The organism is Labrys sp. F242 (assembly GCF_057813875.1).
The window spans coordinates 1,921,467-1,977,463 of the sequence record NZ_JBVASG010000001.1 but is presented as its reverse complement, the minus strand read 5'-3'; the positions used below and the strand labels follow the sequence as shown (position 1 = coordinate 1,977,463).

The 55,997-nt window shown below is 62.4% G+C and carries 51 protein-coding genes and 2 tRNA genes (2 of these 53 cut by a window edge); 15 read left to right on the top strand and 38 right to left on the bottom strand.

The features are described from left to right. The 11 genes from lysM to ACZYTC_RS09200 form a co-directional block, all read right to left on the bottom strand. Window positions 1-369 carry the 5' portion of a peptidoglycan-binding protein LysM gene (gene lysM, locus ACZYTC_RS09250; RefSeq protein ID WP_441773002.1) on the bottom strand. The gene continues 105 nt to the left of window position 1, outside the view, so 369 of the gene's 474 nt are visible here — the first part of the coding sequence; it begins with the start codon at window positions 367-369; its stop codon lies beyond the left edge, outside the window. Window positions 370-643: 274 nt separating this feature from the next. After that, on the bottom strand, window positions 644-1,393 hold the full coding sequence (locus ACZYTC_RS09245; protein ID WP_488989390.1) for a cyclase family protein: 750 nt from the start codon (window positions 1,391-1,393) through the stop codon (window positions 644-646). A gap of 1 nt (window position 1,394) precedes the next feature. Next, window positions 1,395-2,573 (bottom strand): ABC transporter substrate-binding protein, encoded by a 1,179-nt coding sequence (locus ACZYTC_RS09240; RefSeq protein ID WP_488989389.1) that lies wholly within the window; start codon window positions 2,571-2,573, stop codon window positions 1,395-1,397. 4 nt (window positions 2,574-2,577) lie between these two features. After that, window positions 2,578-3,618, bottom strand: a complete 1,041-nt coding sequence (locus ACZYTC_RS09235; RefSeq protein WP_488989388.1) for a branched-chain amino acid ABC transporter permease — start codon at window positions 3,616-3,618, stop codon at window positions 2,578-2,580. Beyond that, window positions 3,615-4,517, bottom strand: a complete 903-nt coding sequence (locus ACZYTC_RS09230; protein WP_434956368.1) for a branched-chain amino acid ABC transporter permease — start codon at window positions 4,515-4,517, stop codon at window positions 3,615-3,617. Before ACZYTC_RS09230 ends, ACZYTC_RS09235 begins: the two co-directional genes overlap by 4 nt. After that, window positions 4,514-5,251: an ABC transporter ATP-binding protein gene (locus ACZYTC_RS09225; protein ID WP_488989387.1), complete on the bottom strand. Its 738-nt coding sequence runs from the start codon at window positions 5,249-5,251 to the stop codon at window positions 4,514-4,516. Before ACZYTC_RS09225 ends, ACZYTC_RS09230 begins: the two co-directional genes overlap by 4 nt. After that, window positions 5,244-6,020, bottom strand: coding sequence for an ABC transporter ATP-binding protein (locus ACZYTC_RS09220; RefSeq protein ID WP_488989386.1), 777 nt, complete (start codon window positions 6,018-6,020; stop codon window positions 5,244-5,246). The genes ACZYTC_RS09225 and ACZYTC_RS09220 overlap by 8 nt, the downstream gene beginning before the upstream one ends. Continuing rightward, window positions 6,013-6,639: a cysteine hydrolase family protein gene (locus ACZYTC_RS09215; protein ID WP_488989385.1), complete on the bottom strand. Its 627-nt coding sequence runs from the start codon at window positions 6,637-6,639 to the stop codon at window positions 6,013-6,015. The genes ACZYTC_RS09220 and ACZYTC_RS09215 overlap by 8 nt, the downstream gene beginning before the upstream one ends. Continuing rightward, window positions 6,636-7,445, bottom strand: a complete 810-nt coding sequence (locus ACZYTC_RS09210) for an N-formylglutamate amidohydrolase (protein WP_434956372.1) — start codon at window positions 7,443-7,445, stop codon at window positions 6,636-6,638. The genes ACZYTC_RS09215 and ACZYTC_RS09210 overlap by 4 nt, the downstream gene beginning before the upstream one ends. Continuing rightward, window positions 7,445-8,764 (bottom strand): type I glutamate--ammonia ligase, encoded by a 1,320-nt coding sequence (locus ACZYTC_RS09205; protein WP_488989384.1) that lies wholly within the window; start codon window positions 8,762-8,764, stop codon window positions 7,445-7,447. The genes ACZYTC_RS09210 and ACZYTC_RS09205 overlap by 1 nt, the downstream gene beginning before the upstream one ends. Window positions 8,765-8,877: 113 nt before the next feature. Continuing rightward, window positions 8,878-9,744 (bottom strand): MurR/RpiR family transcriptional regulator, encoded by an 867-nt coding sequence (locus ACZYTC_RS09200; RefSeq protein ID WP_441772995.1) that lies wholly within the window; start codon window positions 9,742-9,744, stop codon window positions 8,878-8,880. A 129-nt stretch (window positions 9,745-9,873) separates the two neighbouring features. On the opposite strand from ACZYTC_RS09200, the gene ACZYTC_RS09195 reads away from it, so the two are divergent. Further along, entirely contained in the window at window positions 9,874-10,563 is a 690-nt protein-coding gene (locus ACZYTC_RS09195) for a cysteine hydrolase family protein (RefSeq protein ID WP_441772994.1), read from the top strand. Window positions 10,564-10,609: 46 nt separating this feature from the next. On the opposite strand, the gene ACZYTC_RS09190 is transcribed toward ACZYTC_RS09195, so the two are convergent. From ACZYTC_RS09190 to ACZYTC_RS09180, 3 genes are all read right to left on the bottom strand, one after another. Continuing rightward, the gene (locus ACZYTC_RS09190; protein ID WP_488989383.1) at window positions 10,610-11,887 is read right to left on the bottom strand and encodes a S41 family peptidase; all 1,278 of its coding nucleotides are present in this window, start codon (window positions 11,885-11,887) and stop codon (window positions 10,610-10,612) included. 520 nt (window positions 11,888-12,407) lie between these two features. After that, window positions 12,408-13,130, bottom strand: a complete 723-nt coding sequence (locus ACZYTC_RS09185; protein ID WP_441772992.1) for a tellurite resistance TerB family protein — start codon at window positions 13,128-13,130, stop codon at window positions 12,408-12,410. Window positions 13,131-13,372: 242 nt separating this feature from the next. Then, window positions 13,373-13,885, bottom strand: a complete 513-nt coding sequence (locus tag ACZYTC_RS09180; protein ID WP_441772991.1) for an Lrp/AsnC family transcriptional regulator — start codon at window positions 13,883-13,885, stop codon at window positions 13,373-13,375. 99 nt (window positions 13,886-13,984) lie between these two features. Between ACZYTC_RS09180 and ACZYTC_RS09175 the strand changes: the two genes are divergently transcribed. Both ACZYTC_RS09175 and ACZYTC_RS09170 read left to right on the top strand, forming a co-directional pair. After that, the gene (locus ACZYTC_RS09175) at window positions 13,985-15,193 is read left to right on the top strand and encodes a diaminopropionate ammonia-lyase (RefSeq protein WP_488989382.1); all 1,209 of its coding nucleotides are present in this window, start codon (window positions 13,985-13,987) and stop codon (window positions 15,191-15,193) included. After that, the gene (locus tag ACZYTC_RS09170; RefSeq protein ID WP_488989381.1) at window positions 15,190-16,431 is read left to right on the top strand and encodes a Zn-dependent hydrolase; all 1,242 of its coding nucleotides are present in this window, start codon (window positions 15,190-15,192) and stop codon (window positions 16,429-16,431) included. The genes ACZYTC_RS09175 and ACZYTC_RS09170 overlap by 4 nt, the downstream gene beginning before the upstream one ends. Before the next feature lie 66 nt (window positions 16,432-16,497). On the opposite strand, the gene ACZYTC_RS09165 is transcribed toward ACZYTC_RS09170, so the two are convergent. The 7 genes from ACZYTC_RS09165 to ACZYTC_RS09135 all read right to left on the bottom strand — a co-directional run bounded on the left by ACZYTC_RS09165 (window position 16,498) and on the right by ACZYTC_RS09135 (window position 24,729). Beyond that, window positions 16,498-18,150 carry a Na/Pi cotransporter family protein gene (locus ACZYTC_RS09165; RefSeq protein ID WP_488989380.1) on the bottom strand — a complete coding sequence of 551 codons (1,653 nt, stop codon included), beginning with the start codon at window positions 18,148-18,150 and terminating at the stop codon, window positions 16,498-16,500. A gap of 213 nt (window positions 18,151-18,363) precedes the next feature. Beyond that, window positions 18,364-19,185: an MBL fold metallo-hydrolase gene (locus tag ACZYTC_RS09160; protein WP_434956382.1), complete on the bottom strand. Its 822-nt coding sequence runs from the start codon at window positions 19,183-19,185 to the stop codon at window positions 18,364-18,366. 5 nt (window positions 19,186-19,190) lie between these two features. Then, window positions 19,191-19,991, bottom strand: coding sequence for a TatD family hydrolase (locus tag ACZYTC_RS09155; RefSeq protein ID WP_488989379.1), 801 nt, complete (start codon window positions 19,989-19,991; stop codon window positions 19,191-19,193). Between the two features lie 16 nt (window positions 19,992-20,007). Then, window positions 20,008-21,573 (bottom strand): methionine--tRNA ligase, encoded by a 1,566-nt coding sequence (gene metG / locus ACZYTC_RS09150; RefSeq protein WP_441772986.1) that lies wholly within the window; start codon window positions 21,571-21,573, stop codon window positions 20,008-20,010. A gap of 308 nt (window positions 21,574-21,881) precedes the next feature. Continuing rightward, the gene (locus tag ACZYTC_RS09145; RefSeq protein ID WP_488989378.1) at window positions 21,882-22,922 is read right to left on the bottom strand and encodes a DNA polymerase III subunit delta'; all 1,041 of its coding nucleotides are present in this window, start codon (window positions 22,920-22,922) and stop codon (window positions 21,882-21,884) included. Next, window positions 22,919-23,566 carry a dTMP kinase gene (gene tmk, locus ACZYTC_RS09140; RefSeq protein WP_454813917.1) on the bottom strand — a complete coding sequence of 216 codons (648 nt, stop codon included), beginning with the start codon at window positions 23,564-23,566 and terminating at the stop codon, window positions 22,919-22,921. The genes ACZYTC_RS09145 and tmk overlap by 4 nt, the downstream gene beginning before the upstream one ends. Further along, the gene (locus ACZYTC_RS09135) at window positions 23,563-24,729 is read right to left on the bottom strand and encodes a D-alanyl-D-alanine carboxypeptidase family protein (protein ID WP_488989377.1); all 1,167 of its coding nucleotides are present in this window, start codon (window positions 24,727-24,729) and stop codon (window positions 23,563-23,565) included. The genes tmk and ACZYTC_RS09135 overlap by 4 nt, the downstream gene beginning before the upstream one ends. Before the next feature lie 122 nt (window positions 24,730-24,851). Here ACZYTC_RS09135 and ACZYTC_RS09130 point away from each other — a divergent pair, with 122 nt between their 5' ends. The 3 genes from ACZYTC_RS09130 (at window position 24,852) to hspQ (ending at window position 27,529) form a co-directional block, all read left to right on the top strand. Beyond that, window positions 24,852-26,045 carry a UbiH/UbiF family hydroxylase gene (locus tag ACZYTC_RS09130; protein WP_488989376.1) on the top strand — a complete coding sequence of 398 codons (1,194 nt, stop codon included), beginning with the start codon at window positions 24,852-24,854 and terminating at the stop codon, window positions 26,043-26,045. A gap of 66 nt (window positions 26,046-26,111) precedes the next feature. Then, window positions 26,112-27,011 carry a lysophospholipid acyltransferase family protein gene (locus ACZYTC_RS09125; protein WP_488989375.1) on the top strand — a complete coding sequence of 300 codons (900 nt, stop codon included), beginning with the start codon at window positions 26,112-26,114 and terminating at the stop codon, window positions 27,009-27,011. Window positions 27,012-27,196: 185 nt separating this feature from the next. Beyond that, a complete protein-coding gene (hspQ, locus tag ACZYTC_RS09120) occupies window positions 27,197-27,529 on the top strand; it encodes a heat shock protein HspQ (RefSeq protein WP_434956390.1) in 333 nt (110 codons plus the stop codon). 103 nt (window positions 27,530-27,632) lie between these two features. Here hspQ and ACZYTC_RS09115 read toward each other — a convergent pair whose 3' ends face one another. The 3 genes from ACZYTC_RS09115 to ACZYTC_RS09105 all read right to left on the bottom strand — a co-directional run bounded on the left by ACZYTC_RS09115 (window position 27,633) and on the right by ACZYTC_RS09105 (window position 30,889). Then, a complete protein-coding gene (locus ACZYTC_RS09115) occupies window positions 27,633-28,307 on the bottom strand; it encodes an invasion associated locus B family protein (protein ID WP_434956391.1) in 675 nt (224 codons plus the stop codon). 128 nt (window positions 28,308-28,435) lie between these two features. Further along, window positions 28,436-29,176 carry an invasion associated locus B family protein gene (locus ACZYTC_RS09110; RefSeq protein ID WP_434956392.1) on the bottom strand — a complete coding sequence of 247 codons (741 nt, stop codon included), beginning with the start codon at window positions 29,174-29,176 and terminating at the stop codon, window positions 28,436-28,438. Between the two features lie 321 nt (window positions 29,177-29,497). After that, a complete protein-coding gene (locus ACZYTC_RS09105) occupies window positions 29,498-30,889 on the bottom strand; it encodes an AmpG family muropeptide MFS transporter (protein ID WP_481272172.1) in 1,392 nt (463 codons plus the stop codon). Window positions 30,890-31,106: 217 nt separating this feature from the next. Here ACZYTC_RS09105 and ACZYTC_RS09100 point away from each other — a divergent pair, with 217 nt between their 5' ends. Beyond that, window positions 31,107-32,492 carry an AMP-binding protein gene (locus ACZYTC_RS09100; protein WP_488989374.1) on the top strand — a complete coding sequence of 462 codons (1,386 nt, stop codon included), beginning with the start codon at window positions 31,107-31,109 and terminating at the stop codon, window positions 32,490-32,492. 198 nt (window positions 32,493-32,690) lie between these two features. Here the strand turns inward: ACZYTC_RS09100 and ACZYTC_RS09095 are convergent, their stop codons facing one another. From ACZYTC_RS09095 to ACZYTC_RS09085, 3 genes are read right to left on the bottom strand one after another with little or no spacing between them, the layout of a single operon-like run. Beyond that, entirely contained in the window at window positions 32,691-33,758 is a 1,068-nt protein-coding gene (locus tag ACZYTC_RS09095) for a D-TA family PLP-dependent enzyme (RefSeq protein ID WP_488989373.1), read from the bottom strand. 12 nt (window positions 33,759-33,770) lie between these two features. Next, a complete protein-coding gene (gene mfd, locus ACZYTC_RS09090) occupies window positions 33,771-37,295 on the bottom strand; it encodes a transcription-repair coupling factor (protein WP_454813923.1) in 3,525 nt (1,174 codons plus the stop codon). After that, window positions 37,292-37,588: an FAD assembly factor SdhE gene (locus ACZYTC_RS09085; RefSeq protein ID WP_434956397.1), complete on the bottom strand. Its 297-nt coding sequence runs from the start codon at window positions 37,586-37,588 to the stop codon at window positions 37,292-37,294. Before ACZYTC_RS09085 ends, mfd begins: the two co-directional genes overlap by 4 nt. A 123-nt stretch (window positions 37,589-37,711) precedes the next feature. Between ACZYTC_RS09085 and ACZYTC_RS09080 the strand changes: the two genes are divergently transcribed. The 3 genes from ACZYTC_RS09080 to ACZYTC_RS09070 all read left to right on the top strand — a co-directional run bounded on the left by ACZYTC_RS09080 (window position 37,712) and on the right by ACZYTC_RS09070 (window position 41,991). Continuing rightward, a complete protein-coding gene (locus ACZYTC_RS09080; protein WP_441772980.1) occupies window positions 37,712-38,065 on the top strand; it encodes a DUF488 domain-containing protein in 354 nt (117 codons plus the stop codon). 171 nt (window positions 38,066-38,236) lie between these two features. Beyond that, window positions 38,237-40,333, top strand: a complete 2,097-nt coding sequence (gene recG / locus ACZYTC_RS09075) for an ATP-dependent DNA helicase RecG (protein WP_488989372.1) — start codon at window positions 38,237-38,239, stop codon at window positions 40,331-40,333. Window positions 40,334-40,395: 62 nt separating this feature from the next. Next, the gene (locus ACZYTC_RS09070; RefSeq protein WP_488989371.1) at window positions 40,396-41,991 is read left to right on the top strand and encodes a class I SAM-dependent methyltransferase; all 1,596 of its coding nucleotides are present in this window, start codon (window positions 40,396-40,398) and stop codon (window positions 41,989-41,991) included. A gap of 34 nt (window positions 41,992-42,025) precedes the next feature. Here the strand turns inward: ACZYTC_RS09070 and ACZYTC_RS09065 are convergent, their stop codons facing one another. The 5 genes from ACZYTC_RS09065 to ACZYTC_RS09045 form a co-directional block, all read right to left on the bottom strand. After that, the gene (locus tag ACZYTC_RS09065) at window positions 42,026-42,730 is read right to left on the bottom strand and encodes a DUF502 domain-containing protein (protein ID WP_434956401.1); all 705 of its coding nucleotides are present in this window, start codon (window positions 42,728-42,730) and stop codon (window positions 42,026-42,028) included. Window positions 42,731-42,915: 185 nt separating this feature from the next. Further along, complete coding sequence (gene glmS, locus ACZYTC_RS09060; protein WP_434956402.1) at window positions 42,916-44,742, bottom strand: glutamine--fructose-6-phosphate transaminase (isomerizing); 1,827 nt, start codon at window positions 44,740-44,742, stop codon at window positions 42,916-42,918. Window positions 44,743-44,859: 117 nt separating this feature from the next. Continuing rightward, on the bottom strand, window positions 44,860-45,294 hold the full coding sequence (locus ACZYTC_RS09055) for a PopZ family protein (RefSeq protein WP_434956403.1): 435 nt from the start codon (window positions 45,292-45,294) through the stop codon (window positions 44,860-44,862). A 128-nt stretch (window positions 45,295-45,422) separates the two neighbouring features. Next, the gene (locus ACZYTC_RS09050) at window positions 45,423-46,736 is read right to left on the bottom strand and encodes a TolC family outer membrane protein (protein ID WP_434956404.1); all 1,314 of its coding nucleotides are present in this window, start codon (window positions 46,734-46,736) and stop codon (window positions 45,423-45,425) included. Between the two features lie 252 nt (window positions 46,737-46,988). Then, complete coding sequence (locus ACZYTC_RS09045; protein WP_441771706.1) at window positions 46,989-47,645, bottom strand: protein-L-isoaspartate O-methyltransferase family protein; 657 nt, start codon at window positions 47,643-47,645, stop codon at window positions 46,989-46,991. Between the two features lie 215 nt (window positions 47,646-47,860). On the opposite strand from ACZYTC_RS09045, the gene ACZYTC_RS09040 reads away from it, so the two are divergent. Beyond that, window positions 47,861-47,934: transfer RNA gene (locus ACZYTC_RS09040), tRNA-Cys, on the top strand. Between the two features lie 1,016 nt (window positions 47,935-48,950). Here the strand turns inward: ACZYTC_RS09040 and ACZYTC_RS09035 are convergent. Together ACZYTC_RS09035 and ACZYTC_RS09030 are read right to left on the bottom strand one after the other, a co-directional pair. After that, on the bottom strand, window positions 48,951-49,286 hold the full coding sequence (locus tag ACZYTC_RS09035; protein ID WP_441771707.1) for a hypothetical protein: 336 nt from the start codon (window positions 49,284-49,286) through the stop codon (window positions 48,951-48,953). Window positions 49,287-49,653: 367 nt separating this feature from the next. Next, the gene (locus ACZYTC_RS09030; RefSeq protein ID WP_434956407.1) at window positions 49,654-49,911 is read right to left on the bottom strand and encodes a hypothetical protein; all 258 of its coding nucleotides are present in this window, start codon (window positions 49,909-49,911) and stop codon (window positions 49,654-49,656) included. Between the two features lie 316 nt (window positions 49,912-50,227). On the opposite strand from ACZYTC_RS09030, the gene ACZYTC_RS09025 reads away from it, so the two are divergent. Further along, window positions 50,228-50,629, top strand: a complete 402-nt coding sequence (locus ACZYTC_RS09025; RefSeq protein WP_434956408.1) for a hypothetical protein — start codon at window positions 50,228-50,230, stop codon at window positions 50,627-50,629. Between the two features lie 12 nt (window positions 50,630-50,641). On the opposite strand, the gene ACZYTC_RS09020 is transcribed toward ACZYTC_RS09025, so the two are convergent. Continuing rightward, complete coding sequence (locus tag ACZYTC_RS09020) at window positions 50,642-50,911, bottom strand: hypothetical protein (RefSeq protein WP_441771708.1); 270 nt, start codon at window positions 50,909-50,911, stop codon at window positions 50,642-50,644. A 157-nt stretch (window positions 50,912-51,068) separates the two neighbouring features. Between ACZYTC_RS09020 and ACZYTC_RS09015 the strand changes: the two genes are divergently transcribed. Further along, window positions 51,069-51,144: transfer RNA gene (locus ACZYTC_RS09015), tRNA-Asn, on the top strand. Between the two features lie 497 nt (window positions 51,145-51,641). Here the strand turns inward: ACZYTC_RS09015 and ybaK are convergent. Then, on the bottom strand, window positions 51,642-52,118 hold the full coding sequence (gene ybaK / locus ACZYTC_RS09010) for a Cys-tRNA(Pro) deacylase (RefSeq protein WP_434956410.1): 477 nt from the start codon (window positions 52,116-52,118) through the stop codon (window positions 51,642-51,644). A gap of 177 nt (window positions 52,119-52,295) precedes the next feature. Between ybaK and ACZYTC_RS09005 the strand changes: the two genes are divergently transcribed. Together ACZYTC_RS09005 and ACZYTC_RS09000 are read left to right on the top strand one after the other, a co-directional pair. Then, complete coding sequence (locus tag ACZYTC_RS09005; protein WP_488989370.1) at window positions 52,296-53,327, top strand: cysteine synthase A; 1,032 nt, start codon at window positions 52,296-52,298, stop codon at window positions 53,325-53,327. Window positions 53,328-53,335: 8 nt separating this feature from the next. Beyond that, window positions 53,336-54,049, top strand: a complete 714-nt coding sequence (locus ACZYTC_RS09000; protein ID WP_441771711.1) for an alanyl-tRNA editing protein — start codon at window positions 53,336-53,338, stop codon at window positions 54,047-54,049. Between the two features lie 472 nt (window positions 54,050-54,521). Here the strand turns inward: ACZYTC_RS09000 and ACZYTC_RS08995 are convergent, their stop codons facing one another. Both ACZYTC_RS08995 and ACZYTC_RS08990 read right to left on the bottom strand, forming a co-directional pair. Further along, window positions 54,522-54,851 (bottom strand): hypothetical protein, encoded by a 330-nt coding sequence (locus ACZYTC_RS08995; RefSeq protein ID WP_488989369.1) that lies wholly within the window; start codon window positions 54,849-54,851, stop codon window positions 54,522-54,524. A 116-nt stretch (window positions 54,852-54,967) separates the two neighbouring features. Continuing rightward, window positions 54,968-55,997, bottom strand: partial view of an ABC transporter ATP-binding protein gene (locus ACZYTC_RS08990; protein ID WP_488989368.1) — the 3' portion only. Its footprint extends 764 nt past the window's final position; only the last 1,030 of its 1,794 coding nucleotides appear in the window; its start codon lies off the right edge, out of view — the gene reads right to left on this strand; the stop codon is at window positions 54,968-54,970.

Here is a 55,997-nt window from a genome sequence, read left to right as displayed (position 1 = left end):
GCCCTTGCCCTTGCCATAGTGCTTCTCGGCAATGGCCCAGAGCGTGTCACCCTTCACGACCGTATACATGGTCGAGGGCGTTCCGGGGGCGTTGACGCCGAGCTGGCTGTCGACCTGCGCCACGCCATTGTTGTTGCCGGCGGTGAGAATGATCTTCTCGGCGACTTCCTGGGAGGGAGCCACGCCACCCAGGACGACCTTGTCTCCGTCCACCGAAACCTGCAGGCCATCGGCCTTGAGGCCGGCTTCCTCGATCTGCTTTTTCACCAGCGCGGCAACATCGGTCGGAGCTGCCGCCGGCGCTGCCTCGGCCTTGCTCGAACCGAACATCTTATGGCCGGCGTCCTTGATGAAATTGAACAGTCCCATGTTCACTCCAGGCGTATCAGGCAAAATTACCTAAAGATAGGCTAGCATGGAACGGTTGTGCGGTCACACAGATTCGAGGCAAACGGGCCCGGCAAGTGCAGCGTCTGTCGAAGCGATCGCCTGCGCAGTCAAGCCCAACGTCAAACGCCTGTCTTCGTGGTGAAGCGATCGCGGGCGGGCCGATCTCGCACGCGAATACTGGCTCGGCAGGAGTTGAGCGACGAGTTCCGGGATGATCATGGCATTCCCGGTACGATGCCGAAACAGTCCGAAATCAGCGATGGATGGCGATAGCGCGAGCCGGAAAGCCAGAACCTCCTTTCGCCTTCGGCCAACTTGCCATGATCAGGGCGCCGACCTCCGGCACATCATCGAGATTGGCGAGCAATTCGACCTGCCAGCGGTCGCGTGACAGCACATAATGTTCGAGGCCGAAATCGCCCTTCGATGTCGCCACGCCGGGATCGGTGTCGATCTGCTCGTGGCCGATGGCGGCGATTTCCCGCCTTTCGAACAGCTCTTCGAGCACCGCCCGCGACCAGCCGGGGCAATGGGAAACGCCGTCTGCCGAGCGGTTGTAGAAGCGTTCGCTGTCCGGCCAGCGGCTTGACCACCCCGTACGCAGGGCAACGAAGCAGCCTGCGGGGATACGCCCGTTACGCTCTTCCCAGGCCGCGATGTCGCTCAGCTCCGGTGTCGCGTCGGGGCTGGCGGCAACTCTGTGCCGGATATCCAGCACCACCAGAGGCAGCAGCATTTCGGAGACCGGCAGATCGTCCACGGCGCGCCCGCCCTCGATGAAATGCACGGGCGGATCGACATGCGTGCCCCATTGCCCGACGAAGGCGTAGCGATGCACCTGGAAGGCATCGCCCTTGGGGTAGTCGAATACGACCAGGCGCTCCTCGTCCGGAAAGGTGGAGAAGCGTGGCTGCCCAGGGTGGAAGGCGTGGCTCAGATCGGTGAAGATCGCGCCGGCGAAGGCGGCGCGATAGACCTCCCAGAGGGGAAGGGGCGTGGCCATGTCAGGGCTCCGCGACGAAGGATGGCGCGGCTTCGCCAGCGAGCGTGAGCTTGCCGCCCTTGACGCCGATGACCGAGACCGACTTGTCCGGCACCGAGATATTCGGGCGGTAGGTGATCGTACCCGTCACGCCGTCGAGACCGGAGGTGGCCGCAAGCGCATCGTGGATCTTAGCAGGTTCGGGCGCGCCGGCTCGCTTGACGGCATCGGCCATCAGTTTCACCGCATCGTAGCCGAGTGCGGCAAAGGCATTTTCCGGCACGGTGTTGTAGGCCTTCTGGTACGCATCCATGAAGGCTTTCACCTTCGCGCTGGCGCCATCGCCGATGAAGGCGTGGGTGGTGAAATAGGTATCGTTGGCCGCCTCGCCGCCGACTTGCAGCAGCAAGGGCGTGTCATAGCCATCGCCGCCGACCACCGGCAGGGTGATGCCGGCCTGGCGTAACTGCTTGAGGATGAGGCCGATCTCCTCGGCATTGGCGGCCGCATAGATGAAGGCCGGCTTCTCGGAAAGCGCCTTGATCTTGGCGATCTGGGCGGTGAAGGTCTTGTCGCCGATCTTGTAGCTGTCCTTGCCGACGATCTTGCCGCCGCCATGCTCGTAAGCCTTGACGAAATAGTCGGAGAGCAGGGTGGTGTATTCGGTGCCGATATCCGTCAGCAGATAGCAGGTCTTGGCGTTCAGCGTCTTGAGTGCGAATTCCGCTCCCACGGCGGCCTGGACATTGTCGCCGAAGGCGGCGAGGAAGACCTGGTTGCCGAGCTGAGCCGGCAGCTTGGGCGAGGTGGCGCCGGGGGTGACGAACGGAATTTCCGCCTTCTGCACCTGGGGCCCGATGGCCAGCACCGAATCCGAATCCGCAAAGCCGATGATGCCGACGACCTTGTCGCTGTCGATCATCTGGCTGGCGACGGTGGAGATCACGGTGGCGTCGGATTTGGAATCATAGATCACCAGTTCGATCGGCCGCCCCAGCACGCCGCCGGCGGCGTTGATCTCCTGCGCTGCCAGCTTGGCGCCGTTCAGCATGGGGCCGTCGAGCGAGGCCTGCACACCGGTGAGATTGGCCGAATAGCCGATCTTGATCGGATCGGCCGCGAGGGCCGGGCCGGGGATCGCCAGTATGGCGGCGGCCGACAGGCCGAGGGCGAGGGTTCTGCGTCTGCTCAACGTCAACATCTGGTCACCTCTCAATTGATGGATTGTTCGCCGATGTTTTGGTCGCCCCGAACGTCAATTCGCGGTCGCCCATGATCCCCTTCGGCCGGAAGATCATGATCAGGATGAAGAGGATGCCGAGCACGATCTGGCTCGCCCCGAACAAAGGCGGCACCGCTATGCCGAGCAGGCTGAAGCCACGCTCGGCCGAGCGCAGCATTTCCGAAAGAAGGGAGACGCAGACAACGCCGATCAATGCACCCGAAAGGGAACCCATGCCGCCCAGGACGAGCATGGCGATCAGGTTCAGCGTCATGGCGAAATAGAAGGTGATCGGCGAGAAGGAGCCGAGATAATGGGCATAGAGCGAACCGCCCACGCCAGCGAAAAAGGCTCCGATCACGAAGGCGATCAGGCGCGTGCGCAGCACGCCGATGCCGATGGCGCCAGCGGCGATGGTGTCGTCCCGCACCGCCATCATCGAGCGGCCAAAGGGGGAATAGACGAGGCGCGCCAGCAAGAGCAGCGTCACCACCAGCCAGGCCATCACCCAGGGCAGATTGGTCTGCAGCGGCACGCCGGTGAAGGTGCGCGAGCCGCGGGTGAAGTCCGCTGCGTTGATCAGGACGACATTGACGATGATGAGAAAGCCCATGGTCGCCACAGAAACGAAGTAGCCCGACAGGCGCATCAGGGGATAGCCGACGATCACCGCGAGCAGGGCCGTGAACAGGCCGGCGGCCAGGGTTGCCGGCAGGAAGGGCAGGCTGAAGCCCGACAGCAGGGCCGGCAAATGCGGCAGCAAGGCAGCCTTTTGCTGCACCGTCAGCGACAGGATGCCCGAGGCATAGGCCCCCGCGCCGACGAAGCCGACATGGCCCAGCGAGAACACGCCGGTAAAGCCGTTGCTGAGCGAGAGCGAGAGTACCAGCACCGAATTGAGTGCGATCAGGATGAGTATGCGGGTGAAATAGTCGCTCAGGACAAGGGGGGCGCTGATGGCGACCACGGTGGCGAGAGCGATGCCGATCGCAGCGGTGAGCGGAAGGCGCAGGCCTGCTTTCATAGCTTGATCTCGCGATTGGGCTGCAGCAGGCCGCCGGGACGGAACAGCAGGAAGGCTATCAGCAGGCTGAAGACGATGGCGTCGCGATAGGGTGTCACCGCATCGGGCAGGAAGGCGACGATGAAGATCTCGAGGGCGCCGAGCATGTAGCCGCCGACGAGGGCGCCGGCGATCGACCCGAAGCCGCCGATGATCGCCGCGACGAAGGCCTTCAGCAAGGGCGTGAAGCCCATCTGGGGCTGGACGACGCCGGCCTGCGCCGCCCAGAGCACGCCGGCGAGCCCGGCATAGGCGGAGGCCACCACGAAGGCGATCACGATGACGCGGTTGACGTCGAGGCCGACGAGATGGGCGGCCGACATGTCCTCGGCCGCCGCCCGCATGCCGAGCCCGACGGTGGTGCGGGTGATGAACCACCCCAGCCCCAGCAGCGAGAGGAAGGAGAGGGCGATGGTCAGGATGTTGATGTTGGTGAAGGTGATGGCACCATCGGCCAGTTGCCAGGAACCGTTGAGCAAATCGGGCAGGGGAAAATTGCGCGGCGAAGAGGTGAAAGCCAGGATGCCGAGATTTTCAAGGATGTAGGTGACGGCAAGGCTGGTCAGCAACCGGGTGACGTCGGGTGCGTTGCGGATGGGCCGATAGGCGACGCGCTCGATCACGAAGCCCGCCAGGGCCGCAGCGAGGATGCCGCAGAGCATGGCGAGGGCGAAAGGCATGCCGGTCGCGCCGAGGATCACGGTGGTGAAGGCACCCACCATCATCACGTCGCCATGGGCGAAATTGGTCAGCCGCAGCACGCCGAAGACGATGGACAGGCCCACGGCGACCAGGGCGTAGAGGCTGCCGAGGCTGATGGCATTGATGACCTGCTGGAGGACATATTCGAACCCGTTCATTCGTCCGCCCCCAGATAGGCCTGCGCGACGCGGTCATTGGCCGTCAGCTCGGCCGAACTGCCCGACAGCACCACGCGGCCGGTGCGCAGCACATAGGCCCGGTCGGCCAGTTCCAGGGCGATGGCGATGTTCTGCTCGACCAGGAGCATGGTCATGCCCTGACGCTTGAGCTCGGCCAGCGCATCGAAGATGTGGCGGACCAGCAGGGGAGCGACGCCGAGCGAGGGTTCGTCGAGCAGAAGGAGGCGAGGGGCCGCCATCATGGCGCGAGCGAGGGCAAGCTGCTGCTGCTCGCCGCCAGAAAGCGTGCCTGCCAATTGCGTCAGGCGCTGCTTGAGAATGGGGAACAGGGCGAACATGCGTTCCAGGTCACGGACGATGCCGTCGCGATCATGCCGCGTGCAGGCGCCGAGGCGCAGATTGTCGGCCACCGTCAGGCCGCCGAACAGGCGCCGACCCTCCGGACTATGCGAGATGCCGATCCGCACGATCTCGGCCGGAGGAAGGGTTGCGATGGCCCGGCCCGCGAAGGTGATGCTGCCGGCCCTCGGACGATTCAGGCCGGAGACCGTGCGTAGCGTCGTGCTCTTGCCGGCGCCGTTGGCGCCGACCAGGGCGACGACTTCACCCTGGCCGACATCGAGGGACACGCCCTTGAGTGCGCGTACCGCGCCAAAATTGACTTCGAGCCCGTCGATCCGGAGCAAAGGGGAGAAAAAGCGGGCATCAGGCATGGCCGAGATAGGCCTCCCGGACCCTGCTATTGCTGCGCACTTCCGCCGGCGTGCCCGTGCAGATGACCTCGCCGGTGGCCAGGACCTGGATGCGCTCACACAGATTCATGATCAGATCCATGTCGTGCTCGACGACCACGACCGCGATGCCGTAGCGATCCCGGATGGTGCGGATCAACCCGGCCAGCACCCGGGTCTCGTTGGAATCGAGGCCGGCGGCGGGCTCATCGAGCAGCAGCAGCCGTGGCTGCGTCGCCAAAGCGCGGGCGATTTCGAGACGACGCTGGTCGCCGTAGGGCAGGGCGGACGCCGGCTGCAGCGCCTGCGGCTTGAGCGCCATCAAATCGAGCAATTCATCGGCGGTGTGTTGGGCGGCGGCGAGGCGAGCCCGAAAGCGTGCGCCGCGCAGGATCGCAGCAAACGGGCCAATGGGGTGACGAAGCTGGGCTGCGGCCAGTACATTGTCCCGCACGCTCAGCGAGCCGAACAGGCGCGATCCCTGAAAGGTGCGGGCGATGCCCCGTTCGACGATGGCAGCGGTCGACAGCCCGGCGATCGACTGGCCCTGGAACTCGATCGTGCCGGCATTGGGCCGCGAGAAGCCGGTTACCAGATTGAAGAAGGTGCTCTTGCCCGATCCGTTCGGGCCAATGATGCCGACGATCTCGCCGGCCCGTACGCTGATGGCCTGATTGCGCAAGGCGACCAGGCCCCGGAAGGCCTTGGTGAGATCGGCCGTGCGCAGCAGGGGCGCTGATGGTTCAGCCATCGCCGCGCCTCCGTGGACTCGTCAGTTCTTTTACCAACTCATTGGTACCGGCTTGCCGGCAATAGCCTTTGAAGGCACTCAAGGCCCGCTCGTGGCGCTCGGGCGTGTCGGTCGTGCAGGCGTCGACGGGGCAGACCATGCGAAAGCCGCGATCGGCGCCGTCGCGCACCGTATGGTCGATGCATTGATCGGTCAGGAAACCCGTTACCACGATGGTATCGAGCCCGATATTGCGGATGAGATATTCGAAATTGGTGGAGTTGAAGAGGCTGGACGAGGTTTTCGGCAGCACCATCTCGTCCCGACCGGGCGCGAGTTCGGCGATGACTCGCGTCTGAGGGGCACCGGGCGGGAAGTGAAAGCCGGTCTGCTTGTAGTCGAGGCTGCGGTCGCGCCCGTCCTCGGTCAGGCTGGCGATGACGGTATAGATGATCTCGGCGCCCGCTGCCCGGCCGGCAGCCAGCAGGCGCGCGATGTTGGGAATGGCGACGTCGCGGGCCGAGCGATAGAAATGGGGGCGTGCCGCCTCCGCTTGTGCGTTGAAGATGCCATCCTGGGTGTCGATCACCAGGATCGCAGTGCGGGTGGGATCGAGAGCTGCCTTGCGATCGGGGATCATCGGCCGGTCTCCACGCCGAAGCGCGCATAGGCTGCCGTCAGAATGGGAGCGAGGCGCTCCGCCCAGGCGGCTTGGCCGGATGCCTCGGCGATGAGGTCCTGGCGGATCTCGAATTCGACATAGGGCAGCCGCCGTTCCTCGCCATGAACAGGCACGGAATAATCCTCAGCCATGTTGACGCCGTAGGGTTGGTTGCGCCCGATCACGAGATCGCTCTGATCGGCCAGTTCGGCGAGGACCAGGTCCGAGAATTGCCTGTTGTCGTGATAGCAAAGGCCGACATGCCAGGGGCGCGGTGCGGGAGCGGCCCGGAGCGAGGGCGTGAAGCTGTGCATCGACACCAGGATCAGGGGCAGGCCGGCCACCAACTTGTGGTCGATGTGGGCGGATATCTCGGCATGATAGGGATCGACGATCTCGCGGATGCGGGCCCGGCGGTCATCGGCCGTCGGATCCTGGTTGGCCGGCACCAGCGTTCCATCGGAAATAGGCGCGATGAAGCTGGGCGAACCGAGCCGGCGGTTACACTCGGCGACCAGACGCGAATAGCGCTGGAATATCAGCGGCGCCTGCAGACGATCGGACAGGCCTATGCTCACGCCCAGGATGCCGATGTCGATGCCGATATGGCGCTCGAGTTCCGATTGCGGCAAACCCAGCCCAGCCAACGCGGCGGGAACTGCATTGCCGGCATGGTCGCAAATGATCAAGAAGGGGGAGGATGCCTCACCATTATGCAAGCCGACCGGCGGCGGATCGCCAGCGGCGAGCAGGCCTGTTGGGGCAGGGCGCTGGGGCGAAGTCATCAATAGGCCCTCGCATAAAGGGCGCAGAGTTCTTCCAGGCCCGTATCGCCGGCCATTTCGATCTCGCCGCGCTTATGCATGAGATAGGCCTTGGTCAGGACTGGGCCCAGCCAAGCGACGGCGGCGGTGTCGGCTTCCAAGGCGTCCAGGGCTTCGCCGAGGCTGCGTGGCAAGTCGTCGATGCCGCGCTCAGCACGCTCCTCGGCACTCCAGCGCCCGGGATCGCCGCTGGAGATGAAGGGGGCGGGCAGGGCTCCGCGTATGCCTGAAAGTCCTGCAAAGACCAGCATAGCCAGTTGCAGATAGGGGCTCGCAGTGGCATCGGCGCCGCGATATTCGATGTTGTAGCGCTTGGCGACGTCGACGCCCTCGATCTCGGGATAGGGGCAGATTCTCAGGAGCGCCTCGCGGTCCCGATCGGCGAGATTGGCGTAATAGGCCGACCAGGAATGCGGCTTCAGCCGCTCATAGGAAATCACGCTGGGCGCGGTGATGGCGCACAGGGCCCGGGCGTGCCTGAGGATGCCGGCACAGAAGGAAGCAGCGATCTCGCTCAATCCGGACGGGCATCCGGTGCCGTGGCAGACCGGCTTGCCGGCAAGATCGGTCAGGCTGAAATGGATGTGAACGCCATTGCCGACGATGCCCGGCGTCACCACCGGCGAGAAACTGGCATGGCTACCGTGGCGGCGGGCCAGCGAGCGGCAGATCTCGCGGAGCTTCACCGCCTGGTCGGCCGCCTTCAGGCCTTCTGCCGGGTCGATGGTGATCTCATACTGCCGTGGGCCGTATTCAGGCAGGAAGGTATCGGGGGCAATATCGTTGGCGCGCAAAGCCGCCAGGAAGGAGCCGATGAAGCCCTCCATGCCCCTGATGCTGCTGGCGGCGTAGGAATCGCCCGGACGCTCTTCACCGGCGCCGTACCAGAATTCATGCTCGAAGCTGGCGATGAGGCGCAGGCCCGCTTCCGCCTCGAGCGTGGCGAGGGCGCGCTTGAGCAGGCCGCGCAGGCAGCAATCCCAAGGTTCGCCCGCCATGGTCTGGATGTCGCCGAGGATGATGTGCTCGGTGGGCGTGCCGTCGTCATAGGGCAGGCGGATATCCCCGCCCGGCTGTGGCACCAGCATGAGGTCGCCTTCCGCACCGAAGGGGGTGGCGGGGATGCGGCCGAAGCAATTGATCATGATGTTGGTCGGGGTCCAACCGACACCGAAACGGCGGCGGTTCTCCAGATCGGTGGCTGGAAATCCCTTGCCTCGGACCTGACCGGCAATGTCGCTGCAGCAGACCGTGATGACGCTTTCAGGCCTTGTCGCCATTGGCGTGTCGTTCCCCTGTTTTTATTGGGACGAACGCTAGCACGCGAGAATTATTTCTTACAAGATGATGTTAATAGCGGTGATGCCGTAATTTTTAGCAAAATGAGAAAACGTCACGGGAGCAGCTTCTGCCGTACGCCTTCGATGGTTTCGAAGCGAGCCCTGGCAATCGACCATTGCCGGGAATCGATTGCAAGCGCGACTGCTTCCACCAGGGCGATCACGCCGATCAAGCTGTCCCAAGGCGAGGGGACGTCGACGCGCGCCCTCAGCACGATGTCGGCGACCTGGGCGGCATCCGACATCCATTGGTCCGTGAAGAGGGCGACCACGGCTTCACGGCTCTTGGCCACCTCCGCCGTACGCACCGTGTCGGCCTGATAGCGGCGAATGTCGAACAGGATAACGACGTCCTTGCGCCGAAGATCGGCAAGTTCGTCGGCGCGTCGCATCAGCGCCGAGGAGAACAGCCTTACCTTGCCGCGAAGCTTGCGCAGGTGGAATTCGAGATGCCGCGCAGCCGGTTCGGTGAAATCGCCGCCGAGCAGGAAAACCTGACGCCTTTCATCGATGAGAATGTCCACCAGGCGTGCCAGTTCCGCCTCGTTGATCATGGCAATCGAACCCTGCACCGTCTCGGCCAGGGCGCCGCTGAATTCGATGAGCGCCGATGTCGAGGCATCGGCATGCGGACGCGTCAGCGGGAATTCGGCCTGGGCTTCCATTTCCTCGCGCAGCGCGCGCCGGAAGTCGGCATAGCCTGGAAATCCGAGCTTGGCCACGAAGCGCAGAATGGTGGGAGAACTCACCTTGGCTCTTTCGGCAAACAGAGCCACCGTCTCCATGCCGGTGGTGGGATAGCGGGCGAGGAGGGCGCGCGCCGCCCGCTTTTCAGCATCGCTCAGGGACGGCATGGTCGCTGCGACACGATCGGCAAGCGTCGTGCCGGTCTGGGGCAGGGCGGCTTTCGGGGGCTCCATGGCGATACCTCTTCTCGACGTCCATGCGGAGGCCATTGTCTTTCACAATGCCTCGGTACAGGATAGGCCAATTACCAGCAAAGCCGTAATTTGAATTACAACGAAACAACCCCTTCCCGCGAGGACTTCATGGCAGGCCTTCCAGCCATTGACGCGCCGGGCGGTGCCTACCGGGAGCGTGAAATCGTTCCGGCCCGAACGGCACTGCTCAATGTCGACATGCAGAATGGCGAGTTCAACGAGCAGATCCTGGCTCGGGCACGCATGCCCGATACGCCGGAAGCGGCAAAGCAGGCCTTTTACGAGCGTATCGACAGCGTGGTGATCCCTAACCAGGCTCGCCTCCAGGAAGCGGCGAGGGCCGCCGGCATCGAAGTGATCTTCACCGTGCTTGAAAGCCTGACCCAGGATGGGCGCGACCGCAGCCTGGACCACAAGATTTCGGGCTTGAATTTCCCGAAGGGTTGCTGGGAAGCGCAAGTGATCGAGGCTGTCGGCCCCAGGGGCGATGAAATCATCATCCCCAAGACTGCGTCCGGCATCTTCAATGCCACCAATATCGACTATGTGCTGCGCAATCTCGGCGTGGAATTTCTGGTCATCTATGGGGTTGTCACCGACCAGTGCGTCGAGTCCGCCATACGGGACGCCGCCGACCGCGGCTTCCTCGTGACCCAGGTCGAGGATTGCTGCGCGGCCGAGACACCCGAGAACCATCTTGCATCGATCGAGAGCATGGGCGGTCATTATTGCCGTACGCGCAGCACCGACGAGATGATTGCCGAAATCAGGCGCTTGTCGAGTCGTAATGTCGCATAAATCCATTATCTATCAATACTTAGATATTGATAGATAAAGTGATTCATCAATTTCTAGGGGAGTTGGGCGTACGACCCGGCCGGGTCGTTTCGGCGATAGCGCGTGCCGCGGCTTCAAGGGCTGGGTCGCGTTCGGCATCGAGATCGGGGTCTGTGAACAGAGCGACCAACTTGTCGGGCGGAACACCCGTGATATCATAGGCTTGCCCATTTTCATTCAAGTAGATCTCATTGGGGACACCGAAGCGCCAGCCATTCGGCAAATGGCGGATCAGCACGTCGGAGAAGACGCCCTGCGTGTTCTCGCCGATGAAAACGGGTTTGTTCGTGCGTCCCTGAAGAGACATGGCGAAGGCTTCGGCCGCACTGACGCTGTCATGGCCCATTAACAGCGCCATCGGCCCGTAAAAGCCGGGCCGCGATGACGGCATGACCATGATCGGCTGTGGCTTGCTGAATTTCGTCGGGTCGCTGGGGTCTATGCGAAAGATCTTGCTGGAGGCAAGGTAGGGCTTGGTGGTCAGACGGGCGGCAATCGCCAGGCCCAGCATTTCGGTGCCACCACCATTGGGCCGGATGTCGACAATGAGCCCCCGCAAGCCCGGTGCCTTGCCGAAAATATCGTCCAGCGCCGCATCGAGCGCCGCTGTCTGAGCCGTGCTTTCGGCATTCTTGTCGTAGTTTTCGAAACTGACGATCAGCAAATAGCCAACACCGTCAGGCAGCATGCCGAAAGCGAGCTGGCGGTTGCAGTACCAGGCGAGGGGTGTCGTCAGGAAGCGTTTTTCGACGATGGCCAGCGCCCGCTGGTGAATTGCCTCACTCCTGGCCGTGGGAGGACGCCAGCCGCTGAATTCCAGATGGAGGGCCGGTGCCTCGATCCAGACATGAGCATCCTCGAGCGGCGCCAGCATCTCACGAAAATGCGCAAAGAGCGTTTGTTCGTCCGTGGCAGAGCTGATCGTTGCACGATGCGCGGCTGTCATGGCAACCCAGTCCACGCGGTGCTGGATAAAGAAGGGATAGTGTTCGGCGAAAGTCCGAACGAAAACGTCGAAATTGGTCACGGGATCGATGGAGGAGGTTTGCGTGCAGGCCGCAGGCAGCGCGTCGATACGGGTGAGTTGGGTCTGCGTGGCGACACCGTCGATGTTCAGCACGAGCTGGTTCGGCTGTTGTCCTGGCCGGAAAACGAAGGCATCGGTCACGCCGGTGTCGTTATTGACACTGGAACCGGCAAACCGCACGGCGTTCCCGGAAGCCGCGACGCGCTCGGCCGAGGCGGATTTCTGACAGCTGATCGCCGTGATCTCGAAGCGCTGCAAATGTTCGCCGTCAATCGCATAGGCGTGGCCATAACCAGTCGTCAGCCATACGCCATCCGTCAAGTCCGATGCGGCCTGGGCCCGCGACGTCAGCAAGAGCAGGCAGAAAAGCAGTATGCGGCGCATCAGGCGACCTCCAAGCAAACGGCGGTCCTACTGGCTGAAATTGGCATGCATATGAACGGCCGTCGACCAGGCGGCAACATGAATGCGTTGCGAGGCTCACCGCGGCCTTGTCGAGGTTCTAGCCGGACGGCATGACCGTTACGTGGCTCAAGAGCCTTGATCAACTGGCTGCGATTTCCGGCGGTGCCGCTGGCTCAAGGTCGCCGTACATGCCGACCGAAACTGGTTCGGGAGTGGGGTGCCGCCCCACACCCCCTAATTCGCATAAGATATATTATGGAACATAATCCCATGCCTCCGGCCGGGCCAAGCGCTTGATAAACCGGGCTTTCCTCAAAAAGCCCGGTCTCGGTCGGTGTACAAGACCGATGCGATCCGGTGTCCGGTCGGTCGTCTATCGGCCGACGGCCGCCAGGCCGCCGTCGATCTGGCCCGTGACGGCTTGTGGCAGCTTCAGGCGGCCGGCCAGTACATGCAGGTAGGAATTCTCGGCCGGTGATGCTGCGCCGACAGCGATGCGCGAAACGGCGTAGACTTCGGCGGCCAGTTCCGGCGTGCTTGCGCCGCGCACGATCGGTTCCATGTCGAACGGCTTGCTCAACTCCTGGAACAGGAAGTTGCGCTCCTCGTCGGAGAGATTGAGCTTGTCGGCATGTCCGAGGATCAGGCTCTGCTCCTCGGCATCGACATTGCCGTCGGCCTTGGCCGCGTTGATCATGGCCCCCAGCAAGAGCTTGGCATGGCTTTCAGCCGCGGCCGGGGTTTCCACCGGCAGTGCCTCCACTGCACGCGCCTCGATAACGGGCGGCAGCGGCTGTGGGGTCGATAATTGCGGTGGCAGGAAGCCGCCGGGCGCGCCGTTCGCTGCGGCCGTGCCGTTGTCAGCCGCTGCCGGAGCGCCGGCCTGCCCAGCCTGGCTACGCTGCCAGGCATGCAGCGCCAGCGCGCCGATAGCGGCAATACCGCCATATTTGACAGCCGCGCCAGCCAGGTCCCGGCCGGTCTCTGTAAACAGGATGCCCGCCGCTGCGCCACCAGCCGCCAGTTTCTTGCCTGGCGTGTTGAGAACTTGACCGCCGGCACCCAGCACTTTTCCAAGCAGATTGTTCAGATCCATTATTCGTCTTGCTCCTCTACGATCGCCCAGCCCAAGCTCGCCACGAACTTTCGGACGTCTCCATCTTGGGATTCGACCGGATCGATCAGCACGGCCGGATGTGGTGCCAAGAACCCGGCCGCTTCAAGGCCGCCAATATGAAATCTTGGTCATGAAGGCAATACGAACTCGTCATATAATTACATATTTATTGTTATAATTCAATATGTTATAATATAATTCAAATCTAAAATCTTGAGACCTCATTGCGCTGCCGAGACGCCCGGAACCTTGTCCAGGGACAAGGCGGTGCCGGTTTTGACCCGGTCCATTACCACGAAAGTCCGGAAGCGTTTGATGTTGCTGTTGGCGAAGAACAGCCGGCGTGTCAGCGCTTCATAATCGCCCATCGACGGCACGTTCAGGATCAGCACGAAATCCGTTTCTCCGGCGACATAATAGCATTGCTGCACGCCGCTCTCGGCCAGAAATGCCTTCTTGGCCTCGTCGATCAAGGCGCTACGCTCACGCTCCAGGTCGACATTGACTACGATGGTCAGGTGCTGGCCAACTTTTGCCGGATTGAGCAAGGCGACATTGGCGGTGATGATGCCGCCCGCTTCCAAGCGGTGGATGCGGCGTTGCACGGCCGGTGCCGACAGATGAATGGCCTCGGCAATCCTGCGCTGCGGTGTCTGGTTGTCGCGCTGCAGGATCGCCAGGATGGCGACGTCGAACGCGTCGAGTTCGAGAGATGAGCCGGAAATGCGCGACATACGGACCTGACGATACAAAATTGCGTCAATACCGCTCAATCAGAGCGCATTCATCGCCCGATGCGCAATAGGATTGCGCCTGTAAATTGGAGATCCACGATGTTTCTCGCCAATGCCGGTCCTCATCATCGCTCCCCGCTCCTCATCGGCGACAGTGCCATATTGGGGGACGACGGGGCTGACGAAGTCGAGCGTTTCCTGGCCGTCCGTGCCGATCATCGCCCGACTCCCCTGCTCTCTTTGTCCGCGCTTGCGGCGCGGCTCGGCATCGGCGAACTCCTTGTGAAAGATGAGGCGCATCGTCTAGGTCTTTGTAGTTTCAAGGCTCTTGGCGGAGCTTATGCCGTGGTGCGGCTAGTGATCGAGAGGGCCTGCCTGCAATTGGGGCGGCAGATCGACTACTCCGAACTCGGCCAGGCCGACGTCAGGTCGGTTGCCGCCGGGATGATCTTCGCCTGCGCGACCGATGGCAATCATGGCCGCTCCGTGGCGCAAGGAGCCCGCTTCGTCGGGGCGAAGGCCGTGATTTTCGTGCATGGCGGCGTCAGCCCGGGGCGCGTGGCGGCGATCGCCGCTTTCGGGGCGGAAATCATGCGCGTGGACGGTACCTATGATGAATCCGTAACCGAGGCCGCCCGTGTCAGTGAAACCAACGGCTGGACTGTCGTCTCGGATACCTCCTGGGAGGGCTATGAGCGTATCCCAGGTCTGGTGATGCAGGGCTATACCACCATCTTGCGCGAGGCCTTGCGACAGATGCGCCAACCGCCAACCCATTTGTTCGTTCAGGCCGGTGTCGGCGGCATTGCGGCGGCGCTCGGTGGCCATGCCGCACTCGTCCTCGGAGCACACAGACCGAAACTGGTGGTGGTCGAGCCCACTCTCTCTGCCTGTATCTTCGCCAGTGCTAAGGCCGGCCATCCCGTAAAGGTCAGCCATGGCGCTCCCACGGTGATGGCGATGCTGGAATGCTACGAACCCTCCCAGGTCGCGTGGCGGATCCTGGCCCGCGTGGCGGATGCCTTCATGACGGTGGAGGACGAGGAGGCGATTGCGGCGATGAACAGCCTGGCGCGGCCTTTGCCGGGCGATCCGGCCATTGTCGCCGGCGAGAGTGGAGCAGCCGGTCTTGCTGGCTTGCTCCAGGCCGCTGGAGACGAAGCCATGCGTCGGACGCTCGGCCTGGATAGCGATGCTCGCATCCTGGTGATCAACAGTGAAGGCGCCACCGATCCCGCGCGTTACCGTGAATTGGTCGGCCTCGGGCCGGAGGATGTGCAGATGGCAGGCGCGGAGCGTCGGGTATGAGCGAGAACTCCATCCAAGCCGAGCGTCTGCTCGAGCGATTGCGCAGCCTTGGGACGATCGGCCGGGACGAAAACGGTCAATTGGTCCGATTGGCAGCGTCCGATGCCGACAAGGCGGGACGCGACAGCCTGATGGGGTGGCTCGACGAAGCGGGCCTCGATGTTGGGATCGACAGGATCGGCAATATCTTCGGCATCTGGCGGCCGGAGAGCGTGCCGGACGAGGCACCGCTTCTGCTCGGCTCCCACATCGACACCGTCATCGATGCGGGGATCTATGATGGCTGCTACGGCGTATTGGCGGGTCTCGAAGTGATCGAGACGCTGAAATCATCGGGCTGGCGCCCAAGTCGGCCGATCGCCGTAGCCGCCTTCACCAATGAGGAGGGCGTGCGCTACGCGCCCGATATGATGGGTTCCCTCGTCCATGCCGGGGGATTGTCGATCGAGGAGGCGCTGGCCTCCATCGGCACCGATGGGACCAGGCTTGGCGACGAGTTGCGGCGGATCGGCTATGCGGGCGAATTGGAGCCGGGATTCCTGAAGCCGCATGCCTATCTGGAGCTTCACATCGAGCAAGGTCCGGTGCTCGAACGCGAAGGCCTGGCCATCGGCGCCGTCGAGACGCTTCAGGGCATCTCCTGGCAGCGCATCACCATCGAGGGTGTCGCCAATCACGCCGGCACCACCCCGATGTCCCTGCGCCATGATGCCGGCCATGCCGCCGCACGCGTGATAACCTTTTTGCGCGAAAAGGCTGTTGCCGCCAATACACCGTCAGTGGCGACCGTCGGTAGTCTTCGGTTCGAGCCGAATGCCATCAACGTCATCCCGGCACGGGCGATCCTCACCGTGGACCTGCGCGATCCCGATGAAACGCGCCTGCGCGAGGCGGAAAGTGACCTCGCCTCGTTCCTGGAGGGGCTGGCCCGGTCGGAGGGCGTCACGGTCTGCGCCGAGCGTCTCGCCCGCTTCGGACCGGTGGTGTTCGACAATGGGCTGGTGGAGCAGATCGAACAGGCTGCAGGCCGGAATGGCCTGCGCTGCCGTCGGATGACTTCCGGTGCCGGGCACGACGCGCAGATGATGGCGCGGATAGCACCTTCAGCCATGATCTTCGTGCCCAGCATCGCCGGAATCAGCCACAATCCCAAGGAGTTCACGCCGGATGCGGATCTGGTTGCCGGTGCGGCCGTGCTCCTCGACGTGGTGCGAAATCTCACGGTCGCACCAGGCTGATTGCGACTCAGGCTGCCTACCTCTTTTATGAGAAAGTCGATTTATCGTATTGGATAGAAATAGATTTTATCCGGCATCCTTGAGGCGGGAAGTCGAAAGCTCGCCCGCCGCCTCGAGGATCGGATAGGCCACAGCGGTCAGATGCGCGACGATGCGCTTGAGGTCGCGGATGACGTCCATATGCAGCGAGCTGGTCTCGATCGAGGCTAGCGTGCCGGCACGCAGGCGGTTGAGGTGGCTCTCTGCCGCCGAGCGTTCGAAATTGCGGATATGATCCTTGGCGACCACCAATTGGCGGGCCATGACGGGATCCTGGGTCATGAACACCGTGATGGCGAGCCGCATCTGTGCCACCACTTCGCGATGCATGGCCTTGATCTCGGCCCAGCCCTCGCTAGAGAAGCTCAAATTGAGCCGCTGCTTCTTGGCTGCCAATTCCAGCAGGGTCTTGTCGAGAATGTCGCCGACATGTTCGAGATTGGTGGTGAACAGGATGAGTTCGAATGCCTTGCGGCTCATATCCTTGTCGAGCGGCGTGCGCGTCAGTCGGGTCAGATAAAGCTTGATATTCTCCTGCAGCCGGTCGACCTGATAGTCGAGCTGGCTGATCTGCTTGCGCCGGGAATCGTCGTTCTCCTCGAAGGTTATGATCGATTCCCGCAGCATGATTTCAACGAGCTCAGCCAGCCTGATCACCTCGCGCGAGGCCGCGACCAGCGCGACCGAGGGACTGTCGAAGTCTCCCTCGTCGAGAACCGGCGAGGGGCGCTCGCCGATCGGCGCCTCCGGGGCCTTCACCAGTCTTTCGAGCAGGCGGGCGGTCTGGTCGATGAAGGGAAGGAAGACGACCAGGAGCAGCAGATTGAAGCCGACATGGAAATTGGCGATCTGGCGGGCTCCCGAGGCCTCCAGCTGAGCCAGCCAGGGCTGGATGAGGCCGATCAGTGGCAGCAGCACGACGGCTCCGACCAGCCGGGTACCGAGATTGCCGAACAAAGCGCGCCGGACTTCAATCGGCGCTGTCAGGGACAGGCCCAGCGGTGCGAGCCCGGAGCCGATATTGGCACCCAGCACCAGGGCAAGGCCGAGCGGAATGCCCACGACCCCTGCCCCGGTGAGCGACATCACCAGAAGCAGGATAGCCACGCTCGAATGCACCAGCCAGGCCAGCGCGGCGCCGATCAGCAGTGCGGCCCAGGGCTGGCCGTTGAGGCGCTCGAAGATCAGCGTCATGATTTCGCTATGGCGGATCGGCTCGGCGATCCCGACGACCAGATGCAGCGACAGGATCATCAGGCCCAGGCCAATCATGGCGCGGCCGACGTTCTGCGAGACGGATGAACGCCCGAGCATGAACGCGGCCACGCCGGCGATCAGCAGAACCGGCATCAGGGCGGAAAGATCGAAGGATAGGGCCTGGACCACGAGCGTGGTACCGACATTGCTGCCCAGCAGCACGGCCAGGGCCATGCCGAGCGTGAGGAAGCCCCGTTCGACGAAGGACATCACCAGAAGAGTCGAGCCGGTCGAACTCTGAAGGGCTGCGGCCACCCCCGCTCCGGCCAGGCAAGCCGAAAAGCGGTTGGAGGTGGCGCGCGAAATCACACCACGCAATCGTTCCCCGAAGGCCCGCATGATGCCTGTCTTCACCAGACGAGTGGACCAGATCAGAAGTGCGATACCGGCGAGAAGATTGAGAAAAACGTGCTGACCAGCCAACCGAACAATTCCTTAGGACGAATCCCCTTGGTGACAAGACGGACGAATCTATCACATAAGCAATTGAAATAGCATGAACATCAACGTCACATTTCGACGCGTGCGGTCAATTTGTTCCAGAGCGTTTTGCGATCGCGCCAGGAATCACAAAGACGCTTCAGCCAATCCGTTGAATTGGCTTGGAACGAAAGAGCGTGAGCAGCATGTTTCCGTCTAAACGCGTTTTGCTCTCGGCAGCGCCAGTTCGATACGCATGCCGTCATAGCCCGGCTCAACGCCTTCCGGCAGGGTGCGCCGCAGGGTCTGATAGTCCATGTCCGTATGCATGTTGGTCAGGATGGCGCGCCGCGGTTTCAGTTTCTCGATCCAGGCCAGCGTTTCCGGCAACGACCAATGGCTGGGATGCGGCGTAGGACGAAGAGCATCGACGATCCAGGTGTCGAGGCCCTCCAGCAATGCTTCGCTTTCTTTCGGCAGGCCATTGATATCGCTGGAATAAGCGAAATCGTCGATCCTGAAGCCCAGGGATTGGATGTCGCCGTGATCCTGCTCGAACGGCAAGGCCGTGATTGAGCCTCCGGCGCCGCCGATACTGACGGCTTGTCCAATCGTGATGGTGTTGAGTGTCAGGATGGGAGGATAGGACGACCCCTGCGGCGTTTCGAAACAATAGTCGAAGCGACTGCGCAGCAAGGCGGCGGTGCGCTTGTCGGCATAGACGTCGACGAGACTGCGCTGGTAGAGCGCCAGCACGCGTAGATCGTCGATGCCGTGAGTATGGTCGGCATGGTCGTGGGTGTAGAGTACGCCGTCGACCGCCTTGACCTCGGCATCCAGCAATTGCTGGCGCATGTCAGCGCCGGTATCGATCAGCACCGTGGTGCGGCCGCCCTCTGCCCTGTCCTGTTCAAGCAGCAAGGCACAGCGCCGACGCCGGTTTCGGGGGTCGGCGGGATCGCAACTGCCCCAGCCAAACCCGACGCGGGGGACGCCGCCGGAGGAACCGCAGCCCAATAATGTCGCAATCAACGTCATCGGCGTCAGGCTGCCGCCTTGATGCCGTCGGGACGAGGCATTTTGGTGAAGAGACGAAAGGCGTTTTCACTGGTCTGCCGTGCGACCTCGCTCTCGCTCAGGCCGATAGTATCGGCCAGAACCCGCGCCGTGTTGGCTACATAGGCCGGCTCGTTGCGTTTGCCGCGGAACGGCATGGGCGCCAGATAGGGAGCGTCCGTTTCCACCAGCAGACGGTCATGGGGGACGAGGCGGGCGATGTCCCGGATCTCCTCGGCCGATTTGAAAGTGAGGATGCCGGAGAAGGAAACGTAGAAGCCGAGCGCAAGCCCCCGGCGTGCCAGTTCGGGGCCCGACGAGTAGCAATGGAGGACGGCGCTGAAAGCGCCCTTCCCCATTTCCTCTTCGAGAATGTCGCCGATGTCCTGGTCAGCCTGGCGGGCATGGATCACGAGCGGCAGTCCGGTGAGCCGAGCCGCGGCGATATGCTTGCGAAAGCCGCGCGCCTGTACATCGCGCGGCGCATAGTCATAGTGATAGTCCAGCCCGGCCTCGCCGATCGCCACCACCTTGGGATGGGCGGCGAGTTCCAGGATGGTCTCTAGGGGAATATCGTCTTCTTCATGGGCATGCAGGCAGTGCGTGCCGATCGAGCCGAAGACATCGTCGTAGGTCTCGATCAGCGCCTTGATCCTCTCGAACTGGCGGATGCGGGTGGAGATGGTGATCATGCGTCCCACTCCGGTCTTGCGGGCACGCGCAACGACGTCGTCGATCTCGGCCTGCAGGTCCGGGAAGTCGAGATGGCAATGGCTATCGATCAGCATGGCTTACCAAACAACTTTACGCCTTGCCCGCGCTGTCAGTCGCTTCGACATAGCGGGGGAAGACAGCTTCGGGCGCTGGCAAGGCAACATCCGGCGACAAACGGCCGTCAACGCCGAGGTGATCGAAGTCACGGGCATCTTCAGGCACAGCCAGGAGGTCGAGCATGCGCGCCGCGCCGGTCGGGATCACCGGCTGGGCGAGGATGGCGATCTGGCGAACCACCTCGGCGGTGACATAGAGCACGGTTTCCATGCGGGCCGGGTTGCTGGTCTTCAGCTTCCACGGTTCTTCGGCAGCAAAATAGCGGTTCGCTTCGCCCACCACGCTCCACAGATCGGCGAGGATGGAATGTAGGGCGAAATTGAAGATGGAGTCGCGCGCCTGCCAGATGAGGTTGTCCGCTGTCTTCAGCAATTGCTCGTCGGAGGGCAGGAAATCGCCGGGGCTCGGTACCTTGCCGCCGCAATTGGCCGCGATCATCTTCAGGCAGCGATTGGCCAGATTACCGAAATCATTGGCGAGGTCGGCATTGATGCGGTTGACGATCGCCTCATGCGAATAATTGCCATCCTGGCCGAAGGGAACTTCGCGCAGGAAGAAGTAGCGCAGCTGGTCGACGCCGTAATGCTCGGCAAGCGTGAACGGATCGATCACGTTGCCGACCGATTTCGACATCTTCTCGCCGCGGTTGAACAGGAAGCCATGGCCGAAGACGCGATGCGGCAAAGGCAGACCCGCCGACATCAGGAAAGCCGGCCAATACACCGTATGGAAGCGCACGATGTCCTTGCCGATGATGTGCACGCTGGCCGGCCAGAATTTCGAGCGTTCGGTATCCGTGTCCGGAAAGCCCGTCGCCGTCAGGTAATTGGTGAGGGCATCGACCCAGACATACATGACATGCTTGGGGTTGCCGGGAACCGGCACGCCCCAGTCGAAGGTGGTGCGGCTGATGGAAAGGTCACGCAGGCCCGAGCGTACGAAGCTCATGATCTCGTTGCGGCGCTCTTCCGGGCCGATGAAGCCGGGATGGCTCTCGTAGTGCTTGAGCAAGCGATCCTGATAGGCGGAGAGGCGGAAGAAATAGCTCTCCTCCTCCACCCATTCCACCTTGGCGCCGGTCTCGATCACCGTGCGGGAGCCATCCGAATTCAGCGCAAGGTCCTTCTCGTCGAAGAAAGCTTCGTCGCGCACCGAATACCAGCCCGAATATTTGGACAGGTAGATGTCGCCCGCCGCCTCCATCCGGCGCCAGATCTCCTGGCAGGCGCGGTAGTGGCGTTCCTCGCTGGTACGGATGAAATCGTCGTTCGACGCATTGAGCGTCTTGGCCATCTCGCGGAAATATTCCGAGTTCTGGTCTGCCAGTGCCTGGGCCGTGCTGCCTTGCTTGGCTGCTGTCTGCAGCATCTTCTGGCCATGCTCGTCGGTACCGGTCAGGAAGAACACCTCGTTCCCGTCGAGCCGCTTGAAACGGGCGATGGCATCGGTTGCGATCAACTCATAGGCATGCCCGATATGGGGCTTGCCATTGGGATAGGAGATCGCCGTGGTGATGTAATAGGTGTCTTTCTCGGCCATCGATGACGCTTTTCCTGACAACGATGCGCGACACCGCCAGCCAGGCCGCGCATCAGGGATTCCTGATGTAGAGCATTTTCGGGTAAAGTAGGGAGACTTTTCGCCAGAAAATGCCGAAAGCATTTTGCGATTTGGCGAAAGCGCCGAGAATCGCAAAAACACGTCTAACCAAAGAGTTAGAGCAAAGCAGCGTTTCCGTCGCAACGTGCTTTGCTCTGGTGACTGTCGCTACGAGCGTTTTTGGGGCCTGGCAGGCGAAAAATGCCTGGAACCCCAACTTCCCTGCGGATTGCCGAGCTCTGGCCGGTTTAGGCCGCGGAGGCTTCGGCGAGCAAGCCGAGGGTCGCGAGCACGAAAGGTTTGCGGTCGAGATTATAGGCCTCGACGTCACGCGCAGCGTGACGGGCCTTCTCCCATACCTGTGCCCAGCGTGCAAGGCGGGGCACGGATTCGCCGCGGGCTGCCAGCAGGCGTTGATGCAGCCACTCGTCGAGGAAATCGAGCAGGAGCGCGAAATTCTCGTCGCCGGCCTTGTTGGCGCAGCGGTCGGCGAGAGCATGGGCGGCAGCCACGTCGATGCGGGGCAGCTTGGCCAACAGATCCGCGAGGGAACGGTGGAGTGAAACCCCCTCCCCGTCTGCCAGGGTCAGGGCTCGCCTTACACTGCCCTGCGCCAGGGCGGCCCCCGCGGCCAGCGTTTCCTCGGACAGATCCGGGCGCGCCTGCGCGGCGGCTCTGAGCACATCGGCCTCGCCGAGTGGATCGAGCGTGAGCAGCCGGCAGCGTGAGCGGATGGTGGGCAGGAGGCGGGCCGGCTGATGCGAGATCATCAGGAAAAGCACGCGCGGCGGCGGCTCCTCCAGCACTTTGAGCAGGGCATTTGCGCCCTCCCTGGCCAGATCCTCGGCAGAATCGATGATGGCGATGCGCCAGCCCCCTGCCCCGGCGGTCGAACCGAGGAAACGCACCACGTTGCGCACGTCGTCGACGCGAATATTGGAATAGAAGCCCTTGGTCTTGTCGTTGGGAAGACGGCGCAACACCGCAAGATCGACATGGGATTGCGACACGATCTGGCGTGCGGGCGCTGCATTGGCGGCGACCGAGAGGCTCGTGGCCCCGTCGAGGTGATGAGGGTCCGGATGGGTCAGTACGAATTTAGCCATGCGGTAGGCCAGCGTCGCCTTGCCGATGCCTTCCGGCCCGCCCAAAAGCCAGGCATGATGGATGCGGCCCGAGCGATAGGCGGTCAGCAGCGCCTGCTCCGCTCTGTCCTGGCCGATCAACTGCATGGTTTCGCGCGGATGCGGGCTGTCAGCCAGCATGTCGCTTTCAAAACGCTCGCTCATGCCAGCACCCGTGTGGCATCGAGATCGAGCCTCTTTCTCACGACGCCGAGAATCGCCGCGGCGACCTCGTCCTGTGAGGCGGAGGCGTCGACGACGGCGCAGCGGCGGGGCTCGAATTCCGCGATGGCCAGGAAGGCCTCGCGCAGCTTTTCATGGAAAATCAGGCTCTCGCCTTCGAAGCGATCGATAGCCGTGCCACGGGAGCGAACCCTGGCGAGCCCATCACGGGCCGGCATGTCGAGAATGAGCGTGAGGTCGGGGACGGTGGAGCCGACGACCACGCGTTCGATGGAGCGGATCAAGGCCGGCTCGACCTCGCCGAGCACGCCCTGATAGGCGCGGGTCGAATCCATGAAGCGATCGCACAGGACCCACAATCCCCTGGCAAGGGCGGGCCTGATCGTCGTGTTGAGATGGTCGTCGCGCGCCGCATAGAACAAAATGGTTTCGGCAAAGGGGCCAAAATGCTTGGCGCCGCCGGAAAGCAGCACCTCACGCAATTCCTCGGCACCAGGGGAGCCCCCGGGTTCGCGCGTCAGCAGGGTTTCGATGCCGAGGGCGTTCAAGGATGCCGCCAACCGGCGGATCTGGGTGGATTTGCCCACCCCTTCGCCGCCTTCGAACGTTATGAACCGGCCCTTCATCGCTTGTCGTGCCCACCCTGTATCAATCCGATGCCAAGCTCGTAGATAGCACCGAATGCGCGTTGGGGAAGACTGCCGACTGGTACATCGGCGATTGCATACAGGGGAATTTCGAGCGAAATCTGTCCCTCGCGCAAAATCTGGAGCCGACCGACGACGGCATTTTTCTGCACCGGTGCCTCGAGCGGCCCGTCATAGAGCAATTTGGCGCTGAGTTTTTCGGCGCCGTTGTTGTCCACCAGCATGGAAATGTCGCGATCGGCCGCAACCGGCACGGCGTTGGTCGTGCCGCCATAGACGGTAGCCTCACCCACGATCTCCCCCTTGGAGAAGACCAGACGCGGGCGGAATGAATTTTCGGCCCATTCGAGGACGCGCCTGGCTTCGCTCGCTCGCTCGGCATTGGATTGAAGACCGTGCAGTACCATGATGAAGTGCTGATCACCGTGAAGCGCCGAAACGACCACGCCATAGCCTGCGGTGTCGGAGGCGCCGGTAACGCCCCCATCGACCCCCAGTCCCTGGGTGAGCAGGGGATTGCGGTTGGTCTGCCGTATCTTGTTCCAGGTGAAATCCCGTTCCTGATAGATCGCATAGATGTCCGGCTCGTTTCGGCGGAGCCAGCCGAGCAGCCGGGCCAGATCCCGTGCCGTGGTCAATTGGGCCGGATCGGCAAATCCTGTGACATTGCGAAACTGCGTGTGCTGCAAACCGATTTCGGTGGCCAGCGTGTTCATGCGCGGTACTAGGCCATCGAGCTGGCCCGTGAGGCCCTGCGACAGCGCCAGACAGGCATCATTGGCGGCCTGGACCATCACCCCGCGCAAGAGATCTTCGACCGGTACCCGGCTCCTCACCGCAGCGAACATGGTGGCACTGCCTGAGGGCGCGCCGCCCTTGCGCCAGGTGTCCTCCGAAATCGGATATTCGGTCTCTCGCGAAGCGTGGCCCTTGCGCAGAGCCTCGGCGACGACGGCAACGGTCATGATCTTGGCCATGGCGGCAGGTTCGACCGGCTTGTCGGCGTTCTTGTCGAGCAGGACCGTGCCCGAACCGGTCTCGATCACGAGGGCGATGGGGGCGGTCGTGGTGAACGGTTCCGCATGAAGCGAGGGCACCAGCGCGACGGCCGCCAGAAATAGCCCGATGACAAACCTTTTCATCGCCGATGTCCGTTCTGCCCGATATTACCAAATTCACGCGATCCGGTGCAATTGCGCTCGGCATTCGGCATCCGGAAAACAGGTGACGTCCGCTTCAAGGAGCGCTAATTCCGTTAGCCATCATGCCAGCCAATCGTGAATCAAATCATCGTCCGATCGTCATCGTGGGAGCTGGACTCGCAGGCTTGGCCTGCGCAGCGGTCCTTGCCGCAAAAGGCCTCGAGGTCACCCTGGTCGGCCCACCCGGCAATGCCGGCGATACCCGCACCACGGCTCTGCTCGATGGCAGCATCCAGGCCCTGGCGAAGGCCGGCATTCGGATTGCGGGCCATCCCGAGGCGGCGCCGCTGCGGGTGATGTCCATCGTCGATGCGACGCAGCGCCTCCTGCGTGCCCGTCCGATCGCCTTCCAGGCCGAGGAGATCGGATTGGAAGCCTTCGGCTGGAACATTCCCAATGGCGCTCTGAGCCGGATACTTCAGGCGCGCCTGCATGAGGCCGGTGTCGAACATCTGCCGGTGCGGGTGCTTAGCGCCGAACCCGGCGCAAACGGCCTCGTTCTCAAACTCGATGGGCAGCCTGATCTTGCCGCCGATCTCATTGTCGCAGCCGATGGGCGCGCCTCCCTCGTGCGGCAGGCTGCCGGGATCGAAACGCGGAGCCACGACTATCCCCAGGTCGCGCTGGCCCTCAATTTGAAGATCGGCCGGACACACCGCGATATCTCCACCGAGTTCCATACCGAGTCCGGTCCTTTCACCCTTGTGCCGCTGCCTGGACAGCGGGCCAGCCTCGTCTGGGTGGTCTCCCCCGAAAAGGCCGATGAATTACGGGCGATGGATGATGCCGCCCTTTCCCGAGCCATAGAAATCCAGAGCCATGCCCTGCTTGGCCATGTTCAGGTAGACGGCCGGCGATCCTTCTGGCCGATGAGCGCGGTGGTGGCGGTAACGCAGGCCGCCGACCGGGTCGCCCTCATCGGCGAGGCCGCACATGTGCTTCCCCCGATCGGGGCGCAGGGGTTCAACCTCACGCTGCGCGACATCGCGGCCCTCGCCAAGTGCTTAGAAGGAACCCGGTCCCTGGAAGGAGCCCGCGATCCCGGCGAAGCCAGCGTGCTCGAAGCTTATGCCAGGGCAAGGCGGCTCGACATCGGGACCCGTCACTCGGCAGTCGATCTGTTGAACCGCTCGCTGCTGTCAGGGCATTTCCCCCTGCAGGGCCTGCGTGGCCTCGGGCTCTATGCGCTCGAGCGGGTCGGTCCCTTGAGACGGGTCATGATGCGCCAGGGGCTCGCTCGCGCAGCCGAGCATTGAATTCTTCCCGCTTCTGGTTTCAATGGCCGGCGGGACGTACAAATCGTAAGAATGACGGAAGGCATCGTGACGAGCGGCGCAGACGAAAAGGGGTGGCGACGCCGTATGCGGCGGATCAAATACGCCTTCGAATACAGTGCATTGCGTGGCCTTACCGGCGTGTTGCATATATTGCCCATCGACTTCGGATCCTGGTTGATGGGGACGATCTGGCGCCTCGTCGCACCGCATCTGCGCCGTCATGAGCGCGCCCTCCGCCAACTTGCGGCGGCCTATCCCGAAAAATCGCGGGCAGAGATCGAGGCCATCGCACGGGCCATGTGGATGCAGCTCGGCCGGACCTTCGCCGAAGCGCTGATCAGCGAACGCATCGTCCGGGCCGGCCGCATCGATGACCGCGCCGGCCTCCAGCTCGATCCGCTGAAAACCTCCGGCAGGGGCTGCGTCTTCGTCTCGTTGCATACCGGCAATTGGGAGCTGGTGATCTATCCGACCCTGGTACGCGGCATCAAGGCAGCGGGCGTCTATCAGCGCATGAAGAACCCCAAGGTTGACGATTATGTCATGCTGGCCCGCCGGGATCGTTATTCGCGCGGCCTGTTCCCCAAGGGCAACGACGTTGCGCGTAAATTGATGCGCATCGTACGAGACGGCGGTGCGGTCGCCTTGCTGGCGGATCTGCGGGATCGCCGGGGCATCATGATCCCGTTCTTCGGCCGCCCTGCCCCCACTACGCCCTTCCCCGCCTTGCTGGCGCGCAGCAACGATGCCGAGCTGATCGCCGCGCGTTGCGTGCGCACGGGCGGTGTGCATTTCTATATCGAGGCTGAGGTTATCGATGTGCCGCGTACCCCCGACCGCGAGGCCGACATTGCCGAAGCGACGCGCAGAATTCATGTCCTGTTCGAGCAGTGGATCCGCGAGCATCCCGAACAATGGATGTGGGCACACCGACGCTGGGGATGACGGCAACTGCATCGTCCGCCGTTTCGCGTGTAAAATTAATGAAATATTCGACGACTTTGACGATAATACTGCTATTCTGGTAACGGGATAGCAGGCTCGTTCGGTTGTGGCGGGCTTCGGTATCGCCCGGCTTGCAGGCACCACTATTGCAAGTTTGCCGAGCGCAAATGACGATTGAATAGCGTATGAATAAAGCGCGGGAAGCAAAGTTCTTTATCGGTCAAGTGGTACGCCACCGCATCTATCCGTTCCGTGGCGTCATCTTCGACGTCGATCCGGAATTCTCCAATACGGAAGAATGGTGGCAGTCCATTCCGGAAGATGTGCGCCCTTCCAAGGACCAGCCCTTCTATCATCTGTTCGCGGAGAATGAGGAGACGGAATATGTCGCCTATGTCTCCGAACAGAACCTGGTGATCGACGACAGCGGCAGTCCGGTTCGGAACACGCAGATCGATGAGCTATTCGACCGCGATAATGAGGGTGGATACCGGCTGAAACCAGGTACGCGCCACTGATACGCCCCTCGGCCTGGAGAGCATCGGCGACCTTCGCAATCTAGGGTGAGCCGGTCGGTTTCCGATATGAAAAGGCCGACCCGAAGGTCGGCCTTTTGTCATGTTATTGCGCGGGCGCTGCCGGCTGAGCCGGCGGTGTGGCCGGTGCGGCGCCGCCGCCCTGCTGTTGCTGCTGCTTGCGCTGGGCATCGATGAGGGGCTGGAATATAGCCTGCAACTTCTCGCCATAGTCTTTCTGCTTGGCAGCATAACCGGCTTGGTCGATGCCCTGGCCATCGAGAGCCTTGCCGAGGCCATCCAGGCCGATATCCATACCGATAGGCTGGCCCTGGAAGGTGATCGCCTGCACTTTCAGTTTCTTGCCCTTCTTGAGGCTGGCGACATTCGCGTCGCTCAGGGGCATATCGGCGATGCAGCTCGGTCCCGTGCAGATGCGATATTTCGCAGTGTCGAGGGTCTGGTCATCGACGAGGACGCGGGCACCCAGCGGAAGGACAACGCCCGCCGGAATGATCACGGTGAGCTTGGGCTTGCCGCCCTTCTCCTGGCCGACCTGCGCGGTCATCATCCAGGCTGCAGTCGGTGCCAGAAGATCGCGCACGGTTTGGCAGGTGTCCTTGCCGTCCGGGGTCTTGGCGCAGATCTTGGTCCATTCGGGCTGGTCGAATTTGGGCAATTCGGGCTGCTGGCCAGCAGGCTGGGGCTGTTGCTGGGCCAGCGCGGTTCCGGCCGACAGGATCAAGGCTGCCGCGGTGCCAGCGATCAGTGAGTTTCGCATAATCTGGGTTCCTGTTCCTAAAGCGTTTTGCGATTTGGCGGTCGCGCCAAGAATCGCAAAGACGCGTCGAACCAAAGAGTGAGAGCAAACAAGCGTTCAGTCATGAACGCGCTTTGCTCCAGGCGGTCTTATTGAGCAGGCGCCGGATTGGCATTGAGCTGCTGGCGCGCCTTCTCGGCGGCATCCTGCAATTGCTGCTGCAGCTTCTTCTGCTCGTCGACGATCGACTGGGGATCGAGCGGCTTGTTGTCGAGCGCCTTGGCAAAGCCCTCGGTGCCGAGCGGCAGTTGCACGCCTTGGTTGGGGGTCTTGAAGGCGATCGCCAGGGTCTTGGAACCGCGAAGAGCCTTGAGCTGGGCCTCGTCGATGGGCAGTTCGACCAGGCAACCTTCGGGAGAGCAGACGGCATATTTGCCGCTGGCGAAGGCGGTATTGTCGAGATAGAGGCCGACGCCAGGCTGGATGAGGGCGCCGACGGGCAGGACAAGGCGCAGGAGCTGCTTCTTGTCGGTGACGTTCTGCATGAGGATGGCGGTCATCATCGTCTGCCCCGTATCGGACCGCAGGTCACGACGGGTCAGGCAGATTTCCTTCTTGGCCTGGTCGGCCTGACACAGCTTCACCCAGTCAGGTTGGGAGCTGGAGATGGCGGGAGTGGTCGCGCCTTCCAGGCCGGGAACGGGCTCAGCGGCGGCCGCTGCTGCCGCGGGCGCGGCTGCTGCAGGCTTTTGCGCCGGCTTGGCTGCAGGTGCCTTCGGCTTCGTGGCGGGCGCGGCCGGCTTGGCAGGCGTTTCCTGTGCCAATGCGGGTGTCACCGCGAGGCTGAGCGCCGCAAGAGCTGCAGTCGCAAGGAGGCGGAACGACATCATGCAAAATCCTTGGGTCCTAAGTCCGCCGCCGCAACGCGCTGGGCTAGCGCGGGGTCGGCAACGCACCAATGAGGCTGAATGTCTCTCATCGCCGACGAAGGCACCGAGATGACGATTTCAGGAAAGGTCCATAAACGAAGCGGGCACTGGTTTCCAGCCTCGAAAACAACCTATGGCGACGGTGTCGCAGCTTGTGCATGACAAATTGAAGAAAACGTGACCAGCGCCGCTACATCTGGCATTCGAGTTGCGAAAATCGCAGGAAGCAAACCGTCTTGCCTACTCTAGAGCAGCGATTCGCTTGCCGTACGCCAGCGCGCCTCAACGGCGCCCTCCCTCGCCCGCCAGTGACGCTTGTTCCTGTTCTTCCTTCGAGTGGCCAGGGGCTTCCTTGTCCGCCGAGCGCCAGACGATCAGGCAGAGGATCGCAACCGGCAAGCCGATCGTCGACGTCGCCGAAAAAAAGACGGAATAGCCGAACAGATCGACCATTTTCCCCGACATGCCTGCCAGCAACTTGCCTGGCAGGGCGTAAAGCGAACTCAGGAGGGCATACTGGCTGGCGGCATAGGCGGGCGACGTCAGCGAGGACATGTAGGCCATCAGCGCCGTTCCCGCGAAGCCGCCTGCAAAGCTCTCGACGCTCACCGCCAAAGCCAGATAGCTCGAATCCGCTCCCTTGGCTGCCAAAAGAGCCATACTCAAATGTGAGGTGGCGGCGGCAATGCCTCCAAAAAGCAGCGAGGGCATCAGGCCAAAGCGCCAGATGCAAAAGCCGCCCACAAAGGGAGCGGTCAGGCCGATGGCGAAGCCATAAATCTTCGAAATATTGGCTATTTCGGCTTTGGAGAAGCCAAGATCGATATAGAGCGGGTTGGACATCACGCCAGCCAGGAAGTCCGGCAGGCGATAAAGCGCGATGAGCAACATGATTGGCACGAGGATCCAACCGCGGCGTAAGAAGAGGTCGCTCAGCGCTTCCTTGTAAGCGGTCAGCCAATCTGGCCGGTTGGATGTGCTCTGCGGGCCGGGAGCCTTGTCATCCTCGAATACAGAAATGAGCTTGTCCGTGAGGGTTTCTTTCTCGACAGCTGGCGGATCGGGCGCAAACAAGGCAGCCATGATGCCGATGAGCATCAATGCGGCCATCGTGGCGTAAGCCGCCTGCCAGTCGAGATATTCAGCCAAATAAAGGGCGCCGGCTCCCGCGCACAATATGCCGATGCGATAGCCAAGCTGGGACACCGCCAGCATGATGCCCTGGCGGTCACGCGGGATGACGTTGATGCGCCAGCCGTCGATCACCACGTCCTGGCTGGCGGCAAAGAATGCGGTGACGGTTGTCCAGAATATCGTCATTCCCAGCGAGCTTGCCGGATTGCTGCTGGCGAGACCGAACAGGCCCAGGATGATGCCCATCTGCGTGATCAGCAGCCAGCCGCGCCACCGGCCGACCATCCGTCCCAGCACGGGCGGGTCGAACCGCTCCAGCAAGGGAGCCCAGAGGAATTTGATGCTGTAGAACAGCGTCGCGTAAAACATCAGGCCAATGTCGGTACGTGTGATCCCGACCTCACGCAGCCTGGCCGATTGTGTCGAGAACACCAGCAGGAAGGGCAAGCCCGAGCTGAAGCCGAGCAAAAGCATGAAAGCGAGGCGCTTGTCGGCGGCGATGTCGCGCAGAAGCGTGAGGAGTTTTTGACCGGGAATCATGTCCACGATTATGGAGCGCCGGGCCGGACAGACCAAATGCTTTGATGACGGATGTTTCCGCGTGCATGGGCTTTCGGAATGGGCATCTGCTCAAAGTGTGGATGGTGCTCGCAGGTGGGACGACCGGGGCTGTCAAACCGGCTATGGCTTTGCCGTCATCCAGGGTTAGACTCACCTGGATCTGATTCGTGCCCTGTGAATACCCCCCTGAGGCCCCATGACGTCAGACATCACGCCCAGGATTGCCCTCGCCCCCCCTACCCTCGACCAGATGCTGCGTCTCAGCGCTCAGCGAGCCGGCGATATGCTGGCCCTGATCGACGCGCCCGACCGCCCCCTCTGGGCCGATGGCGCACCGCGCAGACTGACCTGGAACCAGGTCGATGCTGCCGTCTCCGCGGTCGCCGGCCGCTTTTTCGAAATGGGGTTGCCCAGCGAGGCGCTGGTCTGCGTGCAGGGGCTCAACGTGACGGATACGTTGATCGCACTGCTCGGCTGTATCCGGGCGGGCCTCGTGGCGGTAATCGTTCCGATCGATTTTTCGCCGGCTGAAATCGTCGGCGTCGCCGAGAGGCTGAACGCCAAGGCGATCCTCGCGGCGCGGCGCATGGGCGATGTCCAATCCTTGCGGCCACTGCGTCACCTCGTCGACGAATCCATCGCCGATATTCGTTTCATCGGGGCTTTCGGGGCGGATTTGCCGGGAGGGACCGTCTCTTTCGAGGACTGCATCGGCTATCCCCGCACGGGCGTGATCACCCGCCTGTCGCGGCGCGAGCGCCCTGAGGAAAACCTGGCGATCATGACGATCGACCGGGGCGCGGACGGGGACTTCGCCGTCGCCCGCACGCATCGTGAATGGCATGCGGCCGCTTCGGTGCTGGTAGCGGAACTCGGTCTGTCGCGAACCTCGCGTCTGCTTTGTCCGATGGCTCCGTCGGGCCTCGCGGGGCTTGCGGGTGGCTTGGTGACATGGCTCAGCACCGGCTGCCAGCTCATTCTGCACCAAGCTTTCGACGCGACGGTCTTTGCCGTCCAGATGACGATGCACGGCGTTACCCATGCTCTGTTGCCCGACGCGGTCCTGCGTGCGGGCCTCTCCGACGGTTTGTTCGACAGCCGCAAGCTCGAAAAGGTCGCCGGCCTCGCGCGGGCGCCGCATACTGCCATCGTGCCAGTAGATGCCCCCTGCCCGGTTCCCCATTTTGCCGTGCTCGGCGAGATCGGCATCGTGCCGATGCGCGCGCTGAATGACGGCGGGTTTGGACTCGCGGTAACGGTTGCGGGTCAGGAGGATACTGCCTTGCCGCTCGTCGAGGTCAGCGTCGAGGAGAGCGGTTATCTGGCCTTGCGTGGCCAGCAGGTGCCGGGTGTCGGTTTCGACGTCAGCGAGCGGGAGGCCTCCTATCCCCTCGGAGCGGAGGGTTGGGTGTCGACCTCCTACCCCGCTTCCGGATCCGTGGATCGAGGCGTTGGTCTCCTTGAGGTGACGGGTGCACGCTATGGCAAGCCCATGAGCATGGACGAACCGGCTCAGGCCCACGATCGCGGGCAGAGTATCGACCCGGCAAAGCTCAGCCGCCCTCTCGCGGGAGCCGCTTGACTTCAGGCGGCATGAAGCCTTTTCGCTCCAATGCCTTTTACTTACAGGAGAAACGCCGACTTTTGTCATGCCTGGGTTTGACCCGGGCATCCGGCGTCTCGGAGGGGGAACCTGAATTGCCGGATTAAGCCCGGCAATGACAAAGGTCGTGCAACCTACGGAAGGTGCTTGAGTAAACCGCGTTGCGATCTGCCTCGCTCACCAGACGCGGCCGCGCGCGGCGACGGGCTCGGGACCGATGAGGGCATCGCCGCGACAGAGGAAGACGAAATCCAGCATATTGGCGACCACACAGGCGTGATTGGGCACGATGCGCACGCGGTCGCCCACTGAAAGGGCGATCGGCTGCTCGCTGATCAACCGGCCATGCTCTTCCGAGAGCTGGTCGATCGCGATGTCCGGCCGGCCGAGGACATGACCATGCCCGGTCAAGCCGAGCAGATCGGAGGTCAGGACTTTCGAACCGGCATCGATAATGGCCCTATGCGGGTCGGGCACCGACACCACTGTGGCGACCACGTTGAGGGCACAGTCATCGAAGCCGCAGACGCCACGGGCGACAAGGGAACGGTCATTATAGACGTAGGTCCCCGGCCGGTATTCGGTGATGATGGAGGCCTCATGCGCCCGCCACATGTCGGGAGATCCGCCGCTTGTGATTGTTTCGACTGGAATTCCAAAAGCTTCAATCAAGGATTTCGCTCTTTGCATGAAATCCTGTACGGCCTCTGTTCCGCCGACCGGCGGATAGGTCATCAGGCCGCCGAAATGCAGCTCGGATGACGCCGCGATACGGTTTGCCAGTTCAGTAGCCGCTTCCGGCGTTGGAACACCGCAGCGCCGGGCTCCGGTATCGCACTCGACCAGCACGGTCAGCTTGCGCCCGGTTCCCTTCATGGCTGCCGCCAATTCATCGACGACAACGGCGCTGTCAGCCACGACGCTGAGACGGATGCGCTCCGAAAGTGCCCGCAGGCGCTCGCGCTTGGCCTCCCCAACAAGATTATAAGTGATCAGCACATCGTCGAGGCCGGTGCCGTCGGTCATCGCATCGGCCTCCGACAGTTTCTGGCAGGTAATGCCGACCGCGCCCTGCTCGACCTGGAAGCGGGCCAGGCGCGGCAGTTTATGCGTCTTGATATGCGGCCGCAGCCTGAGGCCGTGTTCGTCGCAATAGGCCTGGAGCCGCACGATGTTGCGTTCGGCGATGTCGAGATCAATCTGGACGAAGGGAGTTTCGACGGAAGAGAGGGAGGAACTTGCCATCATTGTATCCGATCAGGCGGCTTTCTTCATCTCGGCGATGCGAGCGAGGTTCTTGAGAATGACGGCCGTACCCTTGAGCCGATCGATGGGCTTGTCGAAATCGCGCTGGAAGACGACGCGCATGTCCGGGCGGACCTTGGCGAAAGAGCCCTGCTCGGCAATGTAGCGCACCAGCCCGTCGGGGTTGGCGAAGGCATTGTCGCGGAAGGAGACCACCACGCCTTTCGGGCCGGCGTCGACCTTCTCGACATTGGCGCGCCGGCACAGGGCCTTGATCGACATCAGCTTGAGGAGCTGGTCGACCTCATCAGGCCGCTCGCCGAAGCGATCGGTCAGTTCGGCGCCGAACGCGTCGATCTCGGCGTCGATATCCAGGGAGGACAGGCGGCGATAGAGGCTGAGGCGCAATGTCAGGTCCGGGACATAATCCTCGGGGATCATCACCGGCGTACCGATGGTAATCTGTGGTGACCATTGTTCCTCGACCTCGGTCTCGACGCCACCGTCCTTGAGGGCCGCGACGGCCTCTTCCAGCATCTGCTGGTAAAGCTCGTAACCGACTTCCTTGATGTGGCCGGACTGTTCGTCGCCCAGCAGATTGCCGGCTCCACGAATGTCGAGATCATGCGAGGCGAGCTGGAAGCCCGCTCCCAACGTATCCAGCGATTGCAGCACCTTGAGCCGGCGCTCGGCGCCGGGCGTGATGGTGCGGTTAGCCGGCAGGGTGAACAGGGCATAGGCCCTGGTCTTGGAGCGCCCCACGCGCCCCCGCAGCTGGTAGAGCTGGGCCAGGCCGAACATGTCGGCCCGCCAAACGATCAGCGTGTTGGCGGTGGGAATGTCGAGGCCTGATTCAACGATCGTCGTCGAGAGCAGGATGTCGTATTTGCCTTCGTAGAAGGCCGTCATCACGTCTTCGAGCTGGCCGGCAGCCATCTGGCCGTGGCCGATGGCGACCTTGGCCTCCGGCGCATATTCGTCGAGGAAGGCCTTGGCGTCGGCAATGTCCTCGATGCGAGGCACGACGAAGAAGCTCTGGCCGCCGCGATAGCGTTCGCGCATCAGCGCTTCGCGCAGCACCACGGCATCGAAAGGCGTGACGAAGGTACGCACGGCCAGGCGATCGACGGGCGGCGTGGCGATGATCGACAATTCACGCACGCCCGTCAGTGCGAGCTGCAGCGTGCGCGGGATCGGCGTCGCCGACAGAGTCAAGACATGCACCTCGGAGCGCAATTGCTTGAGGCGCTCCTTGTGGGCCACGCCAAAATGCTGCTCCTCATCGATGATCAGCAGGCCGAGATCCCGGAAGGCGATGGTCTTGGCCAGCAATGCATGCGTGCCGACCACGATGTCGACATCGCCCGAGACCAGGCCCGCCTTGATCTTGCGGGCTTCATCCGCCGGGACGAAGCGCGAGAGCTGCGCCACCTTGACGGGTAGCCCCTTGAACCGGTCGGCGAAGGTCTTGGTATGCTGGCGGGCGAGCAGCGTGGTGGGGACCACGACGGCGACTTGCCGGCCCGTCATCGCACAGGCGAAGGCGGCGCGCAGAGCCACTTCCGTCTTGCCGAAGCCGACGTCGCCGCAAACCAGGCGATCCATCGGGCGGCCGGATGCCAGATCCTCGAGCACGGAGTCGATGGCGAATTGCTGGTCCTCGGTTTCGCTATAGGGGAAGCGCGCGGCGAATTCGTCATAGATGCCCTGGGCCGGCACCAGCTTGGGCGCCTCGCGCAACGCGCGTGCCGCAGCGATCTTGATCAGCTCACCCGCCATTTCGCGGATGCGCTTCTTCATGCGCGCCTTGCGTTCCTGCCAGCCGCGCCCACCGAGCTTGTCGAGCTGCGCTTCGGCGTCTTCCGAGCCATAGCGCGACAGCAGCTCCAGATTCTCCACTGGCAGGAACAGCTTGTCGCCGCCCGCATAGTGAATTTCCAGGCAATCATGCGGTGCACCCGCGGCAGTCACCGCCTGCAGGCCGACGAAGCGCCCGATGCCGTGCTCGACATGCACGACGATATCGCCGGGCGACAAGGTACCAATCTCGGTGAGAAAGTTCTGCGCGCGCTTGCGCTTGCCCGCACGGCGCACCAGTCGGTCGCCGAGAACGTCCTGTTCCGAGATGATGGCGAAGTCGGCTGTCTCGAAGCCTGTTTCGAGCGGCAGCACACCGAGCGCAATCTCGCCTTTTGGCAGTGCCAAGGCGCGAGCAAAGTTGGGGATGGGCTTGGCCTGGGTGAGGCCGTGATCGGCGAGCACGGCACCGAGCCTCTCGCGTGAGCCGTCGGTCCAGCCTGCCACGATCACCCGTTGCCCTGCGGCCTGCAGAGTGCGGATGTGACGGACCACGGCATCGAAGACGTTGGCGTCCTCGGCGGCGCGTTCAGCCGCAAAATTATGGCCCTGACGACCACCGCAATCGATGATTTCCCGACCGGGCGCGGGGGGAGACGAGAATGGCGTCATGCGCGCCAGGGACGACTCGTCCAGCCGGCGGCGCCACTCCTCGGGCGCGATGTAGAGCCGGTCCGGCGGCAGCGGCTTGTAGGGCACGGTCTCGCCAGGCTTGCCCAGTACCTCGCGGCGGGCATCGTAATAATCCTTGATCTGCGCCAATCTTTCGCCGGCGGCATCCTCGGCCAGGGCATCGAGAGCGACAGGAACCTCGGGCAGATAATCGAAAAGCGTGTCGAGCTTGCCGTGAAACAGCGGCAGCCAGTGTTCCAGGCCGACATAGCGCCGGCCTTCGGAGATCGCCTCATAGAGTGGATCGCCGCGTGTCTGGGCACCAAATTCGGCAAGATAGGCCTGGCGGAAGCGCTTGATCGTCTCGGTGGTAAGCTGGACTTCGCTCATCGGCACGAGGTCGAGCATGCGCAGTTGCGTCTGGGAGCGCTGCGTCTCGACATCGAAGCTGCGGATGGATTCGAGCGTATCGCCGAAGAAGTCGAGACGCACCGGGATGGCCAAGCCTGGCGGGTAGAGGTCGAGAATGCCGCCTCGCACGGCATATTCGCCGGTCTCGCGTACAGTGGAGGAACGCAGATAGCCGTTGTGCTCAAGCCATGCTGACAGCCGGTCCATATTGACGGCATTGCCGGGCGCGGCAGAGAGCGATTGGGCGGCGATGAGATCGCGGGACGGCACGCGCTGCAACACGGCATTGACGGTGGTGAGCACGATACGAGGCCGGTCTCCGCCCCGTGTGGTCGCCAATCGCGACAGCGCGGTCATGCGCCGGGCAATGACGGCGGCATTGGGAGAGACCCGGTCATAGGGTTGGCAGTCCCATGCGGGAAAGCTGATGACGTCGATCTCGGGCGCGTAGAACTGAAGGGCCGCTTCCAAAGTGGCCGAGCGGCCGCCGTCGCGTGCGATATGCAGGATGGCGGCCGGTCGCTCGCGGGCCTGTGCAACCAGTGTGCGCGCGAGGTCGGCCAGGACGAGCCCGTCCTGCCCATCAGCACAGTTGGAGAAGACGAGTTGGCCGCCGGGGCGGCTCAGAACCCCAGCGAGTCGATCCGCGGCTTTCATGCAAACATCGGTTTCATGGTGAAATGGTAATCGCGCAACCGCCGGAACACAGGCGTATCGAATTCGGTCGGCACGGGCTCAGCGCTCCTGATCCAGGCGTAGAGCTCGTGATCGGGGGCATCGATGAGCGTTTCGAAGTCACCGACCTCGTCCTCGGACAGCTCGACGATGATGGTATCGCAGAAGCTGCCCATGATGAGGTCCATCTCGCGAAAGCCGCGATGCCAGGCCCGGTAGACGATCCGTCTCCGACGCGGGTCAAGTTCCTCAGAAGTACGTATCGTTCCGGACATGTTCCAGTTCCTGTTGGCACGCTGTATAGAGAGTCCGAAGGCCTGTGGGAACCATGGAAGATCGAAATATCATCCGTGCGGTCAAATCCCAGAGGGGGGAATGGAAGGTGACCGAGAGCCACCATGCCGATCGGATTGAAACGCGCCTATGATCCGCCCGCTTCCGAGGATGGTCTGCGCATCCTGGTCGATCGCCTGTGGCCGCGCGGCCTATCCAGGCAGGAGGCGCATATCGACATCTGGGCCAAGGACGTGGCGCCGAGCCCGGCACTCCGAAAATGGTTCGGTCACGATTCGGCGAAATGGCGGGAATTTCAGGCCCTCTACGAGAGCGAGCTCGCGCACAACAGTGAGGCCGTCATCGCACTCCGGCGCATGATCGGCGACAAGGTCGCGACCCTCGTCTACGCGGCCAGGGATGTCGAACACACGCATGCGATCGTCACCAAAAGGGTCCTGGAGTGCATCACCTTTTGAGTGGGAGGCGCAGGTTGGAACGCGGACTTCGAGTCCGCTCTTCCTTCTTCCGCGAACGCTGCGGTTCCAAGAGCGGACTGGAAGTCCGCGCTCCGAATAAGATCCACTCTTTCGAACGGCTGAAGCTTGCCTCCTGCTTTCCATCCGGCCAAAAGAACCGGTGAGGCCTTCATGCGTCCGGCGATTCTGACACCCTTGTTCGCTTCCGTCTCATCCCTGCCAGGGGTCGGGCCGAAGCTTGTGAAGCTGCTCACCCGTCTCCTCGGAGGTGCGGAGCCGGTGGGCGCGCGGGTGGTGGATGCCTTGTTTCACCTGCCGGCCAGCGTCCTCGACCGCCGCCGCCGTCCCAAATTGGTGGATGCGCCGATCGGCGAATTGGTGATGGTCGAGATTATGGTGGAACGCCACCGGCCCAGTGGGGGCAAGGGCCCCTATCGGGTTTATGTCCAGGACGACACCGGGGATCTCACGCTCATCTTCTTCGCCGCTCAGACGAGCTGGATCGAGCACGCTCTGCCCGTTGGCGAGCGGCGCTGGCTCAGCGGTAAGATCGAGCTGTTCGATGGCATGCGCCAGATGGTGCATCCCGATCGGATCGTCGATGAGGAAGGACTCAAATCCCTGCCTCTGGTCGAGCCGGTTTATCCGCTGACCGAAGGGCTCTATCCGCGCCAGATCCAGAAGGTGACGCAGGAAGCCCTGGCCCGAACCGCCGAACTCGCCGAGTGGCAGGACCCGGCCTGGCTCAAGGCGCAGCGCTGGCCGGGATTTCGCGAGGCCTTGGCCGCTCTGCATTCGCCGGAGACACCGCAGGCGGTCGCACCAGATTCCGCTTCCCGATTGAGGCTGGCCTATGATGAACTCCTGGCCTCGCAACTCGCACTCGCCATGGTGCGTACGCACAACAAGGCATTGCCGGGGCTCGCCGTCACCGGGACTGGAATGATCGCGGCTCGGATCGAGGCTGCCCTGCCCTTCAAGCTGACGGCGAGCCAGGTTACGGCACTGGCCGATATCCGGGCCGACATGGCGGCCCCGACCCGCATGCTGCGACTGCTGCAGGGTGATGTCGGTTCCGGCAAGACGGTGGTCGCCCTGCTTGCCATGGCGACCATGGTGGAAGGAGGGCGGCAGGCGGCCTTGATGGCGCCGACTGAAATCCTCGCTCGCCAGCACCTGGCCACCATCCAGCCCCTTGCCGAGGCCGCCGGTTTGCGCATTGGCCTGATCACCGGGCGCGACAAGGCGCGCGAACGTGCGCGCATGCAGGCTGCGTTGAAGGAAGGCAGCATCGACATCGTGGTGGGGACGCATGCGCTGTTCCAGGAGGACGTCGAGTTTCGGGATCTCGGCCTTGCCATCGTCGACGAGCAGCATCGCTTCGGCGTACATCAGCGCCTGGCCTTGAGCCGCAAGAATACTGGTGTCGATGTGCTGGTGATGACGGCGACCCCGATCCCACGCAGCCTGGTGCTGACCTATTTCGGTGACATGGACTCCTCTCAGCTCCGCGAGAAGCCGGCCGGACGCAAACCGGTGGATACCCGCCTGATCTCGCTCGAACGGCTCGACGAGGTGGTTGATGGCTTGGGGCGCTTGTTGCAGACCGGCGCGCGGGCATATTGGGTCTGTCCTCTGATCGCCGAATCCGAGACTTTGGATGTCGCAGCGGCCGAAGATCGCTTCGCCCATCTTGCCTCCCTCTTCGGCGACAAGGTCGGTCTGCTCCACGGGCAGATGAAAGGCACGGCCAAGGACGAGGTGATGGCCCGGTTCGTGTCGGGCGATCTGCGTGTCCTGGTTTCGACCACGGTGATCGAGGTCGGCGTCAATGTGCCGGAGGCCACGGTGATGGTGGTCGAGCATGCCGAGCGCTTCGGCCTGGCTCAACTCCACCAGCTTCGCGGACGTATCGGGCGCGGCTCAGACAAGTCGACCTGTCTCCTGCTCTACAGGGGGCCGCTTGGCGAGGTCTCCCGCAAGCGACTCGAGATCATGCGCGAGACCGAGGATGGTTTCCGCATCGCCGAAGAGGACCTGAAATTGCGTGGCGAAGGCGACGTGCTCGGCACGCGTCAGTCCGGCATGCCGGGGTTCAGGGTCGCCGATCTCGACAGCCACCGTCATTTGCTCGCTCCCGCCAATGACGATGCCAGGCTGGTGCTTGCCCGCGATCCCGAACTCGTCTCGCCACGCGGCGAGGCTCTGCGCACCCTGCTCTATCTGTTCGAACGCGATGAAGCTGTGCGTCTGCTACGTTCGGGATAGCGTAAGGGAAGCTGGCATGTAATCTGCCGGGATGTTCCAGTCTTCATGCAGGGGATATCGCAATGACCTCAGGTGCTCACCCGTCCAATTTCGCAGAGGCTCAGGCCAGGACGCAGGCGAGCTATGACGAACTGCCTTATGTCTCCAATGCCTTTCCGCAGACGCATCCGGCAAGACTTGCGGCTGTGGCGCGGCTGTTCGGCCTTGAAATGCCGAACCTCGACAGAATGCGCGTGCTCGAGATCGGTTGTGCCAGTGGCGGCAATCTCATCCCCCTAGCCGCCGCCTATCCCGAAGGCCGCTTTCTGGGCGTAGACCTTTCCGGCATCCAGATCGCCGATGGCCTCAAGCGTATCGAGGCGCTCGGCTTGACCAATATCGAGCTGCGTCAACAGGATATCGCCTTCTTCGAAGGCCCCGATCACCGCTTCGACTTCATCGTCTGCCACGGCGTGTATTCCTGGGTGCCGGAGCCCGTGCGCCATGCGATCCTCGATATCTGTTCCAAATATCTCGAATTCCAGGGCATTGCCTATGTCAGCTTCAACGTGCTGCCGGGCTGGCGGCCCAAGCAGATCCTGCGCGATGCCTTGATGGCCCATGTCGGCCAGGCCAGCAATTTGCGTGAACGCATCGCCAAGGCGCGGGAGTTCATGGGCTTCCTGGCGGAGCATGCGCCACCCGGCCCCTATGGCGCCGCGGTCAAGGAAGGCGTCGCGCAGTTGCAGAAGGTGCCGGACGATTATCTGGCCCATGAGTTCCTGGAACTCGACAATGCCCCCTGCTCTTTCCATGATTTCATGTATGCGGCCGGCCAGCATCAACTCGCCTATCTCGGCGAGGCCGACCTGCACATGATGGTGCCCGAGAATTTCGGGCCGGAGGCTGCCAAGGCCCTGCGGATGCTGGGTGGCAACACCCTGCTCTCGACCGAGAATTATATCGACGTGGTGACAGGGCGGACCTTCCGGCAGACCCTGTTGATCCCGCCGGCCCGGGCGGCAGCGACAAAGCGGAATATCGACCCGCAGCGGATCGAGGACCTGCATCTGTTGGCCGATATTACGCAAGTTCCCTCGAGCGAAGCGGACATGCCCTATTGCTTCGAGAACCGCGGAGGTCGGCAGATCCGCACGCGGGTCGAGGCGGTTCGCAAGGCTTTCGAACGGGTCGCGGCCCGAAAGCCGGCGACCTCGAACTTTCACCAGCTTATCGCGGAGATCGAAACTTCGGATAAGAAGAAACTCACCCAAGAGGAGCGGAATGAGATCCGCGGCGCCTTGCTGCAAGGCGTTCTTTCCGGGTTGATCGTCGCATCTACCATGGCGGTTGATATCGGCGCCGCGGATGGAGACCGCCCCAAGGCGACCGTCCTTGCTCGCAAGGATGCTGCCAGCGGCCGCACGCGCACCGTCAACCGGCGTCATGAGAATTTCGATCTCGGCGTGGTGGCCCAGCATATCCTGCCCGTGATGGACGGCTCGCGGACCCGTGCCGAACTGCTCGCTCATCTCAAGGCCAAAGCCGGTGAGGATGCCCTGCACTTCCAACGCAATGGTCAGCGCGTCACCGACGAAGCCGACATCGCGGCCTGCGCCCAGGAACATCTCGCCGCCACACTCGGGATAGCTTGGAACAACGCATTGCTCGAGCCGTAAACCCCTCGAAGGGGCCAGCAGCGGCGAGCCTTTTTCAGTTCGGCCGCAGGTCCTCGGGAACCGGCAATTGTTCGGGCTGGATCAGGCCGGCCGAGATCACCAGCTTGGTGGCCTGCTCGACGCTGATCGGCAATTCGATCACCTTTGATTTCGGCAGCAGGAAGAAGAAGCCTGTCGTCGGGTTGGGCGCACAGGGCATGAAGACGGAAACCCAGGCTCCGTCGTTGCCGCCCGGCAGCCTGGCCTCGACCACGGGGCTCGGCTCAGAGGAGATGAAGACGATCGACCAGGCGCCCTGCGGGAATTCCACCAGTCCAACCTTTCGGAAGGATGTGCCCGATTGGGAAAAGATGGTCGAAAATACCTGTTTCAGGGCTTTGTAGATGCCGCGTACCACTGGGGTGCGGTCGAGGATCTTCTCGCCGAGACGCACCAAGGTGCGGCCGACCAGATTAGCGGTGAAGAAGCCGATCAGGGTGAGGCCGATGACCGCGACGACCAGGCCGAAGCCCGGGATCTGAAAAGGGAGATAGGTCTCGGGCAGGTAACGCGCGGGAATGAATGGCTTGACCCAGCCATCGACCCACTGAATGAAGGTCCAAATCAGGTAGAGCGTGATCGCAACCGGCCCGGTGACCACCAGGCCGGTGAGGAAATAGCTGTGCAAGCCGCCAAATCTACTGGCCCGCTGAGGCGGACCGGCAGGCATTACCGTGTGGGGAGGCGTATCTCGTACCATGTCACGCTTCTATAGCGTTTTGCGATTTGGTGGAATCACCAAGAATCGCAAAGACGCGTTCGAACAAAGAGCTGGAGCAAAAGAGCGCCATCGCCTCAACGCGCTTTGCTCTAGCACGCCCTCATCACCGCCTGTCGATGCAAATTTGTGCAATCGGTCCAATCAGGCGGTGCCCGTGAGCATTCCTACTCGACGGTAACGCTCTTGGCCAGATTGCGTGGCTGGTCGACGTCGGTGCCGATGATCACAGCGGTGTGATAGGCGAGCAGCTGGATCGGAATGGAATAGACCAGCGGCGTCACGATCGCCGGCATCGAAGGCAGGATGATCGTCTTCAGCGTCGCCATGGCAGCCGCCGCTGCCCCAGCTTCATCGGTTATCAGGATGATGCGGCCGCCCCGTGCGGCAACCTCCTGCATGTTCGAGACGGTCTTTTCGAAGATCGCGTCGAAAGGCGCGATCACCACCACGGGCATGGTCTCGTCGATCAGGGCGATTGGGCCATGCTTCAGCTCGCCTGCAGCATAACCTTCTGCGTGTATGTAGCTGATTTCCTTGAGTTTCAGTGCGCCTTCAAGGGAAAGAGGGAAGCTGGTGCCACGACCGAGATAGAGTACGTCCTTGGCCTTGGCGAGGTCCCTGGAGAAAGTCTCGATTTCGTGCTCGAGCCGCAGCGCCTCAGCCATCAGGCGCGGCGCCTCGATCAGGGCATGGACGAGCTCGCTTTCTTCCTCTGCGGACAGGGCGCCGCGCGCCTTGCCGGCGCCGATGGCAAGGCCCGCCAAGGCAGCGAGCTGGCAGGTGAAGGCCTTGGTGGAAGCGACGCCGATCTCCGGACCCGCCAAGGTGCGGACCATTACCGAGGCTTCCCGAGCGATGGTCGAGGTTGGCACGTTGACGACGGCGAGCGTGTGCTGGCCCTGCTCCTTGCAATAGCGCAGCGCCGCGAGCGTATCGGCCGTCTCACCCGATTGAGATACGAAGATCGAAAGACCTCCCTTGTCGAGCGGGGCTTCGCGGTAGCGGAACTCGGAGGCTATATCGACTTCGACCGGCAGCCGCGCATAACGTTCGAACCAATATTTGGCGATCATGCCAGCGAAGGACGCCGTGCCGCAGGCCGAGATGGTGATGCGGTTGAGGTCCTTCCAGTCGAAAGGCAGATCTTCGGGCAGCCGGATGGTCTCGCCGACCATGTCGATGAAGGAGGTCAGCGTATGGGATACGACTTCCGGTTGCTCGTGGATCTCCTTGGCCATGAAATGCCGGTGATTGCCCTTGTCGACGATGGTGGCGGACGCTTGCGATTTCTGGATCGGACGGTGCACGCGCTTGAAGGTGGCATCGTAGATGGTTGCCGAACCACGCGTCAGGGCGACGCTGTCGCCGTCTTCGAGATAGGCGATGGTGTTGGTGAAGGGAGCCAGCGCGATGGCGTCCGAGCCGAGGAACATTTCGCCCTCACCATAGCCGATCGCCAGCGGCGACCCCAGCCGCGCACCGATGATGAGATCGTCGTGGCCAGCGAAGAGGAAGCCCAGTGAGAATGCCCCGCGAAGGCGCCGCAGGCTGGCATGCACTGCCTCGATCGGTGGCAGGCCGCGATCGAGCTCGCGGTTGACGAGATGGGCGATAACCTCCGTATCGGTCTCGCTCTGGAAGCGCGCGCCTTCGGCGCTCAGTTCTTCGCGCAGCTCGCGAAAGTTCTCGATGATGCCGTTATGGACCACCGCGACTCGGGCGGTGGCATGCGGATGGGCGTTCTCTTCAGTCGGCCTGCCATGGGTCGCCCACCGCGTATGGCCGATGCCGATGACACCAGCGAGCGGATTTCGATCGAGCTTGCTTTCCAGATTGCGCAGCTTGCCCTCGGCCCGGCAGCGCGTGATGGCTCCCTCCTCCAGCGTCGCGATGCCGGCGGAGTCGTAGCCGCGATATTCCAAGCGTCGCAGCGCATCCACCAGGGGCAGCGCAACCGCTTCCTTACCCAGAATACCGACAATACCGCACATACGCCTTACCCTTCATCGATTCGAGACGAACTCTAGATGCGAGGGATTTAGGGCTTCGTGAATGCAGTGAGAAATCAAAATGCCTGACAGTTTGTGACAGAGCCCCTGAAGAGCCTGTCACTGCCGGCCGGAAATGCGCTCGATTTCCTGGCGAACCAATCGTTCGACAAGGGTCGGCAGATGGGCATCGAGCCAGCTCTGCAGCATGGGTCTCAGCATTTCCTGCACCACGTCCTCGATGGTGCGTGCATTCTTGGAGAATATCGTGTGGTTCAGCGAGGCGAAGGCGGATGCCGTCTCCGATTCCGGCATTGCCGAAAGCAAAGGAGCCGGCCCGCGATCGACATTGGCTGCGATCGGGCCGGAGGAAATTTCGGACGGGGCGGCAGGGGCCGACGGTTCCTCCTGAGTGGAGGCTTCCAGCGGAGCGCGGCGTCCCGGCCTTGCCGGCGGCGGATCATCCGAAATGATGCGGCGAATGGAGCTGAGAATCTCGTCCATCGAGGGCTCCTTGAGGGTACGAGGCGGATCTGCCCGCGTAGGTGACGACATCGGGCTGCTCCTTCCACATCAAGCGCGCCCTGCCCCCAATGCGCACTTGCTTCACTTCAAACAAGAACGCCCTCCGATCGCAAGGATGCGGAGGGCGTTGCCGTCATCTTCCTGTGGGTAGGTGCTACTTAGCGCCCATCCGGAATATCGGTGCCGATCCACTTGTCACGCACCTGATCGTAATGCGTGGTGGGGTTGTAACGAGCAACCTTGAGGCCGAGCGCCGTGGCGTTGAGCTTTCCGACGGTCGACAGCACGGTATAGGCAGCCACGATCTGGTCGCGCTGGGCCTGGATCAGGCTGGCCCGCGCCTGCAAGAGCAATTGTTGCTGCTGCAGGACGTCGAAGGTGGTGCGCTGACCGACCTTGGCTTCCTCGCGCACGCCGGCGAGCGCAACGCCCTGGGCGTTGACGGCTGCCTGGAAGGCCTGGATCTCGCCGCGGGCACCGTCCAGGGAGCCCCAGGCCTGGATGACGTTGGAGCGCACGAGCTCGCGGTTGACGTCAACCTGGATGCGCGCCTGCCCGAGCAGTTCCTTGGCCTGGCGGATCTTGGAATAATCGCCGCCTCCCGAATAGATCGGCACGGAGAGGAAGGCACCGATCGAGGCCGAGGTGCCCATTTTCGCGCCGGATGGTTCGTAATTGTGCGAGAACGAACCCTGGGCATTCAGAGTGGGATAGAGCGCGCCCTCGGCGACCTTCACCTGCATAGCGGCCTGGTCGACCGCGTGAAGCGCGGCCGTGATACCGGGATGGTTGGAAAGTCCGGCCTGGATCGCGGCGTTCTGGTTCCTCGGCAGCAGGCGCGGCACCTTGACCGGCTGCAACTTCTTGGGCTGGGAGCCGATGATCTGCCGGTAGATGGCGACCGACGATTTGAGCTGCGCATCGGCGGCTATCCGCTGGGACTGAGCATTCGCAAGGCCGGAATTGGCCTGCTCGACGTCGGTGCGCGTCACTTCGCCGACATTGAAGCGGTCCTTGGTCTGCTTGAGCTGCTCCTCGAGCACCTCGACATTGTTCTTCTGCAGATTGAGCAGTGCCGCGTCGCGCAGCACGTTCATATAGGCCGTCACTCCGTTAAGGAGCACCGCTTGCTCGGTGTCGCGCAGCGTCTCGCGCTGGCCGAGCACGCCCGACTCGGCAGCGCGCACCGAATTGGCGGTTTGAAAGCCATTGAACAGATTCTGCGTTACCGTGACCTCGGCGCCGCGCGGAAATCGCGTGGCGTTGGACCGACTCCCCTGCAACGACTTGGTGAAATCCCGTTCGGCGCTGATGCTGGCAGAGGCCGAGATGTTGGGCCTGTAACCGCTGAGCGCCTGCGACACGGTTTCGTCATTGGCCCGGGTGCCGGCACGCTGGGCATTCAAGGTGGGGTTGGCCGAATAGGCTTGCGCAAGGGCCGATTGCAGCGATTGAGCCTGCGCTCCGCCCATGAAGAAAACAAGCGAAGCACTTGCAGCCAATAACGAAAATACGCTTACAGTTTTCATGACTCGACCCGACCCAAATCAAAAGAGGCGGACAAACCGCCATATTTTTTAAAAAAATAGCCTGTCAGGCAGCTTTCACCAACAACTGATTTCGGCTGCCCAGCGATAAATCCGAGGTTGAAGCAAAAAAGAGACAGTGAACCCCGGGTTTGGTTAATTAATGGTTAATTTTCTCCTAACGTGCTGTTTTGATAGTCAGAATGAAAAGGCGGGAGCCTTGATGAAGGCCGCCAGAGCCGGCACGGAGGCATCGAAGGCGATACGGCCGGTATGGTCCGACCCGACCTTGACGAAGATGGTAGCACGCCCGGGCCGGCCGCGACCGACCACGGCGAGGAGGCGGCCGCCCTCCTTGAGAGAGGCGAACAGAGCCCCAGGAATTTCCTCGATGGCGCCTTCGATCAGGATCACGTCATAGGGGCCGGAACCGGCCACGCCTTGCTCGAGTGGGCCGGTCACCACCGTCACGTTGCTATAGGAAGCCAAGGCGGTCTTTGCCGAGGCCGCAAGCCCCTCGTCGCTCTCCAGCGCCACCACTTTTCCGGCGAGTTCAGCCAGAACCGCAGCCGAATAGCCAGTGGCCGTGCCGATATCGAGCACCGTGTCGGTGGATTTGATGCCAGCGGCCTGAACGAGCTTGGCCAGATACATCGGCTGAATGAGATAGCGCTCGCCCGTCTCCCCACCCACGGCCAGATCGGCATCGAGATAGGCCAAGGCCTGCTTGGAGGCCGGCACGAAAGTCTCGCGGGGCACGGCAAGGAAGGCATCCACGACGCGCGCCTCGGTCACGTCATTGGGGCGAATCTGGCAATCCACCATGGTGCGGCGCGCTTGGACGAAGTCGGTCATTGCTCGATATCTCTGTTTGTCACTGCGTTGTTTGCGGCATGGCCTCGCAAAAGGCAAGAAGGCTGGCCTTGCAGCCGAGTGGGAGACCTCGGTTTTGCGGCCAGTGCCCGGCATTCACGGAAATATCGCCTCGGCCGAGAAAACCGGTTGAACGCATCCAGCTTGCTTGTTATAGCGCCTGCCTCCGCTTTGTCCTGCTCAGCGCGACAATGGATGGCCACGTGGCGGAGTGGTTACGCAGAGGACTGCAAATCCTTGCACCCCGGTTCGATTCCGGGCGTGGCCTCCAACCCTCCCTTTCAATCTAGAACCCCACCCAAATTCGAGGTGGGACAAAGATGTGCCTTGTTCGGGCTCGCCTTCCAGCCGTTCGTAACTACAGGTGCGCCTGGCGGGTCGCTTTCTGTGAGCGAGGCCCTGCAAGAGGCCTCAACCTGGACGGGGCTCGCCGCTTGCGAGTTGTTGGGAAACAGGAGACCCGAAAGGGCGGATTTGCAGGATCGCCTTCCGGGCCTCCCTGCTCGATCAGTCGGGGGCACCGGCTGAGAGCACCTGAAGCCTAAGGCGACACCACCCCTCCGGCAATTTGGCTATGGGGCTTACTTCTGAATCATGCGAGCAGCGTTTTCGGCCTGTTCGGAGCGCCATCTCGGAGGCGTTTGCGGAAGACGCGCGTCGATTCGCGATCTGTCGCGATGGGAAGAAGAGGCGCGGTGATGGCGCGCTCCCAGACATCTGTTTGACGCTCAGGGACGATAAGATGCGCTCGCGGTTGGGGGCGACATGAGCGATCTGGAATATCCAATTCTGGGCGAGCCGAGGCCTGTCGCGGATGGAGGCGGCTTCGCTGCAATCGTCCCCGATCTTCCCGGCTGCATGAGAATGCCGAGACTCCCGAGGGTGCGGTCGCCAAGGCGCAGGATGCAATTCACGTCTGGATCGAGAATTCAAAGAGTCTTGGCCGCGCCATTCCCCGGCCATCGCGCCACCACATGGCGATTTGGGCAGTCCTCAAGACGGCCTAGCTGGAGTGCGAAGCCGAGAGTGTTTTGCGATTTGGCTGAGTCATCTCCAATCGCAAAGATGCATCGAAGCCAAGGAACTGGAGCAAAAAGCGTTCAATCGTGAAAGCGCTTTGCTTAAGGAAAGGTTCTGCAAAAAAAAAGCTGGCGGATGCGAGCTGCGATTCAGCCGACCATTATTCGGCGCTACAAGGGGCATCGAGCCGCCCTTCCCCATCGAAGCAGCGGCCGCCGGCCCAAGCGAATTCAATGGCTCACAGCCGGGCCGGCGCCACTCGGGTGATCAATAGTCGCCGTCATCATCGCCGTTATTATAGTAGGGACGCTGGTCGCGGCGGTCGTAGCGCGGCTGATCATCGTCATAGCGGTAATAGCGACGCGGGCGCTGATAACTCTCGCTATAGGCGTCTTGGCCGGGATGCCTCCTGAGATAGCGGCTCGGCTTGCAGACTCCGTGGCTGGTGACCTTATAGCCGGGCGGGCAAGGCGGATAATATTGCACCTGCATGGCCGACGATGCATCGGGCGTCGTCAGGGGGATCAATACCGCAGCGCCGGCGGCCGATGAAAAAGCGATGCCAGCGCCCGTCAGGATGCCGATGAGAACCGATCGGGACATAGCGTTTCTCCTTGCTGTTGTTCGCGCAAAAGTAGTGAGGGGGAAGTGAACGCCACCTGAATGAGCCGATCGAGGGAAGTCTCTGCGAAAGACCGCCGTTCAGGGCGCGTGAAACGACAGGAAATTCGCAAGTCGCTCGCCCTGCCCTTCATCGCCGCCTCACCGGACATTGACGGGATGCCCCATCTGCGAAAAGGCACATCTTCGCCCGCCGACACACGAAATGGCCGCCATGCAATGACGCATGTCGTTCCTAGCGCAGCATATCGTGATTCTCGTGGCGTCTACGCGTCACGAAAGGATTCTCGCCGGCAATCCGGTCGGGCCATATTGCCGAGGCCGATGCGTTGTCTGACGGCTTCAACTTTCAGCGAATGACGCAGTACAAGGGCACTTTCAGCGTGCTGGCGATAAAATGCAGGCAGTGATTTCGCATCACCTGCGCGTCGTCGTCGGCCATCTGGGCCCGAATGGCTGCACCCGCGGATTGGGCCACACGCTGCTTGAAATCCTGGTCGGCCTCTTCGAGTGCGCGGACCATTGCTCCCAGCAATGCGTACAGGCTCTCGATCTCGACCTGCAGCGTTTGCGCCTTTTGTTGCAGCGTGCTGAAGTCATCCACCATGGGATACCTCCCCTTTTTACCATTAGACGGCCAAGGTCGTGACCGGCGCGTGATAGCCGGGCTTTTCAGGCGAGAGATACGAAACGGTGTCCGGCTCCGGCATGCCTTACCCCCAACAGGACAATCCGTCTGAAGTTTTTTGTAACATGATACCGTCTTCCTGGCTCGGCTGCGAAATCATGGAGAGGTCATGCCGTTTCGGATGTCGTTGAATGAGAGACTGTTAACGCAAGTCGGTCCATTGACTGCGACCGTCGGCCTTAGGGCCAGTCGCCATTCGATTCGACCGGTGCGGTCAGTCTGAGGAACACGGTGCATGACGGACGCCAATGACAGCTATTACCCCCTTGGCCGGGATCGTGCCCCCAACGAAGTCGACCGTCAGCGGGAATGGCTGCGCAACAACGGCAAGTCTGGTGTGCCGACACGAAGCGATCTCGATCTGCTCGAGGCGAGCGAACTGGAAATCAAGATCTGCCCCTGCCATCCGGCACCGGATCAGCCCTACGCGCTCTATTTGGAAGTGTTCGCCTTCGAACTCTTCCTTGGCCAGATCAAGCTGGCGGATTTCCTTGCTCGCGCGTGTTTGGTCGAGGGCAATGACGACCTTGAGCAGATCCCCCGTCGGGATCGGCTGGTTGCGCTGAAGGAACTCCAACGGGCCGTCAATCACTTGGTTGCCGTCGAGGAAACACGCGTGGTCGCCGGCAACGCCTGACGCGTGGCGGGATCAGCGATCCTCCACCGGGCGCGGCTGGCGTCGGCGGCCCCACCAGACCGCGAGCTTGCGGCGGTGGCGCCGAACGAGCGCAATATCGATCGACAGAATCAGCAGGCCGAGCGGAATCATCCAAAAGCCCAGAATCGGCAGGAACCCGAGAAAACCGCCGATCAGCAGGAGCGCACCCAGAATCACTCGCATGCTTCGCGAGGCCGGGAGATGAAAATGTCGCCCGGCGAGTTTGACCTTCGGGCGGTTGAACGGTTCGTTGGGTGCCAAAAAGCCCTCCAGACGGTCAAAAGCGCACCTTTGATCCGGTTGCGTTCCCTTACCCATAGATATTAATCCGAAAAGAAGATGCAATGAGGGCAGGATAGGCCTTGGCAAGCGAGGTTCTTGGAGCTATACACCCGCTCCACCGGGGGACACCCTCTGTTCCGCGATAGCTCAGCCGGTAGAGCAAGCGACTGTTAATCGCTGGGTCGCAGGTTCGAGTCCTGCTCGCGGAGCCATTCTCCTTACCACCTGAAATTTGGTTCTATCTGCGCCATCACAGGGCGCAGTGCCTATTGGCGATTGTGCCTGCCGCGCAGCCCGTCTTTTCCGTCGCTGGCGCTCTGTCCAAACCTGGCGTCAAATCGCGGATCCTTGCTGAACTGGTCACGCCGGCTTCGGCAGCCTCGCTTGCCAACAAGGTCGGGCTGACGCGCCAGAAGGTGAACTATCACCTCCGCGCTCGCTCGAGGAACAGCAATTGGTCCATGCCGTCGAAGAGCGGCGACGGGGTGGCCTGACCGAGAGGCTGATAGTGGCGAGCGCCGCCTCCTATATCGTATCGCCCGCGGTTCTCGGCCGGCTCGGAGCGGATCCCGTGCACAGCAATGACCGGTGTCGGCCAGCTATCTCCTTGCCCGGGCGGCCCGCATCGTACGCGAGGTCGGAGCCCTCTGGCGCAGTGCGCGCGAAAACGACAAGCGCCTGGCGACCCTGCCGATCGATACGGTGATCCTCAGGCCGCAACCAAAGCAGCGGCGGTCGCGTCGAGAATGGTTTTGGCATCGCCCGGAGCGAGGCGGATCTGCAGGCCACGCTGGCCGCCATTGACATAGACATAGTCGGCGCCGAGCGCGGTTTCCTCGATGGCCGTCCTCACTTTGCGCATCTGACCGAAGGGGCTGATGCCGCCAATCTTGTATCCCGTGCTGCGTTCGGCATCGGCCGGTTTCATCATCTGCGCCGACTTGCCGTTGAAGGCCGCCGCCAGCCTCTTCATGGAGACCTCGTGATCCGACGGCACGACGACGCAGACAGGCTTGCCGTCGACCAGAGCCATCAGGGTCTTGAGCACCCGGCTGGGCGGTTCGCCGAGGGCCTCGGCGGCCTGCAGGCCTATGCTGTCGGCATCGGGATCATAGTCGTAGCTATGCACGGAAAAGGCGACGCCTGCCTTGGCGAGCATCTGGGTGGCGCGTGTCGCCTTCGACATAACGGCTTCCTTGGGGGGATCGATGACGGCGGGCCTATGGTGACGAGCCCGCCTACCAGGGCGAGAGCTATCATGGCACCGCGGCTTGGAAAACCCGTGCCTGGCATGTCTCTCCCCTATCCCGGGCGGAAAAGTCGGGTTAGGGTCGCATCCCCTCCAATCAGCAGACGATCACACATGGCTTTCCGTACCGGTCTCGTCGATGCCATCGGCAATACGCCCCTCATTCGCCTCAATCGAGCGTCCGAGCTGACCGGATGCACCATTCTGGGCAAAGCCGAATTCATGAATCCGGGACAATCGGTAAAGGATCGTGCAGCGCTCTTCATCATCAAGGATGCGATGGCGCGCGGCGAGTTGAAACCCGGCGGCACCATCGTCGAGGGCACGGCCGGCAATACGGGTATCGGCCTTGCCCTGGTTGCCGATGCCATGGGCTTTCGCACGGTGATCGTGATCCCTGAAACCCAGAGCCAGGAAAAGAAGGACATGCTGCGCCTGGCGGGGGCCGAACTGGTCGAGGTGCCGGCGGTACCCTACGCCAACCCGAACAATTACGTGAAGGTCTCGGGCCGGCTGGCGGCGGAACTGGCGAAGACCGAGCCGGGTGGCGCAGTCTGGGCCAACCAGTTCGACAATGTCGCCAACCGCCAGGCGCATATCGAAACCACCGCTCCGGAGATCCTGGAACAGACCGACGGCAAACTCGACGGTTTTATCTGCTCGATCGGTTCGGGTGGGACGCTCGCCGGCGTTGGTATCGCCCTGAAGGCGGCCAATCCCGCCATCAAGATTGGCGTGGCCGATCCCATGGGAGCGGCCATGTATTCCTGGTTCAGCAGCGGCGAACTCAAATTCTCGGGGACGTCGATGTCGGAGGGCATCGGCCAGAACCGCGTCACCAAGAATATCGAGGGTGCACCTGTCGACCTTGCCTATCAGATCCCTGATGAAGAAGCGGTGCCGTTGGTCTATGATCTCCTCCAGGGGGAAGGGCTGTGCGTGGGATTGTCGACCGGCATCAACATTGCCGGTGCGATGCGCATGGCTCGCGATCTCGGGCCGGGGCACACCATCGTGACCATTCTGTGCGACCACGGCTCGCGCTATCAGTCCAAGCTGTTCAATCCTGCGTTCATGCGTTCCAAGAACCTGCCCGTGCCGGAATGGCTTGAAAAGCGTTCCACCATCAAGGCTCCATTGGAATAGGTGACGACATGGCGACAGACCTGCTGTTCAGAGACGACCCCTACACCCCCGGCGCCAGCGCAACGGTGGTCGGGCTGTCGCAACATGGCATCATTCTGGATCGTACGGTCTTCTATGCCATGGGTGGCGGCCAGCCCGGCGACGTCGGCACCATGACGCTGTCGGACGGGCGCACCATCGCCATCACCAATGCGGTGTGGAACGACGAGACCAAGACCGACATCGCACATATCGTGGCGCCGGAAGGGCTGTTACCGGCAGTCGGCGACACGGTCGAACTGGCGCTGGACTGGTCCCGGCGCTATGCCCGCATGAAGGTCCACACCGCCTTGCATCTGCTTTCGGTCGCTCTGCCCTACCCTGTCACGGGCGGTTCCATCGGCGATGGCGAGGGGCGGCTCGATTTCGACATCCAGGATGCCGGTCTCGACAAGGACGAAATCGCCCACAAGGTCAATTCGATGATCGGCCAGGGTGCAGAGGTCAGCGAGCGCTGGATCACGGATGCGGAACTCGATGCCAATCCCGGCCTGGTGAAGACGATGTCGGTCAAGCCCCCGCGTGGTTCCGGCGTGATCAGGCTGGTCGAGATCGAGGGCCTTGATCTGCAGCCCTGCGGCGGCACCCATGTCCGCAACACCGACGAGATCGGCCGCATCGCGGTGACGCAGATCGAAAAAAAGGGCAAGCAGAACCGGCGTGTGCGGATCGCGCTGGCGTGACGGTTCGTTCGAAGCCGGTCGGCGAATGCGGCCCTCCTCCTGACCTACCTGATCATGATGGCGCACTCACAACGTCTCTGGCCAGAGAGAGGAGCGCGAAAACGTCGTCGTCCTCTTCCCGGCTCATAGCCGCATCGAAACGGATATAGTGGTCCCGACTGCACAGCCAGGCGATACAGAGGTATTCCTGATCCGGAACATCGCCCCAGAAGGCATTGACGAGTTTGGCGAAGCCGATTTTGCGTTTCGACCAATGCAAATTGGAGATCGTGTTCGCCAGTTGGATGGTCGCTTGTCGAGATCGGTCGGCCTGCCACGCTGACAGGATGGGAGCGAGAGGAGCACTTCCTCGCGCAATGGCGCATAACACGTCTTCAATTGCTCGGTGTCGCCATTTCGGATTTGGGAGCCCGTCTTGCCGGGATAGCGTGGCCAGAGCCTGGAAGTAGCGATCGATCAGAGTGGTCTTTTCTCAGCTCCAATTGTGCCGATAATTGGCGCCACGCGTGCCGAGATGATCGAAATTGCACTCAAAACCACCGGTGCCAAGTTCGTGTCCCTCTGCCGAGAGTTCAAGCAAGCGCGGCAGGAAGTGCTCGGTCTCTTCTGCGCTGAGGCAACCATTGAACGCGGCGCCATAATAGGCCTGCATCAGCTCGGCGGAAACCCGCTGCCGCGGCGTGCCGGTCAGCAAGGCTTCCTGTTCTGCAGTCACGCAACAGGTCGTGCAAACATTGCTCAGTCGAGCGCCGAAACGATGTGGCGGAAACAGCGCATAAGCCTCGGCAATGATGGCGCGCAATGTGTCGTTCATCGGAGGAAGAGTCCCTGCCGGAGGCGGTGCTCGAACTGCCTCACGAGCAATTGGCGGTCGGGATGGGGCGCGAGTGGCGCCCCATCCGTTGTTGCATTTCCATCTTATGCCGCCCAGCCCTTAGCGAGTTCCAGGGCCTGGCGTTCGAACAGGCCGCGATAGATCCCGTCGGAGTGACGGATCAGGCTGGCATGATCCCCCTCCTCGACGATCTTGCCCTTGTCGAAGACAAGGATGCGGTCCATCGCCTGCACGGTCGAGAGCCGATGGGCGATGACGATGGTGGTGCGACCCGCCATCAGCCGTTCCATCGCCTCCTGGATCAGATGCTCTGATTCGGAGTCGAGGCTGGAGGTCGCCTCATCCAGGATCAGCACCGGCGCATCCGCCAGGAAGGCCCGAGCGAGCGCCACGCGCTGACGCTCGCCACCGGACAGTTTCACGCCGCGCTCGCCCACCATCGTGTCGTAGCCCTTGGGCAACGCCGAGATGAAGGCGCTCGCATTGGCGAGGCTTGCCGCGTGCTCGATCTCGGCCATGCTGGCACCGGGGCGGGCATAGGCGATATTCTCGGCAAGCGAGCGGTGGAACAGGATAGGCTCCTGCTGAACGATGGCGATCCGGCTGCGCAGGCTGGCCTGCGTCACATCGGCGATATCCTGGCCGTCAATGGTGATACGGCCGGCATTCACGTCGTAGAGGCGCTGGATCAGCTTGACGAAGGTGGTCTTGCCCGAGCCCGACCGGCCGACGAGACCGATCTTCTCGCCCGCCCTGATCTCGACGGAGAAGTCGCGATAGAGAGCATCGGCATGGCCGCCATAGTGGAACGTCACATGCTCGAACGCGATGTGTCCGTCCGTGATCATCACCGGCATGGCATCATGCCTGTCCTTCACACCCATCGGCTGGTCATAGAACGCCACCAACTCCTCCATGTCGTTCACCGAACGCTGGAGATTGTGGATGTGCATGCCGATGTCCCTGAGATAGCCATGCACCACGGCATAGCTGGTCAGGACCAATGCGACATCGCCGACACCGGCCTGCCCGCGCATCCACAGCCACAGCACCACGCCCAGCACTGTGGCTCTCAGCCCCAGCAGGAACAGGTTCTGCGCCGTGCCGGCATTG

Excerpts from the sequence above, each read along its gene's own strand:
- ACZYTC_RS09245 (WP_488989390.1), bottom strand. The coding sequence starts at position 1,393 with ATGGCCACGCCCCTTCCCCTCTGGGAGGTCTATCGCGCCGCCTTCGCC.
- ACZYTC_RS09240 (WP_488989389.1), bottom strand. The coding sequence starts at position 2,573 with ATGTTGACGTTGAGCAGACGCAGAACCCTCGCCCTCGGCCTGTCGGCC.
- ACZYTC_RS09235 (WP_488989388.1), bottom strand. The coding sequence starts at position 3,618 with ATGAAAGCAGGCCTGCGCCTTCCGCTCACCGCTGCGATCGGCATCGCT.
- ACZYTC_RS09230 (WP_434956368.1), bottom strand. The coding sequence starts at position 4,517 with ATGAACGGGTTCGAATATGTCCTCCAGCAGGTCATCAATGCCATCAGC.
- ACZYTC_RS09225 (WP_488989387.1), bottom strand. The coding sequence starts at position 5,251 with ATGCCTGATGCCCGCTTTTTCTCCCCTTTGCTCCGGATCGACGGGCTC.
- ACZYTC_RS09220 (WP_488989386.1), bottom strand. The coding sequence starts at position 6,020 with ATGGCTGAACCATCAGCGCCCCTGCTGCGCACGGCCGATCTCACCAAG.
- ACZYTC_RS09215 (WP_488989385.1), bottom strand. The coding sequence starts at position 6,639 with ATGATCCCCGATCGCAAGGCAGCTCTCGATCCCACCCGCACTGCGATC.
- ACZYTC_RS09210 (WP_434956372.1), bottom strand. The coding sequence starts at position 7,445 with ATGACTTCGCCCCAGCGCCCTGCCCCAACAGGCCTGCTCGCCGCTGGC.
- ACZYTC_RS09205 (WP_488989384.1), bottom strand. The coding sequence starts at position 8,764 with ATGGCGACAAGGCCTGAAAGCGTCATCACGGTCTGCTGCAGCGACATT.
- ACZYTC_RS09200 (WP_441772995.1), bottom strand. The coding sequence starts at position 9,744 with ATGGAGCCCCCGAAAGCCGCCCTGCCCCAGACCGGCACGACGCTTGCC.
- ACZYTC_RS09195 (WP_441772994.1), top strand. The coding sequence starts at position 9,874 with ATGGCAGGCCTTCCAGCCATTGACGCGCCGGGCGGTGCCTACCGGGAG.
- ACZYTC_RS09185 (WP_441772992.1), bottom strand. The coding sequence starts at position 13,130 with ATGGATCTGAACAATCTGCTTGGAAAAGTGCTGGGTGCCGGCGGTCAA.
- ACZYTC_RS09180 (WP_441772991.1), bottom strand. The coding sequence starts at position 13,885 with ATGTCGCGCATTTCCGGCTCATCTCTCGAACTCGACGCGTTCGACGTC.
- ACZYTC_RS09175 (WP_488989382.1), top strand. The coding sequence starts at position 13,985 with ATGTTTCTCGCCAATGCCGGTCCTCATCATCGCTCCCCGCTCCTCATC.
- ACZYTC_RS09170 (WP_488989381.1), top strand. The coding sequence starts at position 15,190 with ATGAGCGAGAACTCCATCCAAGCCGAGCGTCTGCTCGAGCGATTGCGC.
- ACZYTC_RS09160 (WP_434956382.1), bottom strand. The coding sequence starts at position 19,185 with ATGACGTTGATTGCGACATTATTGGGCTGCGGTTCCTCCGGCGGCGTC.
- ACZYTC_RS09155 (WP_488989379.1), bottom strand. The coding sequence starts at position 19,991 with ATGCTGATCGATAGCCATTGCCATCTCGACTTCCCGGACCTGCAGGCC.
- metG (WP_441772986.1), bottom strand. The coding sequence starts at position 21,573 with ATGGCCGAGAAAGACACCTATTACATCACCACGGCGATCTCCTATCCC.
- ACZYTC_RS09145 (WP_488989378.1), bottom strand. The coding sequence starts at position 22,922 with ATGAGCGAGCGTTTTGAAAGCGACATGCTGGCTGACAGCCCGCATCCG.
- tmk (WP_454813917.1), bottom strand. The coding sequence starts at position 23,566 with ATGAAGGGCCGGTTCATAACGTTCGAAGGCGGCGAAGGGGTGGGCAAA.
- ACZYTC_RS09135 (WP_488989377.1), bottom strand. The coding sequence starts at position 24,729 with ATGAAAAGGTTTGTCATCGGGCTATTTCTGGCGGCCGTCGCGCTGGTG.
- ACZYTC_RS09130 (WP_488989376.1), top strand. The coding sequence starts at position 24,852 with ATGCCAGCCAATCGTGAATCAAATCATCGTCCGATCGTCATCGTGGGA.
- hspQ (WP_434956390.1), top strand. The coding sequence starts at position 27,197 with ATGAATAAAGCGCGGGAAGCAAAGTTCTTTATCGGTCAAGTGGTACGC.
- ACZYTC_RS09115 (WP_434956391.1), bottom strand. The coding sequence starts at position 28,307 with ATGCGAAACTCACTGATCGCTGGCACCGCGGCAGCCTTGATCCTGTCG.
- ACZYTC_RS09110 (WP_434956392.1), bottom strand. The coding sequence starts at position 29,176 with ATGATGTCGTTCCGCCTCCTTGCGACTGCAGCTCTTGCGGCGCTCAGC.
- ACZYTC_RS09105 (WP_481272172.1), bottom strand. The coding sequence starts at position 30,889 with ATGATTCCCGGTCAAAAACTCCTCACGCTTCTGCGCGACATCGCCGCC.
- ACZYTC_RS09100 (WP_488989374.1), top strand. The coding sequence starts at position 31,107 with ATGACGTCAGACATCACGCCCAGGATTGCCCTCGCCCCCCCTACCCTC.
- ACZYTC_RS09095 (WP_488989373.1), bottom strand. The coding sequence starts at position 33,758 with ATGGCAAGTTCCTCCCTCTCTTCCGTCGAAACTCCCTTCGTCCAGATT.
- mfd (WP_454813923.1), bottom strand. The coding sequence starts at position 37,295 with ATGAAAGCCGCGGATCGACTCGCTGGGGTTCTGAGCCGCCCCGGCGGC.
- ACZYTC_RS09085 (WP_434956397.1), bottom strand. The coding sequence starts at position 37,588 with ATGTCCGGAACGATACGTACTTCTGAGGAACTTGACCCGCGTCGGAGA.
- ACZYTC_RS09080 (WP_441772980.1), top strand. The coding sequence starts at position 37,712 with ATGCCGATCGGATTGAAACGCGCCTATGATCCGCCCGCTTCCGAGGAT.
- recG (WP_488989372.1), top strand. The coding sequence starts at position 38,237 with ATGCGTCCGGCGATTCTGACACCCTTGTTCGCTTCCGTCTCATCCCTG.
- ACZYTC_RS09070 (WP_488989371.1), top strand. The coding sequence starts at position 40,396 with ATGACCTCAGGTGCTCACCCGTCCAATTTCGCAGAGGCTCAGGCCAGG.
- ACZYTC_RS09065 (WP_434956401.1), bottom strand. The coding sequence starts at position 42,730 with ATGGTACGAGATACGCCTCCCCACACGGTAATGCCTGCCGGTCCGCCT.
- glmS (WP_434956402.1), bottom strand. The coding sequence starts at position 44,742 with ATGTGCGGTATTGTCGGTATTCTGGGTAAGGAAGCGGTTGCGCTGCCC.
- ACZYTC_RS09055 (WP_434956403.1), bottom strand. The coding sequence starts at position 45,294 with ATGTCGTCACCTACGCGGGCAGATCCGCCTCGTACCCTCAAGGAGCCC.
- ACZYTC_RS09050 (WP_434956404.1), bottom strand. The coding sequence starts at position 46,736 with ATGGGCGGAGCGCAGGCTCAATCGCTGCAATCGGCCCTTGCGCAAGCC.
- ACZYTC_RS09045 (WP_441771706.1), bottom strand. The coding sequence starts at position 47,645 with ATGACCGACTTCGTCCAAGCGCGCCGCACCATGGTGGATTGCCAGATT.
- ACZYTC_RS09035 (WP_441771707.1), bottom strand. The coding sequence starts at position 49,286 with ATGTCCCGATCGGTTCTCATCGGCATCCTGACGGGCGCTGGCATCGCT.
- ACZYTC_RS09030 (WP_434956407.1), bottom strand. The coding sequence starts at position 49,911 with ATGGTGGATGACTTCAGCACGCTGCAACAAAAGGCGCAAACGCTGCAG.
- ACZYTC_RS09025 (WP_434956408.1), top strand. The coding sequence starts at position 50,228 with ATGACGGACGCCAATGACAGCTATTACCCCCTTGGCCGGGATCGTGCC.
- ybaK (WP_434956410.1), bottom strand. The coding sequence starts at position 52,118 with ATGTCGAAGGCGACACGCGCCACCCAGATGCTCGCCAAGGCAGGCGTC.
- ACZYTC_RS09005 (WP_488989370.1), top strand. The coding sequence starts at position 52,296 with ATGGCTTTCCGTACCGGTCTCGTCGATGCCATCGGCAATACGCCCCTC.
- ACZYTC_RS09000 (WP_441771711.1), top strand. The coding sequence starts at position 53,336 with ATGGCGACAGACCTGCTGTTCAGAGACGACCCCTACACCCCCGGCGCC.